This window comes from Thalassovita aquimarina (genome assembly GCF_018219815.1).
GTDB classification, from domain to species: Bacteria; Pseudomonadota; Alphaproteobacteria; order Rhodobacterales; family Rhodobacteraceae; genus Thalassobius; species Thalassobius aquimarinus.
The window spans coordinates 1-56,528 of the sequence record NZ_JADMKU010000009.1 but is presented as its reverse complement, the minus strand read 5'-3'; the positions used below and the strand labels follow the sequence as shown (position 1 = coordinate 56,528).

The following is a 56,528-nucleotide window of genomic DNA, read 5'->3' as shown; positions in this document are numbered from 1 at the left end:
GTCTCGCCCGGGCAATGACCCCGCCTATGGCGCCGAAGCCGAAGCGGTGGGCAGGATGCTGGCCGAAAATGGCTGGCGGCTGGTCTACGGGGCCGGCGATGTCGGGTTGATGGGCACGGTTGCGCGCGCGGCGCAGGCGGCAGGCGGCGAAACCTTCGGCGTGATCCCGACCCACCTGATGAAGGCCGAGGTGGGCAAGACCGACCTGTCGACCTTCGTGGTCACAGAAAACATGCACGAACGCAAGAAGGTCATGTTCATGAACAGCGACGCCATCGTGGTGCTGCCCGGCGGCGCCGGGTCGCTGGACGAATTCTTCGAAGTGCTGACATGGCGCCAATTGCACCTGCACCAGAAACCGATTTTCCTGCTCAATACCGCGGGTTTCTGGAACCCGCTACTGGCCCTTGTCGATCACGTGGTCGATCAGGGCTTCGCCGATGCCTCGCTGCGCGAACTGATCCGGCCCAAGGACACCACGGCAGAGCTTAACGCGGCGCTAAGCACCGCGCTCAGCTAAGCCGGTCAGAGATCGGCCAGTTCGGCCATCACCAGATCCGCGATCTTCGGCAGCGGGTGGTTGGTCAGGTCCTTGGCCAGTTCGGCCCGCAGCACGGATCGCACCGGCGGATCGATCGCCGCGCGCAGATCGCCCAGGCTGTTGGGCGGTGCCACGATCACCAGATCGGAAATCCCGCCCGCTTGCGCCCACTTGTTCAACAGCGACGCGACACCGTTTGCGAAATCGCCCTTGGCCAGCTCATGCCAGTCGGTCGGCTCCACCGCAGAACGCCCCGCCCCGCCCGGGCCATCACGCCGTCCGGGTTCGTCCGATCCCTGGTCCGTGGTCGAGGGATTATCTATTTCGTCAACCCGCATCACCCGCAGGTCAGGGTCAACCGTGTCGCTGACATTCTGGACAAACAGCGCCTTGGCCCCATCGGCAATGACGATCCAAAGCCCTTTCGGCATCTTGATCATGAGCGATCTCCTTTCGCAATCAGGGCTTCAGAAGACGACAAAATCGCGCGGGCAAACATGACACGGGTCAAAGTGTGAAAAAATATTCACGTCAATTGCGACCGGGGTGACGGCGCAAATCGTTTCAGGCGGCCTTGCGCCCGACCCATTGCCCAAGGCAGTCGCGCAATTCGTCCAGCCGGGCGGGCTTGGTCAGGAATGCGTTCATTCCGGCCGAAAGACAGCGGTCGGCCTCGCCCTTCAGCGCGTTGGCCGAAATCCCCACGATCGGAATCGGGGCGATCCCCTTGGCGCTTTCGGCGCGACGGATATGGCGCACCATTTCCAACCCGTCCATCACCGGCATCTGGCAATCGGTAACGATCATGTCGAAAGCGCCTTCGCGCCACATCCGCAATCCTTCTTCGCCATTCTGCGCCGCCTCGGCGCCATAGCCCAGCAGCGCCAGTTGCCTCATCAGAACGTCCAGGTTGATCCGGTTGTCCTCAACCAACAGGATGCTGCCGTGCGATGTCGGGGTGTTCTGCGGTTCCGGTTCGACCCCGGACGCGTCATCGTCGCCCAGCAACGCCGCCAATGCCATCGTCAACCGGGATGGCAGCAGCGGCGCATAGCGTATCAGGTAGGTATGGGCGGCATGCCGCCCCAACCGCATCGCCGGATCGTCCGTCAGTCCAAGGAATTTAGCCTCGTGCGCGATTTCCAGCATCTTGTCGATGATGCAGCGGCCGTTCGCGGGTGCGCCAAGCGTCAACAGCACCAAGGGCTTCTTGTCCTGACCCGCCACCCATTTCAGCGCTCTTTCATCGCTGTCGAAGAACCGGATCTGCTGGCCCCAGTCATTGGCGAAGCGCATCAGTTGCTTTCGGCAGTTCCGATCTTCGACGCGCACCACCAGCGTATGATCCACCAGCGCCGACAGAGAGGTTTCAAGATCATCCTCGTCCGCCTCTTCCGCCTTAAGCGGCAGCGTGACGACAAACCGCGACCCGCAGTTCAGTTCGCTTGCGACCGTGATCTGCCCACCCATCATCTTGACCAGATCCTGGCTGATCGCCAGCCCAAGCCCGGTGCCGCTGATCATGCGGGAATCGACTTCGTGGGCCTGATAAAATGGTTGGAACAGCCGGTCCTGGATATTCTGAGCGATCCCGATGCCGTTATCGGCCACCTCGAACACGATCTCGCCGTTGCGTCCGGGCCGGACCGCCAATTCGACCAGCGGTGCGGGTTCGTCCTTCTTCTGCGCGGTGAATTTCACCGCATTGCTGGCCAGGTTCAAAAGCACCTGCCGCAACCGCCCCGCATCGGTGGCGACATGGCGCGGTATCGCACCGTCGATGTCCAGTTCCAGCCTGACACCGCTTTGCTGCGCGGTGGGCGCGACGGTTTCCACCACGTTTTCGACCACGTTCCAAAGGTCGGTCCGCTGCGTGCTCAGGGTCATCTTGCCGGCCTCGATCTTGGAAAAGTCGAGAATGTCGTCGATGATGCCCAACAAGGAACTTGATGAATTCTGGATGGTCTGCAGCATCTGCTGCTGGTTTTCGTCAAGCCGGGTCCGTTTCATCAGGTCGACCATGCCGATGACACCGTTCATCGGGGTGCGGATTTCGTGGCTCATGTTGGCCAGAAAGGCCGACTTGGCGCGGTTCTGGGCCTCGGCCTGTTCTTTCTGCTGGCGCAAGGCAAGGCGGGCGGAAATATCCAGAATGGTGCCCACGGTGCGCACCGGCCGACCGTTTTCATAGACGATGAATACGCGGTTCAGCACCCGAACCCAATGCCCGTCCTTGTGGCGCATGTCCACTTCCACTTCGTCGATCTCGGCCTGCGCGGCGAACTTCGCCTTCATGATTTTCCGCACCCTGGTGTTGTCCTCCGGGCGCAGCAGGTTCGAACTGGTGTGGATATTCGGTTCGAGTTCATCGACTTCGTAGCCCAGAATATTGGCCCATTTGGGAGAGTAGAACACATGCCCCGTGATCATGTTCCAGTCCCAAAGCCCGTCGCTGGCGCCTTTCAGGGCGAGGTTGAACCGCTCTTCGCTTTCCTGCAGGCCCCGGAAGGATTCGTCCTTTTCGGCAAGGCGCAGGTCGAACTGTTGCTTGATTTCGCGCAACAAGATGGTGGTCAGGCTCATCATGTTGCCAAGACCAAGCCCGACGACAAAAGGAACCAGCGCCTTCTGCGGGGTGATGCTGGTCGGGTGCATGCTGTAGGAAATGAACACGAGCGTGACCCCGCCGATCAATGCGGTAAGCAGCAGCAGCGGCCAGGACCTGGCATAGATTTTCCTGATTTCCGGTAAATAGCTCATATTTAAAGTTTTTGACCCTGAAAGAATTCAATCGCTATTTCTGCGGCTTTCTTCCCATCCGAAAAGTTGGCGCAAAGCCGGCACTTCCCATAACGGCAGCAAAGGTCCGTTTTGTATAAAAAAATCCCCCTCCCGCACTCGGCGGGAAGGGGATCTGTCCGGATGATCCGGGTCTGCGTGGCGTTACAGGCGCGACGCGACGTTTTCCCAGTTGACCAGTTTGTCGAGGAAGTTGGTCAGATAGGCCGGACGCTTGTTGCGGAAATCGATGTAGTAGGAATGTTCCCACACGTCGCAGCCCAGCAGCGCTGTCTGGCCGAAGCACAGCGGGTTGACGCCGTTTTCGGTCTTGGTGACTTTCAGGCCGCCATCGGTATCCTTGACCAGCCAGGCCCAGCCCGAACCGAACTGTCCGGCGCCCGCGGCGGCGAATTCTTCCTTGAACTTGTCGACCGAGCCGAAGCTCTCGACCAGCGCCTTTTCCAGTTCACCCGGCATCGCGTTGCCGCCCGGGCCCATCATTTCCCAGAACTGGTTGTGGTTCCACAGCTGGCTGATGTTGTTGAAGATACCATTCTGGGCGACAGCGTTCGCGTCATAGGTGCCGGTGATGATGTCTTCCAGCGACTTGCCTTCCCACTCGGTGCCGGCGATCAGCTTGTTGCCGTTATCGACATAGGCCTTGTGGTGCAGGTCGTGGTGGTATTCCAGCGTTTCCTTGGACATGCCCAGATCGGTGAGGGCATCGTGCGCATAGGGAAGATCGGGAAGTTCGAAAGCCATGGGAAAATCCTTTTCGGTTCGAGCGTTTGTTTCCTGCGGAAAATGGTAGGGTTTGGGCGGGAAGGTCAAGCCCTGTCGCCAATATTCTTCGGCCGGTTCCGCCGATATCTGTGCGGGTATCACAATAGGGCGGGTTTTGTCAGCAGTAGGGTTTGCACGGTTCGCCGACAACGCGACCGCATCGCGCCCCGACACCCCTTATTTCTTCTGCAGCCGGCAGACGCCTTCGCCACGCGTGTTGTTGGCATAACCAGGCACGTTTACCGAAAGAACCAGTTGTTGGTCTTGCGCAATATGATTGCTTTGTAACCAACAGGACCGATGCTACCTGATGGTTCCACCGCCTCAAGCCCTTTAACCTCCCAACGAATTGTATAGCGCTTTGGCGCCACCTCCACCTTTGTAATCAGCGGGCTGTCCTGAACCGACATGATGACCCCGTCGAGAACCGCCGCAACCTTGTCCTTCTCATTGATCCCGAAGATGATATCCTTGCCCATCCAACCGTCCTTAGACGGTTTTGTAATGTCGCATTCGTAAACAGAAGAAACAGCGGATTGGACCGAAAGAATAAGCGCCGCAGCGGTTGCAATAGGACGAAGCATCTCAAACACCTTAAGTTGATATTTACCGATCAATATCAACCCTCAGTATCTTCTGCAAGCCGTTTGAGTGGTTGGTAAAGCGCCCATTTCCGCCTCGGGTGGTTCCGAGGTCAGGATCAGCCGAAAATCCCGACCTCGCCGCCATCTTCCGCCGAAACGCACAGAAGTCCGTAGACATATTCCGCCACCGACCGGAAACAGATCACCCGCGCCGTGGTGGTGTCTTCGAACCAGAAGGCACCAGCCACCTGCGCAAGTCGCGTGCGGCGGAAGTCTCCCGGACCGAACGCATCGGGCGACAGGTCCACCGGCGCCAGCTTGGCCAGCACTTCGCGCAGTGCCCCGGGCGCGCCGGTCAGGCTAAAGGTCGCGCGGGCGTCCGACAGGTTCTGCACCAGCACGTGCTCCCCGGCCAGCGCTTCGTTCAGTTGCGCGACGACATCGCCCGTATCCTCGTAGGGCGCCAGGATCAGCAATTCGTCGGGTGACATCCAGGCCACGGCCTTGTCACCTTCCGAACTGATCTTGCGCACTGCCGGGATCGCCAGCCCGGTCGCCACCTTCACCGCCTTGGCCAGCTTGGCCGAGGCCAGGTCGCCACGCAGCGCGATCATGCCCTGCAGGCCCGCATCCTCGACCGTGACGGTCCCGTGGAACGCGGCGCCGTTCAATGCGCTGAGCTCAGACATTCTGCTTCTCCCCGTCCTTGTCGTAGAAGACCGGATCGCAGATCCGCGCCTTGTAGGTCTTGCCGTCGGTGCCCGGGAAATCGATCACCTCGCCCATCCTGTCGGGGCCGTTCAGCACCAGCCCCATCGCGATCCCCTTGCCCAGGGTCGGCGAATGGTAGGTCGAGGTCACCCGCCCCTGCGTGTTGCGCTGCCCGTTGGCATTGGTGCCCTCGGCCACCGCGTAGGCCCCGTCGGGCAGCACGCTGCCGTCGATCGTTTCCAGCCCGACCAGTTTCCAGCGCTTCGGATCGGTCATGTGCGACCGCGCCTGCGCCCGCTTGCCCAAGTAATCTTCCTTCTTCTTGGAAATCGCCCAAGTAAGGCCGAGGTCCTGCGGGATCACCGTGCCGTCGGTTTCGTCGCCGATCATGATGAAGCCCTTTTCGGCCCGCATCACGTGCAGCGCCTCGGTGCCGTAGGGCATGATGCCGAACTCGGCCCCTGCTTCGGCGATCTTGTCCCACAGCGCCCGGCCGTTGCTGGCGGGCACGGCGATTTCGTAGCTGAGTTCCCCCGAGAAGGAGATGCGGTAAACCCGAACGCCGATCCCGGCCAATTCGCCGTCCTGCCACTGCATGAAGGGCAGCGTGTCCTTCGACACGTCCATGCCGCCCAGTTTTTCCAGCAGTTTGCGGGCATTGGGGCCCACCACGGCGATCTGGGCGTATTGCTCGGTCACGTTGGCGGTATAGACCTTCCAGTCCCACCATTCGGTCTGCAGCCATTCCTCCATGTGGCCATGGATGCGATCGGCGCCGCCAGTGGTGGTGTGGCACAGGAAGGTATCCTCGTCGATCCGCGCCACCACGCCGTCGTCGATCAGGAAGCCGTTTTCGCTGCACATCAGCCCGTAACGGCATTTGCCCGGCTTCAGCGTGCTCATCATGTTGGTGTAGAGCATGTCGAGGAATTTACCAGCATCCGGCCCCTTGACGATGATCTTGCCCAGCGTCGAGGCATCCAGCATACCCACCGACTTGCGCGTCTGGTTGATTTCGCGCGCCACGGCATCGGCGTGGCTTTCGCCCTGACGCGGGTAGCAATAGGGCCGCCGCCAGTGACCGACCGGTTCCCAATGCGCGCCGTGCTCTTCATGCCAGCCATGCATCGGGGTCTTGCGCAGCGGCTGGAAGATCTCGCCGCGCGCCTCGCCCGCAATGGCGCCCATCGAAATCGGCGTATAGGGAGGGCGGAAAGTGGTGGTGCCCACCTGCGGGATATCGGCGTTGAGCGACCGCGCCAGCGTCGCCAGCCCGTTGATGTTGGAAAGCTTGCCCTGATCGGTCGCCATGCCCAGCGTGGTGTAACGCTTGGTATGTTCGACACTTTCATAACCTTCCTGCGCCGCCAGCATCACGTCGGAGACCTTCACGTCGTTTTGGAAATCAAGCCACGCCTTCATACGCAGCTTCGGCCCTGCCCCCTGCGGCATCAGCCAGACGGGTTCGATCGGGGCTTCCTCGCGCGCCTGCGCCTCCGGTGCTGCCGCGCTTTTCGGGGTGAACCCGGCCGCTTTCGCAGCCGAGGCACCCGCGGCCTGGGCGTCGGCCAGAATGTTTTGCAAATGCAGCAGGCCATTTGCGCTGCCCGCTGCGACGACGAAGCCTTGCCCGTCGGCCCCGGTCGGGGCTTTGTCCACATCCGGGCGGAACATTGACCTTACGTCATCCCAGATCAGCTTGCCGCCGCAATGCGACCACAGATGCACGACCGGCGACCAGCCGCCCGACATCGCCACCGCGTCACAGGGGATTTCCTCGATCACCGCGCCTTCGCCCGCCTGCGAACAGATGGCGACACCGGTGACGCGCTTGCTGCCCTGCACCTTGGCGATGCCCTTGCCGGTCTCGACCCGGATGCCAAGCGCCTTGGCCTCCTCGGCCAGCTCCCCGCCGGCCGAGGCCCGCGCATCGATCACCGCCGGCACTTCCAGCCCGAGGTTTTTCAGTGTGATTGCAGTACGATAGGCATCGTCGTTGTTGGTCACCACAACGGTACGGTCGCCCACCGACACGCCGTAATCGACGGCATAGTCTCGGATAGCCGAGGCCAACATGACGCCGGGCACGTCGTTGCCCGCGAAACTGAGCGGGCGTTCGATCGCACCGGTCGCCGTCACCACCTGTTTGGCGCGGACCCGCCACAGACGGTGGCGGGGGCCGGATGCCTCGGGCGCGTGGTCCGTCAGCCGCTCATAGCCCAGCACGTAACCGTGGTCGTAAACCCCCGATGCCATGCAGCGCAGGCGCAGCGTGACGTTCGGCATGGTTTCCAGCTCGGAAACCAATTCCTCCACGAACTTATCCACAGGCTGGCCGTCGATCACGCCGCCGTCCACCGGCGCGCGCCCGCCCCAATGGGCGGTCTGCTCCAGCAGCAGCACCTTAGCACCCGATTGCGCCGCCGCCTTGGCCGCCTGCAATCCGGCGACCCCGCCGCCAACGACGACCACGTCCATGAAGGCATAGAAATGTTCGTAGCGGTCGGCGTCGCGGTCCTTCGGCACCTTGCCCAGGCCCGCCGATTGCCGGACGATGGGTTCGAACACCGATTTCCACGCCGCCCGCGGCGCCATGAAGGTCTTGTAATAAAAACCCGCCGGGAAGAACCGCGCGAGCTTGTTATTCACCGCGCCGATGTCGAATTCCAGGCTGGGCCAGTGGTTTTGCGAGGTGGCCGACAGCCCGTCGAACAGTTCGGTCGTGGTGGCGCGCTGGTTCGGTTCGAAACGCGCGCCGGAGCCGAGACCGACCAGTGCATTGGGTTCCTCCGCCCCGCTGGCGATGACGCCACGCGGGCGGTGGTATTTGAACGACCGGCCCATCATCATCTGACCATTGGCCAGCAGCGCCGAGGCGAGCGTATCGCCCTCGTAGCCGATCATCTGCTTGCCGTTGAAGCTGAAACGGATTTGCTTGTCGGTGTTGAGAAGGCGGGCCTTCGTGGCCAGACGGGTGCTCATCTGTCAGACCTCCTTGGCCGTGGTGAGTGTTGGAATTCGGGTATCGTTGCCGAGATGAAGGATCATTGGATATCCCTCCATGACCAGCCGGGGCGCTTGGCGGTGATCGCGTCCCTGATGTCCTGCGGCGGTTCAAGCACCTGCGCGGAATAGGTGCCGAACACCTCCAGCGTGGCGGTGCAGCGGGCGGCGTGGAACCACTTGCCGCAGCCGTTCACGTGGCGCCAGCGTTCGAAATGCACCCCCTTGGGGTTTTCGCGGCCGAACAGGTAGGACTCGAAATCGGCGTCGGAGGAACCGGGGCCGAAACGTTTCAGATGCGCCTCGCCGCCTGCGTGCAGTTCGGTTTCCTCGGCATCGACGCCGCAATAGGGGCAATGAAGGATCAGCATTTTGGCATCTCCCTGACAGGGCTAAAGGGGGCGGTCGGGCGGTGCGGTGTCGAGTACAACATCAGTGCGCCACCCCCGCTGCTACGCTTTCGTCGATGAAACGGCCTTCGGCGAAGCGGTTCAGGCCAAATTCCTCCGCCAGCGGCGAATGCCCCTTGGCCATCAGTTCCGCCATCGCCCAGCCCGAACCGGGGATCGACTTGAATCCGCCGGTGCCCCAGCCGCAATTGACGAACACACCCTCGACCGGCGTTTTCGACAGGATCGGGGAACGGTCGCCGGTCATATCGACGATGCCGCCCCATTGCCGCAGCATCTTCAGCCGTGAAATCATCGGGAAGGTTTCCACCAGCGCCCGCACGGTTTCCTCGACATGGTGGAACGATCCGCGTTGGGTGTAGTTGTTGAATCCGTCGGTGCCGCCGCCGATCACCATTTCGCCCTTGTCGGACTGGCTCATGTAGCCGTGCACCGTGTTGGCCATGACCACCACATCCATGCAGGGCTTGATCGGCTCTGACACCAGCGCCTGCAGCGCCAGCGATTCAATCGGCAGCCGGAACCCGGCCATGTCGGCCAGAACGCCGGAATGGCCCGCCACCACCAGCCCCAGCTTGTCGCAATCGATCGCGCCCTTGGTTGTATCGACGCCGACGACCTTACCGCCTTCGCGGCGGACGCCCGTCACTTCGCATTTCTGGATGATATCCATGCCCATGTCGGAACAGGCGCGGGCATAGCCCCAGGCCACCGCATCGTGGCGCGCGGTGCCGCCGCGTTCCTGCCACAGCCCGCCCAGAACCGGGTAGCGCGGGCCGGAAATGTTGATGATCGGCACCAGTTCCTTGACCCGCTGCGGCCCGATGAACTCGGTCTTCACCCCCTGCAGCGCGTTGGCATGCGCGGTGCGCTGGTAGCCGCGGACCTCGTGTTCGGTCTGGGCCAGCATGATCACGCCGCGGGGGCTGAACATGACGTTGTAGTTCAGGTCCTGGCTCATCGTTTCATAGAGCGAGCGCGCCTTTTCATAGATCGCGGCGGAAGTATCCTGCAGGTAGTTCGAGCGGATGATGGTGGTGTTGCGTCCGGTGTTGCCGCCGCCCAGCCAACCCTTTTCCAGCACCGCCACGTTGGTGATGCCGAAGTTTTTACCGAGGTAATAGGCAGTGGCCAAACCATGCCCGCCAGCGCCGACGATGATCACGTCGTATTTTTTCTTCGGTTCCGGCGAAGCCCAGGCACGTTCCCATCCGGAGTGGTAACGGGCGGCTTCCCGGGCGATGGCGAAGGCGGAATAGCGTCTCATGTGCGTGTCTCTTGCCCCGAATCCGGTGGTGTTTCTGTCCCCTACTTTACTGAACCCGCAGCGCGCCGCGGCCCCGTTTCTATGCGTCACAATTGCGCTCGGTTGCGACATGCAGTGCCATTGCGGCAGTTTACCCTTTTTCCAAACGCCCGGCGCATATACATGTTTGACGAAATGAAGGAGGCTTCATGCTGTTTTGGATCATCACCGCCGCGATCGCCCTGGTCGTTTCCGGAATTCTCGCGCTGGCGCTGCTGCGCGGTCGCCCAGGGGACGAACCGCCCGCAGCCTATGACCTGCGGGTCTATCGCGACCAGCTGAAGGAAGTGGACCGCGACCTCGCCCGCGGCGTGATCGGGGCCGAGGATGCCGAACGCACCCGGGCCGAGATTTCCCGCCGCATCCTGGCTGCCGACGCGCAACTGCAAAAGGGCGGTGACACCGGCGGTCAGCCGCAGGGGCTGGGCCGGGTTCTGGCCGCGGCGGCGGTTCTGGGCCTGATCGGCGGGTCGCTTCTGCTTTACCGGCAACTGGGCGTGCCGGGCTATGGCGATCTGGGCCTGAATAGCCGGATCGAGATGGCCGAAGAAACCCGCAACTCGCGCCCCAGCCAGGCGGAAGCGGAAACCACCATGCCCGCCCGCTCCCCGGCGAACGAACCGACGGCGGAATTCCTGAAGCTGATGGAACAGTTGCGCGAGGCGGTTCAAAACCGGCCCGACGACCTGCAGGGGCATAAGCTGCTGGCCCGCAACGAAGCGGTGGTGGGCAACTTCAAGGCCGCTTACGAAGCACAGGCGCGGGTGATCTCCATCCTTGGCGAGGAGGCGGAAGCCTCCGACTATGCCGATCTGGCCGACCTGATGATCCTTGGTGTTGGCGGCTATGTCTCGCCCGAGGCCGAGGCGGCGCTGCGGCAGGCGCTGCAACGCGACCCGCGCAACGGCGTGGCACGGTATTACATGGGGCTGATGTTCGCGCAGGTGGGCCGTCCCGACGCGGCGTTCCGAATCTGGAACCAGCTGTTGCGCGAGGGCCCTGCCAACGCGCCCTGGATACCGCCGATCCGCGGCCAGATCACCGAACTGGCCCAGTTGGCCGGGGTCAAGTTCACCATGCCGTCCACCGGCGCGCCGCTCAAGGGCCCCTCGGCCGCCGATATGGCCGCCGCCGGCGACATGAGCGCGGAAGACCGCCAGGACATGATCCGCAACATGGTCGCCGGGCTGGCCGAACGGCTGGGAACCGAAGGCGGTTCGCCGGAAGAATGGTCCCGCCTGATCGGCGCCTATGGCGTCCTGGGCGAGGTCAACAAGGCCCGGGAAATCTGGATCGAAGCGCAGCAGGTTTTCGCCGGCAAACCCGATGCGTTGGCCACGGTCCGCGCCGGCGCCGAGCGCGCGGGGCTGCTGCAATGATCTGTGACGACGTCGAGGATCTGGCCGCCGCCCTGCCCGCGCATTCCCCGCTGATCGGGCTCGATCTGGGCGACAAGACCATCGGCGTGGCGATATCGGACGTGCTGCAGGGCGTGGCCAGCCCGGTGGAAACCATCCGGCGCAAGAAGTTCGGGCTGGATGCCGAACGCCTGCTGCAGATCGTGGCGGATCGTCAGGTTGGCGGAATCATTCTGGGCCTGCCGCGCAACATGGATGGGTCCGAAGGACCGCGCTGCCAATCGACCCGCGCCTTCGCCCGCAACCTCAGCCGGTTGACCGATCTGCCGATCGGGTTCTGGGATGAACGGTTGTCCACCGTCGCTGCCGAACGGGCGCTGATCGAGGCCGATACCTCGCGCGCCAAGCGGGCCGAGAAGATCGACAACGTGGCGGCGTCCTTCATCCTGCAGGGTTTCCTTGACCGGCTGCGCAATCTGAGGGCCCCGGGATGAGCGACGTGTGGAAACGCGACGAGGTGCAAAGCCCCTGCGTCAACATCTGCGTCATCCACCCGCAGGAACGAATCTGCACCGGCTGTTACCGCAGCATCGAGGAAATCACCCGCTGGTCGAAGATGTCCGCGGAGGAACGGCGCGCCATCATGGACGCGTTGCCGGAACGCGCGCCGCAACTGAAGAAACGCCGCGGCGGCCGCGCCGCACGGATCGGGCGCGGCGACTGAGAACCGGGCCACGCCCGCCGGTTCACCGGCAGGCGGTGGCCCTCGTTTCTATCGGTGCAGGTACTTACAGCCCCAACGCCTTGCGCAGCATGTTCAGCGCCACCAGCGTCAGGAATACCGCGAAGACGCGCTTGAGCGGCTTGGGGTCCATCGAATGGGCCAGCTTCACGCCCAGAGGCGCGGTCAGCAGGGTCATCGCGATCACCACCCCGAAAGCGACGAGGTTCACCGCGCCGAAGGTCAGCGGCGGGCGATAGGCCGGATCGATCGGCAGGAACAGGAACCCGATCACCGAGGGCACGGCGATGATCACGCCGAATCCCGCGGCTGTCGCGACCGCACGGTGAATGGGGGTGTTGAACAGGCTCATCAGCGGCACGCCGAAACTGCCGCCGCCGATCCCCATCAGCACCGACAGGAAGCCGACGAAGGGCGAAGTGATCACACGGCCCACCCCTTTCGGCATCGACTGCCCCAGCCGCCATTCCGACCGGCCAAAGCCCATATAGGCACCGATCACCAAGGCCAGCACCCCGAAGATGCCCTGCAGCGTGGCCGAACGCAGCGACGAAACCGTCAGCATCCCGATGACGGCCCCGATGGCGATCCCGGGCGCCCAGCCCTTCAGGATGTCCCAATCGACCGCCCCCTTGCGGTTGTGGCTCAGCACCGAACGGACCGAGGTCACGATGATCGTGGCCAGCGAGGTAGCAAGGCACATCTGCATCAATTGCGGCCCGTCATAGCCCAGCGTCTGGAACGCGTAGAAGAACGCCGGGACAAGAACGATGCCGCCACCGACCCCCAGCAATCCGGCCAGCACCCCGGCCACGGCGCCGATCACCAACAGCAGCGCGAGCATCATTAACAACAGCGACATATCAGCCATGTCTCTTCCCTTCCCTTGCGTCACGGCTCTTAGACACCGCTTTCGCCGCGGCCTCAACGCAAAATATGGCGGATCAGGCCGCCTGACGGATGTGTGAAAGCGCTTCCAGCACCAGATCGGGGCCCGCGCCGTCCTTATGCGCGCCCTCCGACAGGATGCGCCGCCATTGCCGCGCGCCGGGACGGCCCGCGAACAGGCCCAGCATGTGGCGCGTCACCTGGCCCAGCTTGCCACCCGCGCTCAGATGCGTCTCGATATAGGGCAGCATCTGATGCACCGCCTGAACCGGGTCGCTGACTTGGCCGGTGCCAAAAATCTCGGGATCGGCGGCACAGAGGATATCGGCGGGCTGGTGATAGGCCGCGCGCCCGATCATCACCCCGTCGAGGCCCGCCTGCAGGAAGTCCTTGGCCTGTACCAACGAGGCGATGCCGCCATTGACCGACATGTGCAGCTGCGGGAACGCCTGTTTCATCCGCAGCACCAGGTCGTAATCCAGCGGCGGGATATCGCGGTTTTCCTTCGGGCTCAGCCCCTGCAGCCAGGCCTTGCGGGCATGGATCGCGAAGCGTTCGCACCCCGCCGCGCTGACCTTTTCGATGAAATCCGGCAGCACCGTTTCGGGTTCCTGATCGTCCACCCCGATGCGGCATTTCACCGTGACCTCGACCGAAACCGCATCCTGCATCGCCCTGACACAATCCGCGGCCAGATCGGGGGATTTCATCAGGACCGCCCCGAAGGTGCCCGACTGGACCCGGTCCGACGGGCAGCCGACATTGAGGTTGATTTCGTCATACCCGGCGTCCTGCCCCAGCTTGGCGGCCTTGGCCAGTTCCACCGGGTCCGACCCGCCGAGCTGCAGCGCGACGGGATGTTCCGCCGGGTCGAAATCCAGCAGGTGCAGCGCGCCGCCCCGCACCAGCGCGGGCGAGGTCACCATTTCGGTGTAAAGCAGCGTTTCCCGGCTCAGCAGCCGGTGCAGGTAGCGGCAATGCCGATCGGTCCAGTCCATCATGGGCGCGACGGACAGGCGGGCCGCCCGGCGGACGTCCGGTTTTGCTTGTTCGGCTGACGCGGCACTTTCGGTCATGGTTCCCGTTTTCCCAGTTTTCGGGGTCGTTTGCCCGCGTTTTGGGCTCGGTGCAACATTTTGTTGCCCCTAAACCGGAATGTTGCCCCGCCGTCCCCCACAGCGCCTTGGCAGAGAACGGACGCATGCCCGTTCTCTGTGACCGGTTTCAGGATGCGACCCTGTGCCCCTGCGCGATCTCTTGCAGGGCAAGCTTCGCCGGCCCCTGCCCGACCGGCCAGATCGGGCTGCCGAGGCTTTCTGTCTCGATCCGTTCGGGCCGGATCCGCGTCGGATCGGGCACCGGTACCGCGGACAGCAGCCGGCGCGTATAGCGATGGCGCGGATCGCGCAGCACCGCGTCGCGCGGGCCCTCTTCGACCACCTGACCAAGGCGCATCACCATCACCCGGTCGGCGACCTGTTCGATCACCGCCATGTCGTGGCTGATGAACAGGAAGGCCAGCCCGTCCTCGTCCTGCAGCTCCTGCAGCAGGTCGAGCACCTGCGCCTGCACCGACACGTCCAGCGCCGAAACGCTTTCATCGGCCACGATCACCTTGGGCGACAGGCTCAGGGCGCGGGCGATGTTGATGCGTTGACGCTGCCCGCCGGAAAATTCGTGCGGATAGCGCGTCATCATGTCGGCCGACAGGCCGACACGGCGGAACAGGTGTTCGGCCCGGTCCTTCAGTTCGGAGCCCGAGGCGATCCCGTGGATCAGCAGCGGTTCGGCCACCTGGTCGCCCACGGTCATGCGCGCATCGAGCGATGCGCCGGGATCCTGGAACACCATCTGGATGTCGCGCCGCACCGGTTTCAGCCCGGCCGGGCCGAGGCCGCGGATTTGCCGCCCCATCACGCTCACCGACCCGTCCCACGGCACCAGCCCCAGCAGGGCCTTGCCGATGGTCGACTTGCCGCACCCGCTTTCGCCAACCAGCGCCAGCGTTTCACCGGCGCGGATGCTGAAGGACACGTCCTCGACCGCGTGAACCCGGGCCTTGACGCGGTTCAGCAGGCCGCCCTTCACGTCGAAACGCACCGACAGCTCGTCGACGTCCAGCACCGTGTCGCCCTGCGGTTTCTCCGGCCGGGCCGGGGCGCTGCCGAGGCGCGGCACGGCGGCCAGAAGTTCCTGCGCATAGGCGCTTTGCGGCGCGGCGAAGAGATCGCGCACCGGGGCGCTCTCCACCTCTTGCCCGTGGCGCAGGATCACCACGCGGTCGGCGGTTTCCGCCACCACCCCCATATCATGGGTGATCAGCAGAACGGCGGTTCCGTGGTCGCGCTGCAGGTTGCGGATCAGGTCGAGGATTTCGGCCTGCACGGTCACGTCAAGCGCCGTCGTCGGTTCGTCTGCGATCAGAACCTCGGGATCGCAGGCCAGCGCGATGGCGATCATCACCCGCTGGCGCATGCCGCCGGAAAGTTCGTGCGGGTATTGTTTCAGCCGTCTTTCGGGCTCGGTCAGCTGCACGTCGCGCAGCAGTTGCAGGGCACGCCCGGGCGCCTGCGCTCGGGAACAGACGCCGTGTTCCAGCAGCGTTTCGGTCAACTGCTGCTGCACCGTCATCAGCGGGTTGAGCGATGTCATCGGTTCCTGGAAGATCATCGCCACCCGCGCGGTGCGGATCTGCCGGTAACCGGCATCGGACAGGCCCACCAGTTCGGTTTCGCCCAAACGGACGGACCCGCCCGCGATTCGGCACATCGGTTTCGGCAGCAGCCCCATGATCGCCAACGCCGTCATCGACTTGCCCGACCCGCTTTCGCCGGCAAGGCACAGGGTTTCCCCCGGCATCAGGTCGAAACTCAGCCCGTCCAGAACGGTTTTTGCCCCCGCCGGGGTGGCGACCTGCACAGACAGGTCGCGCACCGAAAGAACCGGATCGGTCATTCGAACACCACGTTCGGGAAGTAGAAGCTGACCACCCAGTTCGGCATGTCCACGATTTCCGAGATCCTCAGATCGCCGCAGACCGAACACAGCAGATAGGCGTCCTCGGCCGACAGGCCCTTGGTCCGGCCCAGCAGATCGACCATGGCGCTGACCGCGTCCTTGGCCGCCTGCATCATGTCGGTGCCGATACCGGTGGTGACTTCATAGCCCTTGGCATCCAGGTGGCGGGTGACCGGACCCGGGGTCGAGAAGCGCGGGAAGGCCAGCGTTTCGCCCTTCACCACGTCAAGCGTCACCTCGACGTCCATCGGGCTTTCGATGGCGGTGCCACAGACTTCGCCGTCGCCCTGTGCCGCGTGGGTATCCCCGATCGAGAACAGCGCGCCCTCGACCTCGACCGGCAGGTAGAGCGTGGTGCCCGCCGCCAGATCGCGGATATCGAGGTTGCCGCCCATGCGACGCGGCGGCACCACCGAATGAAGCCCCGCCTCGGCCGGGGCCAGACCGATCGTTCCGGCGAAAGGTTTCAGCGGCACCTTGGCGATGTCGGAAAACAGCGACGGCGCCAGGGTTTCAGGATTGTAGTCCCAGACCTTCAGGTACGGGTCCTTGAACTGGTCGGCCAGCAGGCCGAAGCCCGGGATGTTCGCCGTCCAGCCGAAACCGGAGGGGTGGAACGCCTCGATCTTCACTTTCAGAACGTCGCCGGGCTTTGCCCCGTCGACATAGATCGGCCCGGTCACCGGGTTGATCTTGCCAAAGTCCATATCGGGGACATCGGCGCTGGTGCTGTTCTTGTTGAACTGACCGCCCGAACTGTCGAGACATTGAAAATGCAGGCGCGATCCGGGAGCCACCGTTTCGACGGGTGGGATCGAATTGTCCCACCCGTGATGGTGCGCACCGTGGATCGTATAATCACAGTGCTGACACATGGTTACTTAGCATCCTTCGAGTAGATGTAGTCATAGTTGACCGGGATGTGAACCGGATCGACGAACAGGCTGCTGTCGCCCGCGATACGGTCCGAGGTCAGGGTGAAACGCTGTTCGTTGAACACCGGAACCCAGGGCGCGTCTTCCATAACGTCGAGATAGATCGACTTCCACGCCTCGATCCGGGCCGCGGCGTTTTCCTCGCCGGTCATGGCGTCAGCCTCGGCCGCGCGCGCGTCCAGATCCTTGTTGCAGTACCACGACCAGTTCCAGCCGCCCTGCACGGCGCCGGCACAGCCGAGGATCGGACCATAGAAGTTGGACGGATCGGGGAAGTCCGCGATCCAGGCCATGCCGCCCGACCAGATCATCGGCGCCTGGTCCGCCTCGCCGCCGGCGGCAATCACGTTGGCCTGGGCCAGGCTGCGGATTTCGGCGGTGATGCCGATCTGCTTCAGGTCCTGCTGCACGGCCTGCGCGATGCGCGGGTTGGGATCAACGTTCATCACGTAAAGTTCGGTGGTGAACCCGTCGGGATAACCGGCCTCGGCCAGCATTTCCTTGGCCTTCGCCGGATCGAAGGGATAGCCTTCGTAGTCTTCGGCATAACCGGGCATGGTCGGCGGCAGCGGCTGGTTCGCCGGCACGGCACGGCCGTTGATCAGCTTGACAATGCGGTCCTTGTTGATCGCCATGTTCACGGCCTTGCGCACCTTGACGTTGTCGAACGGCGCCATCTGCGTGTTCAGGGTGATGTAGCCGGTATGCAGCTGACCACCTTCGATCACGTTGTCCTTCTGCGCGGGGTTGTTCAGCACCTGCAGGAACTGCGCCGGGGGGATGCCGTCACCGGGCACGTCAGCCTGACCCTGCTGCAGCCGCAGCAGCGCGACGGTCGGTTCCAGACCGATCTCGAAGGTCACCTGGTCCAGCTTGGGCAGGTTGGCGCGGTGGTACTCCTCGAACCGTTCGAACACGACGCGCTGCCCCGGCGACCATTCGGCCAGCTTGAACGCGCCCGACCCGACCGGTTCGCGGCCGAAATCCTCGCCCGACGCCTCGACCGCTTCGTGCGGCACGATGGAGGCGAAGTTCAGCGCCATGACATGGCCGAAGGTGGCATCGGGACGGCTGAGCGTGATCTCTACGGTCTTGTCGTCGATGACCTTGACGCCGGACAGCCCGTCGCCCTTGCCCGCGCTCCATTCGTCGAAGCCGGCGATCATGCCGAAGAAGCCCGCGCCCGGCGAACGCGTTTTCGGGTTGGTCACGCGATCGAGCGAATACTTCACGTCTTCGGCCACGATGTCGCGGCCGTTATGGAACTTGATCCCGTCCTTCAGGGTGAAGGTGTGGACCAGGCCGTCGGCGCTAATCGAATAGTCCGAAGCCAGTTCGTTGCGCAGGGTGGTGGTGCCGGGTTCATAGCCCATCAGCCCGTCGAACAGTGACTTGATCATCGACCAGTTCTGCCAGTCATAGCCGATGGCGGGATCCAGCGTGGCGACGTCATCCTTGTAGGTGACGATCATGTTGCCGCCCATCGGGGCGTTCTCGTCCACCTCTGCGGCTGCCATTTGGCCGCACAAAGCCAGTCCGGCGACACCGGTCAAAAGAAATTTTTTCATGTATTTCAGTCCTCTGTTGGTCCTATTTCGTCTTTATCCGTGGATCGATCATTGGCGCGACAAGGTCGGCCAAAAGGTTACCCAGCACGATGGCGGTGGCCGAAATCATGGTCACGCCCATGATCACGGGGATGTCCACGCGCTGGATCGCCTGCCAAGCCAGCTGGCCGATCCCGGGCCAGCCGAACACGCTTTCCACCACCACGATGCCGGACATGAACAGCCCGATATCTATGCCGATCATCGCAATGATCGGCAGGATGGCGTTGGGAATGACGTGACGCAGGATGATGCGGGCCTTGCCCAGCCCCTTGGCTTGCGCCGTACGCACGAAATCCTGCCCCAGCACGTCGATCATGCTGGAACGCATCATGCGCGAATACCAACCCGCCCCCAGGAAGCCGAGCGTCACGGCCGGCAAAACGACATGGGCGAAGCTGCCGTAACCGCCGATCGGGAACCAGCCCAGTTTGACCGCGAAAACGTAAAGCAGCAGGATGCCGATGACGAATTGCGGCGCGGAGATCGACACGAAGCTGAAAATCATCAGCCCGTGATCCGCCGGACGGTTGCGGCGCAGCGCGGCGACGATGCCGATGGTCAGGCCGAAAATCAGTTCGGTGACGATGGCCGCCACCATCAGCAGCAGCGACGCCGGCAGGCGCGAGGCGACCAGTTCGGAAACCTCGGCCCGCTGCAGATAGCTGCGCCCCATATCGCCCTGGAACAGCGCCGTCAGGTAGCGCCAGTACTGCATGAAGAACGGGTCGTTCAGGCCCAGCTGATCGCGGATGTTCTGAACCGTTTCGGCGGTGGCCGAGCGACCGGCGATCTGCCGCGCCGGATCGGCCGGAACGAGGTACAGCAGGATGAAGGTCACCAGCGTGATCCCCAGCAGGATCAGGATGCTCTCCATCAGCCGTCTTGCAAGATAGGCAGGCATCAGTGGCGTCCTTTCAGCGTCGGATCGAGAATGTCGCGCAGCGCATCCCCCACAAGATTGAAGGCCAGCGCCAGCAACAGGATGGCCGCGCCGGGAAAGAAGACGAGCCAGGGCGCCGAGGAGAAATAGGTCTGGTTTTCGAAGATGATGTTGCCCCAGCTCGGCGTCGGCGGCTGCACGCCCACACCGAGGAAGCTGAGCGTCGCTTCCAGCAGCACCGTGGTGGAAATCCCCAGCGTCCCGAACACAACGATGGACGACAGCAGATGCGGCAGCAGATGCGCGAAAAGGATGCGCAGGTGGCCGGCGCCAAGCGCGCGTTGCACCTGAATGAAGTCGCGCTCGGCCAGGCTGCGGGTTTCGGTATAGATCACCCGCGCCATCTGCACCCAGTTCACCATCGCAATGACCAGCGCCACGATCAGCAGGGAAGGCTGGAAAATCGCCGCCAGAACGATCGCAAGCAGCAAGGCAGGAAAGGCCATCATCAGGTCGGTGAAGCGCATCAGGACAGCGCCGATCCAGCCGCCGAAATAGCCGGCGGTGATGCCCACGCCCGCCCCCAGCAGGATGGCGATCCCGTTGGCCAGCACGCCGATGATCAACGATGTGCGGGTGCCGAGGATCAGCCGCGAGGCCAGGTCGCGGCCCAGCAGGTCCGTCCCGAGCGGAAAATCGCCGCCGGGCGGCAATGGCGCGCCGACAAGGCTGAGACCGTCGAAGCTTTGCTCGAAAGGATCATGCGGCATCACCCAGGGCGCGAAAATCGCCGCCCCGACCATCAGCACGATGATCATCAGCCCGAAGGCCGACCGCGGCCGCGCGATCAAGGCGCGCCACGCACTGCGGGTCTGGCCGGACGCGTCGGGGGTCGTCGTCTCGGTCATGCTCATGCCTGCCCCCGCTTGGTCACGTCCGACAGGTAGAGCCGCGCGGCATCTTCCAGCGCGACGCGCTCGACCATGGCAAAGGCGCGCAACTGTTTCAGCGCCTGTGCCTCGCCGATGCCTTCGTCGCGCATCAGCGCGATAACCGCCTGAACCAGCTCGAGCCGGAGCGTCGCACGCCGCCCGGCCTCGGCCTCGCGGCGCCGGATCTCGGCGCGTTCGGCATGCCGGGCAAAGCCCAGAACAAGGGCGGAATAGAGCTTCGCCGTCGCCCCCTGCGGCAGGAACGCATCCAGCCCCTGGTCGATCGCCCATTGCAACCGGCCCGGGGTTTCGGACCCGATCAGCCCCACGACGGGCATCGGCGCGGCGCCGCCCCCCCAGGGAAACTGTCCGTTCTCGCCCCGGTCTATATCGACCACCAGCAGGTCGGCGGATTCGTCACCGGGGACCAGTTCGGGCCAGCGCCCCTCGGCGCGCACTCCGAAAGTGGCAAGCCGCTGTTCCAGCCCGTCCCGAACTTCGGCACTCGGGTGCAGGACAAGAGCTTTCATTCCGGCAAAACTGTAGGTCATTTAACGATCCTCAGGGTCGGTGTTTGGGGAACCTGCCGGGGCACCGGCGGGATGTTCATCAGGTAGGGGTCCGCGGGGACCGGGGCCGCACCGGAAGACAAGATGCGGAACCGCCCGGCCTCGGCCTTGGCGATATGCGGGGTCAGCGCGGCGTGGCGCGTCACCGGATCGATGCTCACCTGGCCCAGCACCGTGTCATGCGACCGGGCGCACGCGGCTTCGAAAACCGCGCGCGGCGCCGTGCTACCGGCCCGCGCCACGGCGGCGGCGAGGATACAGACGCTGGCATATGTCGTGCCGAGCAGGCCCGAACAGCGCCCGTTGTGGGCGGCCCTGCCAGCGCGTTCGACAAACTCCGCCGGTCCCAGTTCCTCGAAATACGATCCGGCGGAAATCAATCCGTCGCCGCACAGCCCCATCGCATCGAGATCGGCCTCGGTCTGATTGCAGGACAGGATGAGGGGACGCCCTGCGCGCGGCAGGCCGGTCATGAAGGCAACGTTCGAGGGGCCGATCAGGGAATTCATGACGATATCGACGCCCCCGTCCGCAATCTCGGACATCGCCAGATCGCAGTCGCAAGCGCCAAGAGGCACGTAGCGTTCGCCCACGATTTCGACCCCGGCGGCAGTCAGGCGTTCCCGCGCAAGGCGCAGCGTTTCCCAGCCCCAGACGTAATTAGATCCCAGCAGGTAGGCGCGCCGCACGCCGCTCTGCAACACCCGGTCAAGCAGCGGAATCATGTGGTGGTTGGGGGCGGCCCCCATATAGACCACGTGATCGTTGCTTTCGAAACCTTCGTAGGCGCAGGGATACCACAACAGCGCACCATGCCGTTCCAGAACCGGGATCATGTCCTTGCGGCTCCACGATGTGATGGCGCCCACGACATGAGAAACGCCGCCCTCGAGAAGATCGCGGGTCATCGACTCGTAGGCGTCGGGCCGCCCGGCGGGATCGCAGATGCTGGGGGTGATCCGCGCCACTCCGGTGCGCTCCAAATCCTCGATGGCCAGCTCGGCCCCGGCGCGTGCCGCCTGCCCCAGTGCCGCGTATGGCCCGGTGATCGAGAAAACCAAACCGAGGTCGAATTCCACCATGACGTCCCGCCAAACGAAAAAAGCCCCGACACCCGGTATCCGGGTGAGCGGGGCGCGATTGCCTGTGGCGGACCAAGGCCGCCGTTTGTATTCTTAAAGAACGATTTTTGCGCGGATTGTCAAACCAAATTCATATTCCATTTCGTCGCATCCGCGCGTTCGCCCAAAATTTAAGCAACCGAAACGAGTGCCCCAGCGTGGCGACGGGCGGGCCTTCCTGCCCCGCCCGCACCATTACTCTGCCGCCACTGTCTTGATGTCGGAAGGCCGGTAATTCAGCACCGGACCAAGCCAGCGCTCGACCTCTTCCACGCGCATTCCCTTGCGGGCGGCGTAGTCTTCGACCTGGTCGCGCTCGACCTTGGCAACGCCGAAGTAATACGCTTCGGGATGGGCGATATAGAGCCCGGAAACGGATGCACCGGGCCACATCGCGAAGCTGTCGGTCAGTTCGACCCCTGTCGCAGCTTCGGCATCCAGCAAATTGAAAAGCGTTGTTTTTTCTGTATGGTCCGGTTGCGCCGGATAGCCCGGCGCAGGGCGGATGCCGTCATAGAATTCGCGGATCAGTTCCGCGTTCGACAGCGCCTCGTCCGGGGCATAGGCCCACAGTTCCTTGCGGACATATTCATGCATCCGCTCGGCAAGGGCTTCGGCGAAGCGATCGGCCAGCGCCTTGACCATGATGGAGCTGTAATCGTCGTTCTTACCCTCAAAAGCCTTGGCGATCTGTTCCTCTTCGGCCCCCGTCGTCACCACGAAACCGCCGACATGATCGGCCACGCCTTCGGGGCCGACGAAATCTGCCAGCGCCACGTTAGGCCGCCCGGCGCGCTTCGCCGATTGCTGGCGCAGCGTGTGCAGGGTCGCCAGTTCCTCGCCCCGGCTTTCGTCGGTGAAAAGGCGGATATCGTCGCCCACCGCATTGGCCGGCCAGAAGCCCACCACGGCGCGCGGGTGGAACCAGTTTTCGTCGATGATCCGCTTCAGCATGTCCTGCGCGTCGGCAAAGAGCTGCCGCGCCGCCTCGCCCTGCTTTTCGTCCTCGAGGATCTTCGGATAGACGCCTTTCATTTCCCAGCTCTGGAAGAACGGGGTCCAGTCGATATAGCGCGCCAGTTCGGCCAGGTCCCAGCCGTCGAACACCTTGGTGCCCAGGAAGGAGGGCGCGACAGGTTTGTAAGCGCCCCAATCGATCTGCAGCGCGTTGGCGCGCGCCTCGGCTACCGAAATGCGTTTCTTGGCGAGCTCCGCCCGGGCGTGTTTTTCCGCCACTTTCGCGTATTCCTCGCGGATATCGGCGACGAAACCGGGCTTTTGATCGGATGACAACAGCGACGACACCACCCCCACCGCGCGCGATGCATCGGTGACGTAGACCGATTGCCCCTTGTGGTAGTTGGGATGGATCTTAACCGCCGTATGCACCTTCGACGTGGTCGCGCCACCAATCAGCAGCGGCAGGTCCATGTCGAGCCGCTCCATTTCGCTGGCCACGTGGACCATTTCGTCCAGGGACGGGGTAATCAGCCCCGACAAGCCGATCACGTCGACCCCTTCTTCCTTGGCGGTGGCGAGGATCTTTTCCGCCGGCACCATCACGCCCAGGTCGATGATTTCGTAATTGTTGCAGGCCAGGACAACGCCGACGATGTTCTTGCCGATATCGTGCACATCGCCCTTCACCGTGGCCATCAGGATCTTGCCCGCGCTTTTCGCCGAACCGTCCTTTTCCGCCTCGAGATAGGGCAACAGAACCGCCACCGCCTGCTTCATCACTCGGGCCGATTTCACCACCTGCGGCAGGAACATCTTGCCCGATCCGAACAGGTCACCGACCACGTTCATCCCCGCCATCAGCGGCCCTTCGATCACGTGCAGCGGTTTTTCCGCGGCCTGGCGCGCTTCCTCGGTATCTTCCTCGATGAACTCGGTGATGCCGTTGACCAGCGCGTGTTCCAGCCGCTTTTCGACCGGCCATTCGCGCCAGCTCATGTCCTTCTCGACGCCTTTCGCCCCGCCCTGCCCGCGATATTTCTCGGCGATCTCCAGCATCCGTTCGGTGGCGTCGGGGCTGCGGTTCAGCACCACGTCTTCGCAGGCGTTACGCAGTTCCGGGTCGATCTGGTCATAGACGGCCAACTGGCCGGCATTGACGATGCCCATGTCCATCCCGGCCTGAATGCCGTGGTAAAGGAACACCGCGTGCATCGCTTCGCGCACCGGTTCGTTGCCGCGGAACGAAAACGACAGGTTCGACACCCCGCCCGATACGTGCACATGCGGCAGGTCCGTGGTGATGCGGCGCGCGGCCTCGATGAAATCGACGCCGTAATTGTCGTGTTCCTCGATGCCGGTGGCGACGGCGAACACGTTCGGGTCGAAGATGATGTCCTCGGGCGGGAAGCCCACCTCTTCGGTCAGCAGCTTGTAGGCGCGGGTACAGATTTCGACCTTGCGGTCCTCGGTATCGGCCTGGCCTTCCTCGTCGAAAGCCATGACGACCACGGCCGCGCCATAGGCCCGGCATAGCTGCGCTTGTTTCAGGAACGCCTCTTCGCCTTCCTTCATCGAGATCGAATTGACCACCGACTTGCCCTGCACGCATTGCAGGCCGGCCTCGATCACGTCCCACTTGGAACTGTCGATCATGATCGGGACACGGGCGATATCGGGTTCCGAGGCGATCAGGTTGAGGAAATCCACCATCGCCTGCTTGGAATCGATCAGCCCCTCATCCATGTTCACGTCGATGATCTGGGCGCCGTTTTCGACCTGGTTGCGGGCGACGTCCAGCGCCGCGGCATAATCGCCGTTGGTGATCAGTTTGCGGAACCGGGCCGAACCGGTGACGTTGGTGCGTTCGCCCACGTTGACGAAGGGAATGTCGTCGGTCAGCGTGAACGGCTCCAGCCCCGAGAGCCGCATCTTGGGCGCGATGTCGGGCACCTTGCGCGGGGCCAGCCCGTTCATCGCCTCGGCAATTGCGCGGATATGGTCATAGGTCGATCCGCAGCAGCCGCCGACGATATTGACCAGCCCCTCGCGGGCGAAACCGGCGATCTGTTCGGCCATGTATTCGGGGCTTTCGTCATATTCGCCCATCTCGTTGGGCAGACCCGCATTGGGATAGGCGCAGATCATCGTGTCGGCGGCGCCCGACAATTCCGCGATATGCGCCCGCATCGCTTCGGCCCCCAGGGCACAGTTCAGACCCACGGTCAGCGGCGCGGCGTGACGCACCGAATGCCAGAAGGCGGTCGGCGTCTGGCCCGAAAGCGTCCGGCCCGACAGGTCGGTGATGGTGCCCGAGATCATCACCGGCAGCCGTTCGCCGTTTTCCGCGAACACCTCTTCGCAGGCGAAGATCGCCGCCTTGGCGTTCAGCGTATCGAAGATCGTCTCGATCAGCAGAATATCCGCCCCGCCCCGGATCAACGCACGCGCCTGCTGTGCGTAGGCCGCGCGCAGGTCGTCGAAGGTCACGGCGCGGTAGCCGGGATTGTTCACGTCCGGGCTGATCGACGCGGTGCGGTTGGTGGGCCCCATCGCGCCGGCAACGAAACGTTTGCGGCCATCCGCCGCCTCGGCCCGGTCCATCGCGGCGCGGGCCAGCCGCGCTCCGTGGAAGTTCAGGTCATCGACCTTGTCCTGCAGCGCGTAATCGGCCTGCGCGATGGTGGTCGAGGAAAAGGTGTTGGTTTCCGCGATATCCGCCCCCGCCATCGCGTATTGGAAATGGATTTCCTCGATCACTTCGGGCCGGGTCAGGTTGAGAAGGTCGTTATTGCCCTTCTGCGGATGATCCGAATGGATATGGCAGGCGCAGCCGGCGCCGTGACCGGTGAAATCGTCCTCTCCCAGTCCGAGTTTCTGGATCTGGGTGCCCATCGCCCCGTCAAGAACGAGGATGCGGTCACGGGCAGCAGTTTGAATAAGGTCGAAAGCCGGCGAGCGGCGGAGTTGGGAAGACATGTCAGGGATCACATTTCTTTGGCCAAGAGAGTTGAGGGTTATCTATGCGAGCACGAACCCCGAAACAAACTCATAATCATCATCATTTACATGAGGCGAATTCAGTTATCTTTCTTATTGAGAATAGTTCTCATTTTCATTATCAAAGATTCGAGCACAGGACCAAAGGACCGACGCAATGCCCCCTTTCACCAAGCGAAGCCTCGCCACCGCTGTCTGCGCACTGCTGGCCGCACCCGCCCTGGGCGACCAGATGAAGGTCGTGACCACCTTCACCGTTCTGGCCGACATGGCGCAGAACGTGGCCGGCGACGCGGCCGAGGTGGTGTCCGTCACCAAGCCCGGGGCGGAAATCCACGGCTATGAACCGACCCCGCGCGATATCGTGCGCGCCCATGACGCCGACCTGATCCTGTGGAACGGGCTGAACCTGGAACTGTGGTTCGAACAGTTCCTGCGCAATCTGGGCGATGTCCCCTCGGCCACGCTGAGCGACGGGATCGACCCGATTTCGATCGCCAAGGGCGAATACGAAGGCAAACCCAACCCGCATGCCTGGATGGGCCTGGACAATGCCATCGTCTATATCGACAACATCGCGGCGGCCTTCGCCACCCACGACCCGGACAATGCCGACACCTACCGGGCCAATGCGACCGCCTACAAGGACCGGCTGCGCGCGACGCTGGAACCGCTGCGCGCCAGGATTTCCGAGATCCCGGACGGTAAACGTTGGCTGGTCACCTGCGAAGGCGCCTTCAGCTACCTGGCGCGCGATTTCGGGTTGAACGAATTGTATCTCTGGCCGATGAATGCCGATCAGACCGGCACGCCACAGCAGGTCCGCGCGGTGATCGACGGGGTGCGCGCGCATGAGGTCCCGGCGGTATTCTGCGAAAGCACGGTCAACACCGCCCCCGCCAAGCAAGTCGCGCGCGAAACCGGATCGGCCTATGGTGGGGTACTCTATGTCGACAGCCTGTCCGACCCCGACGGACCGGTCCCGACCTATCTGGACCTGTTGCGCGTCACCTCGGAAACCATCGTCACCGGCCTGACCGGCAGTGAAAACTAGGCCTTGAACATGCAAGACACCATGACAGACAGTCAGCCCCTGGACGCCCGCATCGCCGAAAACGGCCCCGCGGGCGGGATCTATGCCTCCGACGTCACGGTGACTTACCGCAACGGGCATACCGCGCTGCTTGACGCCAGTTTCGAGATACCGCGTGGCACCGTCACCGCGCTGGTCGGCATCAACGGCGCAGGCAAATCCACCCTGTTCAAGGCGATCATGGGCTTCGTGCCGGTCGCTCGGGGGGATATCCGGCTGCTGGGGCGCACGGTGAAGCAGGCGCTGAAGGAAAACCTCGTCGCCTACGTGCCGCAATCGGAAGAGGTCGACTGGACCTTCCCGGTGCTGGTCGAGGACGTGGTGATGATGGGCCGCTATGGCCATATGGGATTGCTGCGCCGCCCGGCGCAGCGCGACCGCGACGCGGTGGACCAGGCGCTGGCGCGGGTCAACATGACCGAATTCCGCCACCGCCAGATCGGCGAGTTGTCGGGCGGCCAGCGCAAGCGCGTCTTCCTCGCCCGCGCGTTGGCGCAGGAAGGCCGGGTAATCCTGCTCGACGAACCGTTCACCGGGGTCGACGTGAAGACCGAGGAACAGATCATCGCCCTTTTGCGCGACCTGCGCGAAGAAGGCCGGGTGATGCTGGTATCGACCCACAACCTCGGTTCGGTACCGGAATTCTGCGACCGAACCGTTCTGGTGAAACAGACCGTGCTGGCTTACGGGCCGACCGAAACGACCTTCACGCCGTCGAACCTGAAACAAGCCTTCGGCGGTGTTTTGCGGCAATTCACCCTTGGCGGCCACGACCTGCACGACGATGACGATCCGCGGCAGGTCCGCATCCTGACCGATGATGAGCGGCCCTTCGTGCAATACGGAAACGACACCCGTGCACGGGAGAAGAACAAATGAGCCTGCTGCTGGAACCGTTCGGCTATGGCTACATGACCAACGCGATGTGGGTGTCCGCGCTGGTCGGCGGGGTCTGCGCCTTCCTGTCGGCCTACCTGATGCTGAAAGGCTGGTCGCTGATCGGCGACGCTCTCAGCCATTCGGTGGTGCCGGGCGTGGTCGGCGCCTATGCACTTGGCCTGCCCTTCGCGCTTGGCGCTTTCATCGCCGGCGGGCTGGCGGCTGGATCGATGCTGTTCCTGTCGGACCGGTCGGGACTGAAGATCGACGTGATCATCGGGCTGATCTTCACCTCCTTCTTCGGGCTTGGGCTGTTTCTGGTGTCGATCAACCCGACCTCGATCAGCGTGCAGACGATCACCATGGGCAACATCCTTGCGATCACCCCCGAGGACACGCTGCAGCTGGCGCTCATCGGGTTCATCTCGCTCGCGGTTCTGACGCTGAAGTGGAAGGACCTGATGGTCACCTTCTTCGATGAAAACCACGCAAGGTCGATGGGGCTGAAGACCGGGCTGCTGAAGGCGGTGTTCTTCACCCTGTTGTCGGCCTGCGTGGTGGCCGCGATGCAGACGGTGGGCGCCTTCCTGGTCATCGCGATGGTGGTGACGCCGGGGGCCACCGCCTACCTTCTGTGCGACCGGTTCCCGCGGCTGATCCTGGTTTCGATTTCCATTGGTGTGCTGAGCGGTTTCATCGGCGCCTATGCCAGTTACTTCCTCGACGGGGCGACAGGCGGCGTGATCGTCACCCTGCAGACGCTGCTGTTCCTCGCCGCCTTCGTCTTCGCCCCGAAACACGGGCTGCTGGCCGCCCGGGCCAAGGCGCGCGCCGCATTGGAAAGGGCCTAGGCCATGATCGACACACTGCTTTTCCCGCTGCAGTTCCCGTTCATGCAGAACGCGTTCTGGATCGCCGCGATGGTGGCGGTACCGACCGCGCTTCTGTCCTGTTTTCTGGTGCTCAAAGGCTGGGCGCTGATGGGCGACGCGATTTCCCACGCGGTTCTGCCCGGGATCGTGCTGGCCTATATCGCCGGCATCCCGCTGATCGTCGGGGCATTTGGCGCCGGCATGGTCTGCGCCCTGTCGACCGGATACCTGTCCGAAAACAGTCGGGTGAAGCAGGACACGGTGATGGGCGTGGTGTTTTCCGGCATGTTCGGCATCGGCATCATCCTCTACACCTCGATCGAAACCAACGCGCATCTCGATCACATCCTGTTCGGCAACATGCTGGGCGTCGGACCGGGCGACCTGTGGACCGCTGGGATCATTTCGCTGGTCGTTGCCGTGCTGCTGCTGGTCAACTGGAAGGCGCTGATGCTGCACGCCTTCGACCCGGCGCAGGCGCAGGTGTCGGGATTGCGGGTCGGGTTGCTGCATTACGGGCTGCTGACGATGCTGTCGCTGACCATCGTGGCGACGCTGACCGCGACCGGTCTGATCCTGGCCATCGGGCTGCTGATCGCACCGGGCGCCATCGCGTTCCTGACCGTGCGCCGGTTCGGCGCGATGATGGCGGTGGCGGTTGCGGTCTGCATGGCCGCGATGCTGGGCGGCACCTATCTGAGCTTTTTCATCGACAGCGCCCCTGCCCCCACGATCATCCTGATCCTGACCGGATTTTTCATCCTCGCCTTCCTGCGGCGCAACATGCTGACGCGCCGCGCACAGAAAAACCTGCGAACCTGACGACGGCCCGTGGCATGGCGCGGCGCGCGGTTTTGCGCGGGCCGGGAACCAATCCCGAGCAAAATCCTCGAATCCGTCGTCCTGCCGCCACGCTGCAAAGGGACAAGGGCAGCGCCCGGGGTGATCCGGGCGGTGCAGCAAGCCACCATCCGCCGGGACGTTATTGCGCCTGACGGATATGTGAGGTGTAAAGCGGCAGCCGCGACAGGAACTGGCGCGCCTCGGTGCGGAACTTGGCCTCTTCGCGCAGCGTTCGCCCGTCCGCGCGCAGCGCCTGTTCCAGCGAAGACGCGGCCCAGGCCAGATCTCGCATGCCAAGCTGGCCGGCCTCGGACACCACGCTGTGGGCCAGACCGATCTGTTCCGACTTGTCGCCGATGCCTTCGAAATACCGCTCCAACCGATCCGACAGCCGCTCGACATATTTCAGTGCCCAATCGGGCCCCATGAGGTCAACGATGTCGTCAAGTTCATCGGGGGTTTCTGCAACGCGCATTTTCGGCGCCTCTTCGACATCAACCGCTACCGCGCGACTGGACACGACCGCCGCGATCGCGCTGGTAACATCGCTTGCCTTGAACGGCTTGGCCAGGAACCCGTCCGCGCCGGCCATCAGCATGTCTTCTATATCGGATTTCATCGTCGTCGCGGAAAAGGCGATGATCGGCGTATCGCCGAAAGGCTTGGGCAGCGCCCGGATGCAGCGTATCAACTCATCGCCGCTGATATTGGGCATCTGCATGTCGCAAAGAATGACGTCGGGCGCGTGTTCGACCACATTTTCCAGCGATCTGACCGTGTCGGGAACCGCGAAAAGCGCCACCCCTTCGCGCTGCAGGATACGTTGCAGCAGGTCGGCGGTATCATCGCTGTCATCGATCAGAATCACCTTGCCCAACACATCGCGCAACGGCGGTTGCGGGTCGTCGCCAGCCGCCGCCGGCGGTTCGTCTGCGGTGTCGCTTTCGACAACCGGAAGTTCGACATGAAACCAGAAGATCGTGCCTTCGCCCTGACGGCTGAAAACGCTGATCCTGCCGCCCATCTGTTCGATCAGCCCTTGCGAAATCGACAGGCCAAGCCCACTGCCGCCCTGGTATTCGCTGACACCGTTTTCCATCTGGGAAAAGCGTTGGAACAGGTGATCCTGATCGGCGATCGAAATGCCGATGCCGCTGTCCTGCACCTCCACCCGCAGTTGCGAAACATCGCCTGCGGCCATCCTGGCGGTCATCCGCAGCGTGACGAAGCCCTCGGGGGTGAACTTGATGGCGTTGTTCAGCAGGTTCAGCAAGACCTGCGACAGGCGCAGCGGGTCGCCACGCAGAAGTTTCGGAACGTCTTGCGCGACTTCGGAGCTCAGGACCAGGCCCTTGGCGCAGGCATCGACCGAAACCAGATCGATCGCTTCCTTGACCAGTTCGCGCGGGCAAAAGGTTTCATCGCGCATTTCCATCGCACCGGCCTCGATCCGCGACAGATCAAGGACGTCATCGACGATGCGGCTCAGCGTCTGCCCCGCAACACTCAGGCGTGACACCTGTTTTTTCTGGTCCTTGCCAAGCGGTTCGTCGTTCAGCAACTCGGAATAGCCGAGGATCGCGTTCAGCGGCGTACGCAATTCGTGGGTCACCGTGGCCAGGAACGCGGATTTCGCCAGGCTGGCCTCGTTCGCCTTCTGCACCGCCGCGCGCAATTCCCGTTCAACCTCCTCACGGCGCTTCATATCCTTGAACCCGGTCACCAGAACCGTGGTCAGCAAAAACACCGTCGCCGCCAACACGAACACGATGGCAAAGACGGTGAACCGGGTCTGCTTGACCAGCCCGGACAGCCCTTCCTGCGCAATCTGCTGCTGTTCCGAGGTCGCTTCCTGCAACGCCGTCCCGAACGCGGCCCGCTGTGGCGCCACCGCCTCGAGAAGCGCCCCGTTCGGCCGTGCCTCGATCATGGCGTGGACCGCGTTCAACAGCCCCATCGTCACGCCCTGCAACGTGGCCAGCGCGGCAGATCCGTCCTGCGGGTTCAATCCGCGCAATTCCGTGAACCGCGCCAGAACGTCCTCTTCCACCTTGGCGAGCGGCACCGCGGGCCCGGTTTCGCGCCCCCGGGGCACCATCGTCGTGACCACCGAATTCTCGATGTCCTGCAGCAGTTCCAGCGACAGGGTCGCCTTGCTAATCTCTTGCGACCCTGCGGCAACGTATTGAACTATATGGAAAATCAGGAACAGCGCAGCAACGGCGAGCCCCCCGGCGAGGCTCAGCTTGATCAGGACGCCGCGCAAGCGCCCGTCCATCCGGTCGCCCTGAACCGGTTCGCATCCTTGTGCCATGATATCCTTGTCATATGACATCAGGGATACCTCTGCGTTACAACAAACGGGCTCCGACAGCGACCGCGGAGGTCCGGTTCGAAACGCCCAGCTTCGAAAACAGCGCGGTTATGTGCACTTTCACCGTACCGATCCCCAGATCCAGTTCCCGGGCGATTTCCTTGTTCGACATGCCCTGAACCAGAAGTTCCAGCACCTTGCGCTGGCGCGGCGAAAGTTCCGGGATCGCATCCAGGTCGATGTCCTCGGAGGCGGTTTCGGGTACATAGCGCGAGGCTTCGGCCACCTGTTCGGGATTGCGGGGCTTTTCAAACCGGGTGCTGCCCTCGACCGCGAACAGGACAGGCTTGCTCGGGGTTTCGGGCGGTTCATGCAGCAGCGCCGGCGCATAGACCCGCCCCATCATGATCTGGGTCAGCGCGTGTTTCAGCTCTCTGACGCCTTCCGATTTCTCGACATATCCATAGGTGCCCGAGGCAAGCGATTCCAGCACGTCGTTGCGATTGCGCGATGCCGACACCACAGCCATTTTCTGTACCTGCGGGTGCTCCAGCCGCAACCCCTGCAGCGACGAGGCCCCGAACATGCCCGGCATCGACAGGTCGAACAGCGCCAGGTCGATCTGCTTATGATCGTCCATCAACCGCTTGGCCTGATCGAGGCTGCTGGCTTCCAGCACCTCGGAAAAGTTGAATTCATTCCGCAGGATGGTCACCACCGCCATGCGGAAATATTCGTCGTCATCGGCCACCAAGGCGACAGTATCGGACAGGGAAATCAGCGGATGGTCGTTTTCGTCGGTCTGGTCGCTTTCGCCAATAAGCTGATTGGCCAGCGCGCCGTCGATGAAAACCTTGCCCTGGGCGACAAGATGCAGGGCCGTGTCCATCACACCGCCACCGGTCTGAAAGACACCGGTCACCCCGGCCCTGAGCGCGGTGCGCGCCATCGCAACCTCGATGGACGCCCCGAACAGGGCGACATGCAACCCGGGATAGTCCTTGCGGATCAAAGCGAACTTTTCGCTTTCGAAACCCGTCGCACCTGGACCGACTTCGATCGCCAGCAGGTCATAGTCGTACCGCCTCAACGCTGTCTGAAGAGCTTCCCAGCCCGCCACGACATGCAGCGAGACCTGCCCTTCCGGGTCAACACTCAACGTCGTTGCATCCGGTGAGGACAGGACCAGGACCCGCAGGTCCTTTTCTACCGGGGGCAGCGCCACACCCCCGATTTTCGCATCGGTCGAATTCAAAACAAGGGTGCTTTCACTCATGCCAACAATCCATCTACTTTTCTGCCCCGGCCACACGACAAGACAGGTCTCTTTCGTGCCGCCGCGATCCATTTCGATCCCTCGCGATTCCCTGAATCCATAGTAACCTCAACGGGGGGGACAACTTCGCCGCGCATAAAGCTAAAGGCCGGGTTCAAAAGTTTTCGGCCTACATACTTTGTGGGGTTTGGCCAGACGAACTTGCCGCTAAAAACTAGGCCACTCGGCTGAATTGTTGGGGTGATCACGGCCCGGAATACTGATTGCAGGTCGCGCTGCGCGTGTGTGCAGCCAAGCTGCGCGTAAATCGTCCATTGTTTCAGAGGCCCCCCATGTTCGGCAAAAGAACCGGTCCCATCAACACTGCCCCAAAGGTCGCGAAACTGGCTACGGCCACCACCGAGGCCCCGAAGGAAGATCCCGTCGATAAAACCCCTGCCCCGGTCCGCAAGGCCGCCAAGCCCGCCCCGGCAAAATCGAAGCCGGCCCCTAAGCCCGCCGTGTCGGAGGCGAACCGGAAATACGCAATGGAAGAAGGCGACAGCGCCTATTTCGATCTGAAACGGTCGATCATGGAAACGCTGATGTCGATGCTCGACATCAGCCAGCTGGCCAAGATGGACGCGGATTCCGAACGGACCGAGATCGCGAATTACGTCACCGACATCCTGGCCGTGAAGAAGGAAGTGATTTCGGAAGAAGAACAGCAGTTGCTGATTTCCGACATCACCAACGACATCCTCGGCTATGGCCCGCTGGAACCGCTTCTGGCGCGCGACGACATCGCCGACATCATGGTCAACGGCACCGACCCGATCTTCATCGAGGTCGGCGGCAAGATGCAGCGGACCAATATCCGCTTCAACGATGCGCAGCAGCTCTTGAACGTCTGCCAGAGGATCGTCAGCCAGGTCGGTCGCCGGGTCGACGAATCCAGCCCGATCTGTGACGCGCGCCTGCCCGACGGATCGCGCGTGAACGTCATCGCGCCGCCTCTGGCTGTCGATGGCACTTCGCTCACCATCCGGAAATTCCGCAAGGATTCCCTGACCTTGCAGAACCTTGTCGAATTCGGGTCGATCACCCCGGAAGGGGCGGAAATCCTGCAGATCATCGGCAGGGTGCGCTGTAACGTTCTGGTGTCCGGCGGCACCGGGTCGGGCAAGACGACGCTGCTGAACTGCCTCGCCGGCTATATCGAAACGTCCGAACGGATCGTGACCTGCGAAGACGCTGCCGAACTGCAGCTGCAACAGCCGCATGTGGTGCGGCTGGAAACCCGCCCGCCCAGCCTGGAAGGCACCGGTGAAATCACCATGCGCGACCTGGTCAAGAACTGTCTGCGGATGCGTCCCGAACGCATCATCGTGGGCGAGGTGCGTGGCTCAGAAGCCTTTGACCTGCTGCAGGCGATGAACACCGGCCACGACGGATCGATGGGCACGGTGCACGCCAACTCGCCTCGCGATGGGTTGTCGCGCCTCGAGGCGATGATCACCATGGGCGGGTCCGCCCTGCCGCCGCGCACGATCCGCGAAATCATCGCAAGTTCCGTCGATGTGATCGTGCAGGCACAACGCCTGCGGGACGGATCGCGCCGGATCACCCACATCACCGAAGTCCTGGGCATGGAAGGCGACGTTCTGACCACTCAGGACCTGATGGTCTACGAAATCCAGGGCGAAGACGAAGACGGCAACCTGATCGGGCGGCACAAGTCGACCGGGATCAGCCGTCCGAAAATGTGGGAACGCGCCCGTTACTACAATGTCGAGGATAAGCTGACCGAAGCCTTGCGCGCCTCGGAAGTCGATGAGTGGGCCGCCGAATGAGTGAACTTCTGCAAAACCTCCACATCGACCCCATCGACGTCGCCATCTTCGTGACGGTGAGCATCCTGATCGGCGGATTGCTGTTCCAGAGCAATGCGGAAAAGGGCCGTGGATCGCTGCTGCGCCGCCGACTGAACCGGGTCACCGGCAAGGAACCGGGGCGGATGAGTTCGGGAAATGACCCGATCGACGCCGAACTGCGCCGCCGGCAGATCCGCTCGGCAATGAAGAACAAGGACAAGGATAGCGGCCCCTCGATTTCCGCCAAGCTGCGCCAGGCCGGGCTGAACTGGAGCAAACCGAAGTACATCCTGGTGACCATCATGACGATCGTGGCGGTCTGGTGCGGGCTGGTGCTGTCGTTTGGCAAGCAACCGCTCCTGATGCTTATCGTTGCTGTCCCGCTCGGCGGCGCGCTGCCCTACTTCTATGTGCTACGCACCATCAAGAAACGGTTGAAGCAATTCGCCAATGAATTTCCCTCGGCGCTTGATATCATCGTGCGCGGGGTCAGCGCCGGGCTGCCGCTCAGCGAATGCCTGAAAACCATCGCCAACGAGGCGCGCGAACCGGTACGGTCGGAATTCAATCAGCTGATCAACGACCAGTCGGTCGGTATCACGCTGGAAAAGGCCGTCCACCGTCTTGCGGTGCGGGTACCGCTGCCGGAAACCTCTTTCTTCGCCATCGTTCTGGCGGTGCAGTCGCGCAGCGGCGGGTCGCTGTCGGAAATCCTGACCAACCTGTCCTCGGTGGTGCGCGGCCGCAAGATGCTGGATGCCCAGATCCAGACCATGAGCGCCGAAGCGAAAATGTCCGGCCGTTTGATCGGTGCCATGCCGCTGCTGGTGGCCGCCGCGCTGTTCTATCTCAGCCCCGATTACATCACCATCCTGACCTCGACTACGGTCGGCAATCTGATCCTCGCCGGTTGCGCGTTCTGGATGTTCACCGGTGTGATGGTGATGAAAAAAATGATCAATTTCAAAGTGTAAGGTGTCAACCGTGTCCCTGTTCCACTATGTTTCCCCCGTCCTTCTGGCCACCGCGCTGATGGCGCTTGCGGGCTTCCTTCTGGTGCTTGGGCTTACCCTGCCCAGGCTGCAGAAGGAAAACCTGCAGCGCCGGCTGGCCAAGGTGGCGATCGAACATGGCGGCATGCGCGCGATGACGCAGAAGAAATCGCGCATTGCAACTGCAGTGGGAGGCAAGAACAGCAAGAACAGCACGTCGTTGCTGAAGCGGCTGGTTCCCAAGGCGTTCATGGACAAGACCGCGGGCGACACCGCGCAGCTGTCCAAGCGGCTGAAAATGGCCGGGATCCGCGGTTCCTCGGCGGTTCAGACTTACATCGCGATCCGGCTTCTCGCCCCAGTCGTTCTGGCTGGGCTGGCGACATTCTACGGCACGGTTGTTCTGGGCAAGGCGCCGACCTTGCTCAATTTGCTGTTTCTGGGGGGCGGGGGTGGCGTGGCTGGCGTCTTGCTGCCCCCGCTGATTGTCACCAACCGCATCCAGAAGCGACAGCAGTCGATTCAGGCGGCGTGGCCGGATGCGCTGGACCTGCTGCTGATCTGCATTGAATCGGGCTATGGCATCGACGCCGCGTTGATCCGGCTGTCGGAGGAAATCGGCATGCAATCGCCCGAACTGGCCGAGGAAATCTCGCTCACCGCGCTGGAACTGTCCTATCTGCAGGACCGGTCGCAGGCGCTGGAAAACCTGGTCGAACGGACCGGTCTGGAACCGGTGCGCCACGTTGTGGGATCGCTGAAACAGACCGAGAAATACGGCACCGACCTGGGCCGCGCGCTCAGGGTGCACGCCAAGGAAAGCCGAGACCTGCGACTGGAACGGGCGAAACAGAAAGCCGCCGCGCTGCCGCCGAAATTGACCGTGCCGATGATCCTGTTCTTCCTGCCGATCCTCTTCGTCATCATCATCGCCCCGGCGATCATACAAATCATCTACGACTGAAACAGAAAGGGTGCGCTATGCCTATAAGACTGCCTTTGCCAAAGCGCCTTTCCCAGTTCGCCCGTGAAGACACGGGCTCTGTTCTTGTTATGACGGCTCTTGTTTCCCCACTCGTGATAGGGGGGCTGGGCCTGGGCGTGGAAACCGGTCACTGGTACCAGAAACAGCGACAGCTTCAGCACATTTCCGACCTGACCTCCCACGCCGCGGCATCGCGCCTGCGCGCGGGCGACAACGGTTCGTTCATGTATGTCGATGCTATGGCCATCGCGAAAAAATCTGGATTTTCCTACGATATCGGCGAGTTGAAAATGTATTCGCCGCCCCGAACCGGCCCCAATGCCGGCAACCATGATGCGGTCGAAATCATCCTGACCGAAACCCGCCCGCGCTGGTTCACTGCATTTTTCATGGGAGACAACGTCGAATTGACCGCCCGTTCGGTCAGCCTGATCAGTGCGGGCAACCCCACCTGCATCCTGGCGCTGTCAGACACCGCCTCGGGTGCGATCACGGTCGGCGGCTCGACCAATGTGAAGCTGAACAATTGCGTCGTCACGTCCAATTCCGCGGCCCAGGACGCCTTCGCGATGGAAAACAGCGCTTCCTTGATGACGACCGAATGTGTCCATGCGGTGGGTGATGTCGTTTACACTTCCAATTTGCATCTGACAGGATGTCCCGCGCCCAAGGTCATGCAACCGAAATCCCGTGATCCCTATGCTGACCGCGCCGAACCGGTGCTCTGGGGGGAGTGCAGAAATGGCAATATCGGCCACCCGCAATACACTACGACCGTCACGCCCACGGACGACCATCCCAACGGGATGAAAAGCAAGACGTTCTGCAACGGCGTGTCTCTCAAGGGCGATGTCATATTCGAACCGGGCCTCTACATCATCGATGGCGGTACGCTCAGCATCAATTCGCAGGCCAATATCACCAGTTCGGGCGGCGTGACCTTCTTCCTGACCAATGGTGCCACGGTGCAATACAATGGCGGTGCAGATATCAACCTGGCCGCTCCGACAAGCGGACCGACCTCCGGATTGCTGTTCTGGGAATCGAAGGACAATAACAGCGGCACCTATACTGGCACCGGCGACATTTCACACAAATTCAACGGCGGCTCGAGCATGACGCTGCAAGGCGCGATCTACATGCCGGCATCAAACGTCACCTTCAACGGCAATTCCAATGCGCAGAACGGCTGCACCCAGATCGTCGCGGACACGGTCGAACTGAGCGGCACATCGGACCTGGCCGTGACCTGCGAAAACGCCGGAACCGAAGAGATTCTGTCGAGTGAAGTGATCGCGGTGGTCGAATAAGTCTTCGACCCTTAGCCACTGTTTCAAAAGAACAAACCCGAACGTGTTCGCGTTCTCGCCCGGCTTCGGCCGGGCCTTTTTTGGCGGCGTCAGCCCCTTCCCCACCATCGTATGCATGCCCCACCTCATACGCGTGGTCATAAGTGCTTTGGTATGTAGGCCACTCCACCAGCACCAGCACTTTGTCCTAGGGCATCCGGTCGAATTTGTGGACGCCGGAAAACGAGTCATCCTCTTTGCATGGGCCGATCATCCGTTGTTGCAAGATCCGGTCTTTCACTCAGGCGGAAGCCTTCCACGGTGGCGACACCGACAAACCAAAAAGGAAAAAGTCCCATGAAAAAGTTCCTGACCAAATTCGCAAAAGAAGAATCCGGCGCAACCGCAATCGAATACGCCCTGATCGCAGGCCTGATCTCGGTCGTCGTCATCACCGCCCTGACCACGCTCGGTGGCTCGTTGGAAACAACCTTCACGACAATCTCGAACACGTTGAGCTAAGTCTGTCTTGACGTGACCAGCTCGGTTTGAATTCCAGGCGCGAAAGGACCCCATCGATATGCTGACAACCTCACTGTCACTGCTGTCGATGACCGGTTTCACCGCCGCTGCGGTCCTTGCCGCAACTTCGGATTTCAAACGCAAGACGATCCCAAATGGTTTGGTCCTGACCCTGCTTGCCGGATTTCTGCTTCTGGCGCCGGGGTCAGGATGGACACAGGCCGAAATCACGGGAAGTCTGTTGGCTGGTTCGATTGTCGTGTTCGTCGGACTGACGATCCACGCACTGGGCTGGGCGGGCGCCGGAGATGGCAAATACGCCGCCGTCTGTACGCTCTGGATCGGTGCGACCCAAGCGCTTGATTTCCTCTTCCTGACGACGGTTTTCGGTGCGCTTTTCACGATGACATTGCTGGGGGCCAACCGGCTCGGCTGGTCCCCCCTGTCGCCGGGAGGTCACGAAACCGGATCCCGGCAGATCACGATCCCCTACGGGTTCGCTCTCTCTGCTGCCGCGCTTTTCGTGATTCCTCAGTCACCCTGGATGTGATCGCCTCACAGACGCATCCAGTCTTGTTGTTTTTATTCACCCAGGTTGGGGGTGTCCGATGCTCAGATCCTTAATAATCGTGTTTGCTCTCGTCTGCGGCGGTACGGCCGCCATTCTCGTAAAAACGGTCGCGCCAGCCGGTATATCGAGCGCGAACGCGGAGGGCGCCACACCGCTGGTCGAAATCCTCGTGGCCGCAGGTGAGGTCACCGAGGGCACGGAAACAAAGACCGAAAACCTGACCTGGGCCAAGTGGCCCGAAACCGCCCTGTCCGAATCCTACCTCGTCAGGACCGGCACCAAGGGCGAACTGAAGCAATATGCCGGCATGATCATGCGCCACACCTATGGCCCCGGCCAACCGATCCGCAAGGAAAGCCTGTCCGACAGCCGCGAAGGCTATCTTTCGGCACTGCTGACCAGCGGAATGCGGGCCGTCGCGATCGAGGTGTCCGCGGCTCAAACTGCGGGCGGTTTCATTCTGCCCAACAACCGGGTCGATATCCTGCTGACCACCGAATGTAACTTCGGCATCGCCTGTAAACACGCGATGAAGACCGAAACCATCCTGCAGAACGTGCGCGTTCTGGCCATCGACCAGTCCGGGTCGCAACCCAATGCCGACAGCACCGTGATCATCGGAAAGACCGCGACCCTGGAACTGACCCCCGAAGATGCCGAAACCATCGTGGCCGCCGAGGCCAGCGGCTCTATCTCGCTGCTGCTGCGTTCGGTCGACGACAACGAAGTCAAGGAAATCGCCCAGGCCGAACCGGTTTTCGAACCGCCTGTCGCGGTACAGGAACAACAGCCGCGCACCGTAAAGGTGAACCGCGGCGGCGTCAGCGAAATCGTTGTGCTGAACTAACAAACGGGCGGAGTTGGAACCATGAAATTCTTCTCGAAATTCACAGCAGACCTTGATGCTGAAAGCGGGGTTGGCGCGCAGGGTATGCGGCCGGCAATGGGACGACTGCCTTCGATGTCTTGTGACGTCTTCGTCGCAACCCGTCCTACTCGGGCCGCCGTTGAACAGATGCAGGCCTCGCGACACATGTCGCGGGTGCGCTGTCAGGTGTTCAACGGCGGGATCGACGCCGCGCTCGATACCTATGAAGACACCGACAGCCCCGACCTGCTGATCGTCGAAGTCGGCGAAGACGCCTCCACCCTGTTCGGCAGCCTCGGCGCGCTGGCCGAACTGTGCCGGGTCGAAACCGAACTGGTCCTGATCGGCCCGTCGAACGACATCACGCTGTACCGGGCGCTGACCCGTCAGGGCGTCGCGGATTACCTGCAGACGCCGGTGACCGCGCCGCTGCTGATCACCGCCCTGTTCGAACTGTTCCGTGACCCCGACAAGGTCAACCTGGGGCGAGTTTTCGCCTTCATCGGCGCCCGCGGCGGTGCCGGGTCCTCCAGCGTGGCGCATAACGTCGCCTGGATGATGGGCAACCAGACCCGCAGCAATGCCATCCTGGCCGATCTCGATTTCGAATACGGCACCGCCGGGCTGTGCCTGAACCGGACGCCGGAACAGGATATCATCAGCACCATCGCCAATACCGAAAAGCTGGACGACCAGAAACTGGAACGCCTGCTGATCCCGTATGACGACAATCTGAAACTGCTGGCGGGGGTCAATTGCCCCAAGCACAAGCAGAACCTCGAACCCGAATCCCTGGGCCATGCCATCGACCTGCTGCGGATGCTGTCGCCCTTCGTGGTGCTGGACCTGCCGCCGACGCTGTGCCCGCTGACCCGCAAGGCGATGCACCTTGCCGACGAAGTCATCGTCACCGCCACCCCCGACCTTGCGTGCCTGCGCAATGCGCGCAGCGTGATGGACATGCTGTCCGCGACGCGGGTCGGCGACACCAAACCGCACCTGGTGCTGAACCAGATCAATCAGCCCAAGCGCCCCGAAATCAAGCCCGCCGATTTCGTCAAGGCTCTGCACATCGACGAACCGGTACTGCTCAATTTCGACGCGGCGAAATTCGGTGCGGCCGACAACAACGGCACCCTGGTTGCCCAGCACCGCCGCAACCGCACGCAACGCAACACCTTCGAGAAACTGGCCTATACGCTGACCGGCAACCCGCCGTCCAAGCAGGGCAAAGCGAACTTCAAGCCTGGAAAATGGCTGAAGGGATTGAAAGCGGGCTGAGCCATGTGTGGTGCCGCATCATATCGAGACTTGCGCGCGTGCTGCCTGTCCTTCCTGCACCGCTTTGCCCGAGACACCGAAGGCAACTCGGTGGTGGAATTCGCGCTGCTGGCACCGATCATGCTGATGATCACGCTGGCCACCTTCGACCTTGGCAATTCCGTGTCCGACCGGATGGCGATGGACGCGGCGCTGCGCAACGGATTGCAGGTCGCGATGGCCACCGGGTCGGTCGATGCAACCCTGCAGATGATGCAAACCACCGCGGATGCCGAACTGGGCGCAGACCAAGCGGCATTCGAAGTGACCCGGCTCTGTACCTGCGGCACCATCTATGACAGCCATGTCAGCTGCGACACGATCTGCACCGGCAGCAGCCCGTCCACCAGCGTTTTCATGGAACTTACCGGTAACTATTCCCACGCAGGCTGGGTTCTGCCCGACATCACATTCACCCCGACAGTTTTCCTGCGTCAACGATGAAACCGGTCCGTTTCATACGTGGGTTCCTGCGCGGCGAAGACGGTGTCGCGGCGCTGGATTTCGCCATCGTGGGCAGCGTCTACATGCTCATGCTGGTGGCATTGCTGGATGTCGCGCGCGGTTTCTACCTGCATAACAAACTGGAATTCGCCGCCGACAAGATCACCCGGCAATTGCTGATGGATCCAAATGCCACCATCGACAGCATCGACATGCCGCCATCCCTGGACGGGTTCGATGCCACTCTGCTGGTGGTCGAGACGCAGGAAGTGACCATTTCCGGCGCCGCTTTCCACAACCTGTCGCTTTATTACCCGATGTCGATGCTCACGCCGCTCTTGAAAGTCGATCTTGTCGACCTGAAAATCCAAAGACTGATCCCGATTCCCAACTGACCGTTGCGCCCGGCGCCGAAGGGGTGGCAAACGGCACGCAGTGGGGATCATCACGCCCGCCCGGATGCAGGAGCCGCCATGACAGGAAAACTCACCCTTCCCGACACACATTCGCTGGCCGAGCAATCCGAGGACGGGCGGCTTTACGCGCCCTCGGCAGCACGCAACAAGGGCCATATCTGCGATCTGGTCGCAGCGTACGCCCCCACCGGCGGCAAGGCGCTGGAAATCGCTTCGGGCACCGGCGAACATGTCTGCGCTCTCGCCCACCGCCTGCCCGGGTTGCACTGGCAACCCGGCGATCCCGATCCCGGACGGCGCCGTTCGATCGACCTGCATGCCAAGGCCGCGGGGCTGGACAATATCGCGCCGGCGATAGACCTGGACGCCGCCACCCCCGGCTGGTCGCGAACCCATGGCGGGCAGGACCTGATCCTGCTGGTCAACCTGCTGCACCTGATCCCCGAGAAAAGCGCGAAAACCCTTATCGCCGAAGCCGCGCAGGCGCTCGCCCCCGGCGGCCTCTTCATCGTCTACGGTCCTTTCCTGCGCGATGGTGAAACCACTTCCGACGGCGACGCCAAATTCGACGCCAGCCTGCGCGCACAGGACCCCGATATCGGCTACAAGGACGACTGGGACGTGATCGACTGGCTGCAGGAAAACTGGCTGGAAATGGTGCAGGTGGTGGAAATGCCCGCCAACAACCTCGCCTTCGTCGCCCGCCGCCCCTGACGCGCCCCGGCGTCAACATGATCTTGATCAAGGCGCGCCGCATTGCGGCATGATTTGGCTGGGTCGATCTTACATTCAAGGAGCTGAAGATATGGCCTGGACCGAAACCCTCACCGACACCCGCAACCGCCTGCGCACGCTGTACAAGACCATCCCCAACGTGACCAAGGGGTTCGGCGCGATGTCCAAGGCGGTGAAGGAAGAAGGCGTTCTGGACCTCAAGACCAAGGAATATATCGCGCTTGGCATCGCCGTGGCGATCCGCTGCGAAGCCTGCATCGCGCTGCATGTGGAAATGCTGGTCAAGGCCGGTGCGACGCGCGAGGAAATCGCCGACGTTCTGGCGATGACGATCCAGATGGGCGGCGGTCCCGCCACCATGTATGCCGGCAAGGCGCTGGAATGCTATGACGAACTGACCGCGGCATAATCAAATGGTGCGCGTTGCACGCGCGATTGCTGTCTCCGACGGGCGCCGCTGGCGCCCGTCTTCGGGTTTGGGGGCGCTGCCCCCGTCGCGGCAAGCCGCGACTCCCCCGGGATATTTGCGAAAAGAAGAAGCTTAGGCGTGTCTTCGTCTGTTCCTGCACCCGCCTGCGGCATCGGGAGGACGGAGCCGCAGGCGGGGGGCGATGTTCAACCGGCGAGTCAGAGCGCCTGTCGGTCATCCATCCTTCCGGATCGTTTCGTTCTTCGGGTCGTACGGGCTGTCGCAGGTCACCGTGGCATCCCAGAGCCGGTCGAACATCCGGACCTTGAGCTTCTGCCCCTCGACCGCCAGGTCGGGACGGACATATCCCATGCCGATGGATTTTTCGAACGCCACCGAATAGCCGCCCGAGGTCAGACGCCCGATCCTTGTGCCGTCTTCCAGGTAAAGCGCCTCGCGGCCCCAGGGGTCGGCGTCCTCGGGACCGTCGATCAGCAGGGTGCAGCATTTTGCCCGGATGCCGGTGGCCTCCATCGCCGCCTTGCCGTGGAAGTCCTTCGAGAGGTCGACGAAGCGCGGCAGGTCGGCTTCGAGCGGAGTCGCGTCGCGCCCCAGTTCGGTACCGAAGGCACGGTAGCTCTTTTCCTGCCGGAGCCAGTTCTGCGCCCGCGCGCCCACGAGCTTCATCCCGTGCTTTTCGCCCGCCTGTTCCAGCAGGTCGAACAGGTAATTCTGCATCTCGATCGGGTGATGCAGTTCCCAGCCCAGTTCGCCGGTATAGGCGACGCGGATCGCGTTCACCGGGCACATGCCCAGTTCGATCTGCCGCGCCGACAGCCAGGGGAACCGCTTGTTCGACAACGCCGTGTCCGGGTTGGCGTCCTTGATCACCTCTTTCAGCACGTCGCGCGATTTCGGTCCCGCGATGGCGAAAACGCCCCATTGGGTGGTGACGTCCTGGATTTCGATATAGCCGAATTCGCCCGCCTTGTCGGCAGCCGCCTTGCGCAGGTAATCGGCGTCATAGGCGGTCCAGGCCCCGGCGGATACGAGGTAGTATTCATCCTCGCCCAACCGCACGATCGTGTATTCGGTGCGCGTCGTGCCGGCATCGGTCAGCGCATAGGTCAGGTTGATCCGGCCCACCTTGGGCAGTTTGTTGCAGGTGAACCAGTTGAGGAACTGCGTCGCGCCGGGTCCCTTGACCACGTGCTTGGTGAAGGCGGTAGCGTCGATCAGGCCAACGCCGTCGCGGATCGCGCGCGCTTCCTCCACCGCGTGTTGCCACCAGCCGCCGCGGCGGAAACTGCGCGATGCGTGATCGTCGAATCCTTCCGGGGCATAGTAATTGGGGCGTTCCCAGCCATTGACCGCGCCGAATTGAGCACCGCGCGCGGCCTGCCGGTCATAGGCGGGCGAGGTGCGCAACGGCCGGCAGGCTTCGCGTTCCTCGTCCGGGTGGTGCAGGATGAAGACGTGCTCATAGGCCTCCTCGTTCTTGCGGGCGGCGTATTCCGTGGTCATCCAAGAGCCGTAGCGCTTGGGATCGAGGCTTGCCATGTCGATCTCGGCCTCGCCCTCCACCATCATCTGCGCCAGGTAATACCCGGTGCCGCCGGCGGCGGTGATGCCGAAGCTGAAGCCCTCGGCCAGCCACATGTTGCGCAGCCCCGGCGCGGGGCCGACCAGCGGGTTGCCATCGGGGGTGTAGCAGATCGGTCCGTTGAAGTCGTCTTTCAGCCCGACCTCCTCGCTCGACGGAATCCGGTGGATCATCGACATGTATTCTTCTTCGATCCGCTCCAGGTCGAGCGGGAACAGGTCGGCGCGGAAACTGTCGGGCACGCCATAGGCAAACCGCGCCGGGGCGTTGCGCTCGTAGGGGCCGAGAATCCAGCCGCCGCGTTCCTCGCGCACGTACCACTTGGCGTCGGCATCGCGCAGAACCGGGTGTTCGGCGCCGCCATTCTTGCGGTATTCGACCAGCGCCGGATCGGGTTCGGTGACGATGAACTGGTGTTCCACCGGGATCGCCGGGATCTTGATGCCCAGCATCCGCGCGGTGCGCTGCGCGTGGTTGCCGGTGGCGGTCACCACGTGTTCGGCGGTGATCACGACCTGTTCCTCGCTCGGCACCAGGTTGCCGCCCTTTTCCACCATCTTGGTGCAGGCGACCTTCCATTCGGACCCGGTCCATTCATAGCCGTCGACCTGCCATTTGCGCTCGACGATCACGCCGCGCTGGCGCGCCCCCTTGGCCATCGCCATGGTCACGTCGGCCGGGTTGATATAGCCGTCGGTCGGGTGATAGATCGCGCCCTTCAGGTCCTCGGTCCGCACCAGCGGCCAGCGGTCCTTGATCTGCGCCGGCGTCATCCATTCGTAGGGCACGTCGCAGGTTTCAGCGGTGGACGCGTAGAGCATGTATTCGTCCATCCGGTCCTGCGTCTGCGCCATGCGCAGGTTGCCAACCACCGAAAACCCCGCGTTCAGCCCGGTTTCCTCCTCCAGCGTCTTGTAGAAATCGACCGAGTATTTGTGGATATGGGTGGTCGCATAGCTCATGTTGAAGAGCGGCAGCAAACCGGCCGCGTGCCAGGTCGACCCGGAGGTCAGTTCGTCACGTTCCAGCAGCATCACGTCGGACCATCCGGCGCGGGCCAGGTGATAGGCGATCGAGGCGCCGACGGCCCCACCGCCGACGACCAGAGCTTTGACATGGGTTTTCATTGCGTAGGCGACTCCGTTGAACTTCGTTTGGCTGTGAGTCTTAACGATTGCGGCCAATCGCGCGGGAACCAGCCGACATATGAGCGCGCGAAACCGACACATAAGTAGAAATACGAAACGCAGCGTATGGTCTTGCCGCCCCGCAACACACACCGTAGAACTACGGTATCGAGGGAGGAAGTCACACGCATGGAAATCTGCCGCAGCATCGAGCAATGCCGCGCCGCCATCGCCGCGCTTCGCGGAGAGGGCAAGCGCATCGGCTTCGTGCCCACAATGGGCGCGCTGCATGACGGTCATATGTCGCTGATCGCCCTGGCACGGGACAATGCCGAGGCCACGGTGGTGTCGATCTTCGTCAACCCGACCCAGTTCGGTGACGCGACCGACCTGGAGCAGTATCCCCGCGACGAAGATCGCGATCTGGCGCTACTGGAACAGGCCGGCGTCGAGGTGGTTTTCCTGCCCGATGTCGATACGATGTACCCGCCCGGCGATGAGACCATCGTGGAAACCACCCGGCTGGCCAATATGCTGCACGGCAAGGTGCGGCCCGGGCATTTCCGCGGCGTGACCTCGGTGGTGAACCGTCTTTTCAATATCGTGCAGCCCGACGTGGCGGTGTTCGGCGAAAAGGATTACCAGCAATTCCTGATCATCAAGAAGATGGTGCGCGACCTGCACATGCCGATCCGCATCATCGGCGGCCCGACGATGCGCGAATCCGACGGGCTGGCCATGTCGTCGCGCAACCGGCGGCTCACTCCGGCCGACCGGGTGGCCGCGGTGGTGCTTAGCCGGGCGCTCGATGCGGCTGAAGAACAGGCAAAGCAACCAAACGTCACGGTGGACGATATCCGCGACGTGATCTCCGATACCATCGCGGCTGAACCGCGGGCCACATTGCGCGGCCTCGATACCGTCGCCGCCGACACGCTTGATTACCTGCACGGGCCTCTCAATGAGCCGATGGCGATCATGATCTCGGTCCAGTTTTCAGACATTCTTCTCATCGATCAAAGGGTTATTCAGCCATGAGCGTCCAAAGCAAGATCCGCCGCAACACCGTCCCGCAGATTGCCGCGCGCAAGGGGGGCGACCCGATCGTGTCGCTGACCTCCTACCACGCGCACACGGCGGCGATCGTCGACAAATACGCCGATTTCATCCTGGTGGGCGACAGCCTCGGCATGGTGATGCACGGGATGGAAAGCACCGTGGGCGTGCCGCTCGAGCTGATGATCATGCACGGCAAGGCAGTGGTGCGCGGCACCCAGAAGGCGCTGATCGTGGTCGACATGCCGTTCGGCACCTACGAGGAAAGCCCCGCCGTCGCCTTCCGCAACGCCGCCCGGATCATGAAGGAAACCGGTTGCGGCGCGGTGAAGCTCGAAGGCGGCGCACGGATGGCGGAAACGATCCGGTTCCTGACCGAACGCGGCGTCCCGGTGATGGCCCATATCGGCCTGACCCCGCAATCGAGCCACGTGATGGGCGGGTTCAAGACCCAGGGCCGCGACGAAGACAGCTGGCCGCTGCACGAAGCCGACGCCAAGGCGGTGGCCGAGGCCGGCGCCTTCGCCATCGTGCTGGAAGGCATGGTCGAACCCTTGGCAGCGAAAATCACCAAGCAGATCGACATTCCCACCATCGGCATCGGTGCCAGCGCCGAATGCGACGGCCAGATCCTTGTGCTGGAGGACATGCTGGGGCTGAACGAATGGACACCGAAATTCGTCAAGGTCTACGGCAACCTCGGTCCGGCGATCGAACAGGCGGTGTCGGATTATGCCGAAGAGGTGAAGAACCGCACCTTCCCCGGACCCGAGCAGGTTTACAAGTAAACGAGGGCCAAAAGGTGCGCCCTTGCAGAGCGCACAGGTTTTGCTTCGCCTTTGGGCGAAGCGGGTTGGGGGCGCTGCCCCCGCCGCCGCAAGCGGCGCCTCCCCCGGGATATTTCTCAAAAGGAGAAAATGCGAAGAACCAGGTCTTCTCCTGTTTGTAAATATCCCCGCCGGAGGCAATCCCGAGGCGCAGGCCGCAGGCCAAAGCCAAGACAAACATGCGCGCGCATCAGCGCGCTCAATTTGACAACTCTGCGCACAAACGCACATCTGCCGTTCGAGGGTTGGGATTTGTTTTTTCCAGTCTGCGCTCCACATTATCACCGAGCCAGAAGGAAGGAGCCCGACCGATGACATTCAGACCCGTCGCCGCCACCAGCCAAGCCCAGCCCGCGATGGAAGGGGCCGGGGTCCATTTGCACCGCGTGTTCGGCTTCGGCGATCCCACCCTGACCGATCCGTTCCTGATGATGGACGATTTCCGCAATGACGACCCGCGGCTTTATTCGAAGGGATTCCCGTGGCATCCGCATCGCGGCATCGAAACCATCACCTATGTGCTCGAAGGCACGGTGGAACATGCCGACAGCCTGGGCAACAAGGGCGTTTTGGGCCCCGGCGGGGTACAGTGGATGACCGCCGGATCGGGCATCGTGCACCAGGAAATGCCCAGCGGCGACGCGCAGGGGCGGATGCACGGATTTCAGCTCTGGGCCAACCTGCCGTCGGATCTAAAAATGACCACGCCGCGCTACCAGGACATTACCGGCAACGACATCCCGGTTGAAGGGGAAGATGACGGCACCGTGGTCAAGGTGATCATCGGGTCGTTCTGGGGCAAGAAAGGCCCGGTCGACGGCATTGCCGCCGATCCGATGCTGCTGGACGTGTCGGTCCCCGCCGGCAGGCGCAAGGTGCTGAAGGTCGACACCCGTGCCAACGCGCTGGCCTATGTCTTCGCCGGATCGGGCACCTTCCGCGACGCCAGCGATCCGGTCGGCATCAAGGTGGAAAAGGAATTCGCCGGACAGGAACTGAACATCCGCGATCAGACCGGCAACCGCACGCTGGTCCGGTTCGGGTCGGGCGACGAGATCACCGTACAGGCCGGCGACGAGGGCATCCGTTTCCTCTTGATGACCGGGCGGCCGATCCGCGAACCGGTGGCCTGGCATGGTCCGATCGTGATGAACACGCGGGCCGAACTGGCCAAGGCCTTCGAGGAGCTCAACAACGGAAGCTTCATCAAGCACAAGGCCGCGTTCTAGCGCCCGATCGCGATACCTTCGCGGCGGGGGTCGGCCCCGCCGCGCAGACCCTCGCCGATGGCGATGGCGTGCAGACCGGAATTCAATGCGCGGGACTTGACCTCGTAGCCCAGGGTTTCCAGCGACGCGGCCAAGTCCGCGGCGGGTTCGCTTTCCTCGACATCGTAGGTGCCGAAACGGTTGACCAGGTGCCCCATCGCGACCGCCTGCTGCACATCCATGCCCCAATCTATATGGGCGATGATCGCCTGCGCCACGTAGCCGATGATCCTGCTGCCGCCGGGCGATCCGATCACCAGCACCGGCTTGCCGTCCTTCAACACGATGGTCGGCGCCATCGACGACCGCGGCCGCTTACCCGGCGCCACCGCGTTGGCGATGGGGCGGCCGTCGCGATGGGTGCGGAAGGAAAAATCGGTCAGTTCGTTGTTCAGCAGGAAGCCCCGCACCATCAGCCGCGAGCCGAAGGCGTTTTCGATCGTGGTCGTCATCGACAGCGCGTTGCCATAGGCGTCTACGATGGAGATATGCGAGGTCGAGGGAAATTCGATCGCCTCGTCATCGGCCCAGTTCAGCGCGTGATCGAAGCTGGGATCGCCCGGCGCGACCTCGGGAATCGCATCATCTCCGCCAAGCAACCGACTGCGATCATTCAGATATTCGCCATCTATCATGCCTTCGGCCGGGACCGGAAGGAAATCGCTGTCGGCGACGTAGCGGCCCCGGTCGGCGAAGGCTAGGCGGCTGGAATCGCCGATCAGCCGCCAGCTTTCAGAGCTCTCGGGCCCCAATGCGGCAAGGTCATAGGGCCGCAGCAGGCCCAGGATTTGCCCCACCGCCAGACCGCCCGAAGACGGCGGCCCCATGCCGCACACGTCATAGCCGCGATAGTCGACGCAGACCGGCGCGCGTTCGACCACGCGATAGATCGCCAGATCGAGCGGCGACAAGTGGCCGGGATTGCCCGGGGCCGTCTGTACTGCCTGGGTAACATCGCTTGCGATATCGCCTGAATAAAACGCCGCAACACCCTGATCTGAAATAGATTTCAGCGTTTCAGCATAGGCGGGGTTACGCAGCGTCTGCCCGGCCTCGACCGGTGCGCCGCCGGGCAGGAAATAGCCCGCCGTCGCGTCGAACCGCGTCAGCCTGTCCTGGTCCTGCGCCACCAGACCGGCAAGGCGCGGGGAAACTTTGAATCCGTACTCGGCTAGCCGGATCGCATCCGCAAACAGCCCCGGCCAGGGGCGGTTGCCCCATCGGTCATGCGCCTCGGCCAGCAGCGCGGGGGTGCCTGGCGTGCCGACCGACAGACCGCCCACCACCGCATCGAAGAATTTCAGCGGTTCGCCCGCATCGTCCTGAAACAAGCGCGGCGTCACTGCCAAGGGCGCGGTTTCGCGCCCGTCGAGCGTCGTCACCTGCCCGGTCGCCGCGTCGTACCAGATCAGAAAGGCGCCGCCGCCCAGTCCCGACGATTGCGGCTCCACCAGCCCCAGCACTGCCTGGATCGCGACCATGGCATCGGCGGCAGTTCCACCCTGTTCAAGCACCTTCGCCCCCGCTTCGACCGCCAGCGGATTGGCGGCGGCGATCATCCAATCGTTTGCCTCGACCGGGCGGCCTTCGGCCTTCGCCCGCAACGCGGCGCGCGCGGCATCGGACAGGCCGGGCCAGATCGTTTCCTGCTCGGTGGCGGCTTCGGGGGCGACGGCATCGGCGGCCTGCTGGGCCAGCGGCAGGCCGGGCAAAACCGCCAGCGCCGCAATCGCGAAAACCCGGTTCAGCCCTGTCATCGCACCCCTCCGAAAAATCAGTCAAGCGTCTGCAACACCAGGTCCGGCGGACGGTGGCCGTCGGCGAAGGTCTTGATGTTGATGATCACCTTTTCGCCCATTTCGATCCGGCCCTCCACGGTAGCCGATCCCATATGCGGCAGCATCACCACGTTTGTCATCGCGCGCAGGTCCGGGTTGGCCTCGGACCCGTGTTCATAGACGTCGAGCCCGGCGCCTGCCAGTTCGCCCGCCTTCAGCATCCGGGTCAGGGCGTTTTCGTCGATCACCTCGCCGCGCGAGGTGTTCACGATCACCGCCGAGGGCTTCATCAGCTTCAGGCGCCGCGCGTTCATCAGATGGAAGGTCGAGGGCGTGTGCGGGCAGTTGATCGACAGCACGTCCATCCGCGCCACCATCTGGTCGAGGCTTTCCCAATAGGTCGCCTGCAGCGCGTCCTCGGTTTCCTCGCGCAGCCGGCGGCGGTTGTGGTAATGCACCTGCATGCCGAAGGCATTGGCGCGCCGCGCCACCGCCTGCCCGATCCGCCCCATGCCGAGAATGCCAAGGCGCCGGCCGCTTACCCGGCCGCCAAGGAAAGCGGTGGGCGACCAGCCGTGCCACTGGCCCGATTGCATGACCGCCAGTCCTTCCGGGATTCGGCGGGTGACGGCCAGAATCAGCGCCATGGTCATGTCGGCGGTATCTTCGGTCAGAACTCCGGGGGTATTGGACACCTGGATACCGCGCTGCCGGGCGGTGGCGACATCGATATGGTCCACCCCTGCCCCGTAATTTGCGATCAGCCGCAGGTTGGGCCCGGCCTGTCCGATCAGGCCGGAATCGATATGATCGTTCAGCGTCGGCACCAGCACATCGGCCTCGCGCAGCGCCGCGGCCAGCTCTTCACGGGTCATCGGGGTATCGTCGTCGCGCAACCGCACATCGAACAATTCCTTCAGTCTTGTTTCGACCACGTCGGGCAAGCGTCGCGTAACGACAACACTCAGACGTCCAGATGGCATCTCGGGCCTCCCCCTTCTTTCAAACGGCACGCGTTGATGTCAGAGTGGAGCAAGTCAATCCGGGGCACAAGAACCCACGCAACAAAATTTCACGAGTAGCGAGCAGGTCTATGAACAGGACCCTATGTATCGTCGCGGCCGCGCTGTGCGGCCTCTTCCTGGCCCAGCCCGTCACGGCGCAGGATCGCGGCCCGGTGACCAACCTGCCGCTGCCGCGCTTCGTGTCGGTCAAGGCGGCCGAGGCCAACGTGCGCCGCGGCCCCGGCCTGACCCACCGGATCGACTGGGTATTCAAGCGCCGCAACATGCCGGTGGAAATCACCGCCGAATACGGTCACTGGCGCCGCGTGCGCGACCGTGACGGCGCCGGCGGCTGGATACATTATTCGCTGCTTTCCGGTGTGCGCCACGTGATCGTCGACAAGGACATGCTGGCCATGCATGTGCGCCCCGAACCCGACACCGCGATCAGCGCGCGGCTGGAACTCGGGGTGATCGCCAAGCTGGAAAGCTGCACCCCCGACTGGTGCCGCCTGCGCGCCGGCGGCTATCGCGGCTGGGTTCCCAAGGATACGCTGTGGGGCGTGAAACCCGACGAAATCCGCGACTGAGCGGCGCCCGGCCCCATGAAATCTGGACCTTGGGAACGGCGCGGAAAATTAGTGAAAAAATTCTCATTTCTGCTCTTGCGCCCGCCGACACCGTTTCGTAAATAGCGCCTCACCGATGGGGTGTAGCCAAGTGGTAAGGCAACGGTTTTTGGTACCGCGTACCGCAGGTTCGAATCCTGCCACCCCAGCCACCTTCTCTTTTCCGTTATATTTCAGATACTTAAGCGAATAGAGAAGTTCGCCTCCGGAACACTTTTCCGACGCACCTTGCCGGACCAGTTCGCGACCAGCAACACGCCGCCCGACTCGAAAAAGCCCGCCAGGTCGATCCTGACGGGCTGCTCTGTTCAAAGCCGCTGAAAACTGCGCGGGAGGAAGGGCTTCAGATCACCAGATCAAGCGGAAGGTCTGCAATCGAGCGCGCTTGCTCTCGCAAGCTACCGAACACAATTCGGGGTAATACCGATAGCGAGAACAGGGCAGCCACCGTTGCGCCCAGCGTCGAGCCTGTAGAGCAATTTCCCCATCCATGTGGTCGATGCGCCGAACTTTTTGTAGACTTCCTCAGCGCCTTCGGTGTCGTCCTTCTTGAGCACCTTGCCTAGACTGCGGAAAAATCCGTTATCGAGACTAAAGCCACGGGTGATGATCACCCCCACGTCAATGGCTCCGGCGTCATAGAACGCAGAGAACGCGTAAAGATCGCGATCATAGGTTTGATCTTTACTGTTCCACTCCAAGTCAAGAGCAACCCGACCTCGGACGAAATCAATGCGGTGCCCGTCAAGGTAGCCTTCACGGGAATATTCTCGGAGGATTGGGTTATCCTTCGTGCGCTTCGCGTGCAGCAGCTTCACATGGAGGTCAGCAGTGATCCGGGTTTCAATCCAGTCGTCACTGAACAGCGTGTCCACATGTTTGGCAATCGGCCCCTTGCTACCGCCGGGGCGCCTGATCATCTCCTTGGTGATGTCCATATTGCGAAGCGCAGACAGGATATCGCTGAACTGCTCCGGGAAGCTGCTCGCTAGAATGTCGGCGGCGTTTCGATAGCTATAGAACTCAAACTTGTCGCGCAGATCGGAATCGAAATTGCGCGCAATGATCGACGGGCTGTCCGCGATCTTGCCCGTGGATACAAGCCCATCATCATCCTCGTCGCCATCGCTGGCCTCGTGGTTCTCAGACAAGGCTTACTCCGCAGCGGTCGTAACGCTCGAATTGTAAGAATAGGTCTTCCAAGTCGGCTTGTAGTCGAGGTCGGCTTGATTGCCCCACACGGTCCAGCCATCGCGAACCCCGCGACCGAACAGCTCAAGATACGGCCCCCACGAACAGGATTCGATCACCTCGTATTGCTCGTCGGGTTTGCGGCTGTGCTCGCGCTTCCTCGTCTTGATCATGTCGCCGTCCGGCTCAGGTGCTTGAATGACGTTTACCTGCCGCCGCCCCGGCTGAAGTGTCCTGGCGTTCTTGCCCCGAGTGCCGAACAAGAGCATTTCAGTGACGTTCCGGAAGTAAAACCCAACACCGCGCCCATCAGGGCCACCGTCCTTACGGATCTTCTCCCAGATGATGTGCGACTTGTATTCGAAGCCCCATGCCTCCAACACGCGCAACCCGTCCGGCAGGAGCGCGTTCGGCACCCACAGGTAACAATGAGCGGTGTCTTGCAGGTGTTCGGCTACCGGCAGCTCACAGATCTCATCCAGCGACATGGTGGGGTAACGAGCAAGCCGCTTGTGCTCGGGCGCGATCTTGCCCGTGCGGTTCGTGAATCGCCAAGGCGGATCGGCCATCACGGTGCCGAACTTGTCGCCATTCAGAAAATTTCGCAGATCTGTATTGGCATCTTGCTCAGCCATCGCACCGCTCCCATTGATGTTTTCATAAATTCGTAACGCAATATGTTGCGTCAGGCAATCGGCTATTGCCCTATAGCGTGTTCACACCAGTTACCAGATCGTCTTTAACGCAGGGTTAGCTTGCAAAGAAGAAACCCGCCAGCTTGCACCGGCGGGTTCATCATTGTGGTTATGGTGTGTAGCCCTATGCGGCAGCCCCCACGCGCTTCGCCTCGATCATCTCATCAATGAGCGTTTCTGCTGTGCGATAAATGCCGTCACTGGGACGGTGCAAGGTCACATAGACATCTTCGGTTGACGCCTCGCGCTGCGCGACGATGGGGCCGACCAGCGTATCAGTGAAGAATTCGATGCGATCATACTTAGAACTGGCCAACGCGCTGCCCTTCAACTCGATCTGTGCTGCCTTCCAGCTATCGCCGGGCGTATCGTGGATGAGGCGAAGAAAGACGTTGAACTGTCTGCGCCCGAAGGCCACACGGATGGTTTCAGGGGGTGTCGGCTGGCTGTAGGCGGTGGTGGTTTCGGTCAAGTTTTCGGTCCTCTGAGTTTTCATCGGACAGCACAACTGGGCCGGTGCCAGGCATGGAAGCACTAACACCAGTTTTGTCGCCGTTTCCGACTGTGGTTTAGACAGGAATGACGCGAACTCACTGAGCCGCGCCATGTTAAAAGCATAACATATCGTCAACAAAAAGTTCGTAGGAAAATGTAGGAAAATTTCAGCCCGCAAGCCATTGAAATCAAAGGGCCAGGAAAACACCATCCGAAGAAACCGGCGTATTCTCGGTGTTATTCGCATCATCCATGACGCTCTGGGGCCAAATACCGCCCACTTCGCCCAGGATGCGCACAACCTCGGTGTCGGCGTCATGCACCAGCGGCAGGGCGATCAGGTGCGCCAGCTCCGCCCGGAGCGCGGCATAGGTCTTGTCGTCAAGGTAAGTGTCGGCAGGTGCCTGCATGGTCGTGGTCCTCTTAAGGTGATTTGCACGGCCAGACTCGCACACGAGGAATCCAGCAATCAAGAGGAAAAGTCACATAAGTGTTTGATTTTATTGAAAGTAAGCGGTTACTTACGCTTAAAATGAGAACCCCGCGCCGGATGACTTATCACAACGGTGAACCGGCGCGGGGTTAAAATGGGCGAAGTTGGAAGCCAGCCCAAATTTGTTATAATATAACACCCTCAATTAGGAATGATCAAGTCTTTCCTTCACATTGAGAGCACCTTTCACCGGGTCGAAGGTGTTCGTCCGCTGCGCCAAAGCGATCAGCTCCGGGGGCAGTTTCCTCAAACCCATCCGCCTTACCTCTCGCCGGTAGGGGGGCAGCCAACAGCCTGTAAGTGCTTCAAGCAAAGTTCGTGCATTCAAATCCTTCATCGTCACTCCTGCGCGCTCGCTTGCGCTCGCTTGCGGGCGCTTCGCGCCCTCCATCTTCTATTCTTCTATCCGCAGGCTCGTTTGATATGGCACAGAATGAATGATGATTAATAATCCCTGCAGAAATAGGACTTTCCCCCTAGGGTCAGGACCCATTGATTTCCGCCGGGTGGCGTGATTCACCGTTCGAAAAACGAGCGGTAAAATGTCTGACC

52 protein-coding genes and 1 tRNA gene (1 of these 53 running past the window's edge) are annotated in these 56,528 nt (G+C 62.4%); 25 read left to right on the top strand and 28 right to left on the bottom strand.

All coding sequences use genetic code 11. The features are described 5' to 3' along the window. Positions 1–520, top strand: partial view of an LOG family protein gene (locus tag IT775_RS11420; RefSeq protein ID WP_212701247.1) — the 3' portion only. The gene continues 32 nt to the left of window position 1, outside the view; the window shows 520 of its 552 coding nt (coding positions 33–552); its start codon lies off the left edge, out of view; the stop codon is at positions 518–520. Between the two features lie 5 nt (positions 521–525). Here the strand turns inward: IT775_RS11420 and IT775_RS11415 are convergent, their stop codons facing one another. The 8 genes from IT775_RS11415 to IT775_RS11380 form a co-directional block, all read right to left on the bottom strand. Beyond that, positions 526–981, bottom strand: a complete 456-nt coding sequence (locus tag IT775_RS11415) for a baeRF12 domain-containing protein (protein WP_212701246.1) — start codon at positions 979–981, stop codon at positions 526–528. Positions 982–1,105: 124 nt separating this feature from the next. Continuing rightward, positions 1,106–3,301 carry a PAS domain-containing hybrid sensor histidine kinase/response regulator gene (locus IT775_RS11410; protein WP_212701245.1) on the bottom strand — a complete coding sequence of 732 codons (2,196 nt, stop codon included), beginning with the start codon at positions 3,299–3,301 and terminating at the stop codon, positions 1,106–1,108. A gap of 183 nt (positions 3,302–3,484) precedes the next feature. Beyond that, positions 3,485–4,084, bottom strand: coding sequence for a superoxide dismutase (locus IT775_RS11405; protein WP_212701244.1), 600 nt, complete (start codon positions 4,082–4,084; stop codon positions 3,485–3,487). Between the two features lie 260 nt (positions 4,085–4,344). Further along, a complete protein-coding gene (locus IT775_RS11400; RefSeq protein ID WP_212701243.1) occupies positions 4,345–4,722 on the bottom strand; it encodes a hypothetical protein in 378 nt (125 codons plus the stop codon). Positions 4,723–4,805: 83 nt separating this feature from the next. Then, positions 4,806–5,378 (bottom strand): sarcosine oxidase subunit gamma, encoded by a 573-nt coding sequence (locus IT775_RS11395; protein ID WP_212701242.1) that lies wholly within the window; start codon positions 5,376–5,378, stop codon positions 4,806–4,808. Then, positions 5,371–8,382, bottom strand: a complete 3,012-nt coding sequence (locus IT775_RS11390; RefSeq protein WP_212701241.1) for a sarcosine oxidase subunit alpha family protein — start codon at positions 8,380–8,382, stop codon at positions 5,371–5,373. The genes IT775_RS11395 and IT775_RS11390 overlap by 8 nt, the downstream gene beginning before the upstream one ends. Positions 8,383–8,444: 62 nt before the next feature. Next, entirely contained in the window at positions 8,445–8,774 is a 330-nt protein-coding gene (locus tag IT775_RS11385; RefSeq protein ID WP_212701240.1) for a sarcosine oxidase subunit delta, read from the bottom strand. A gap of 61 nt (positions 8,775–8,835) precedes the next feature. Then, positions 8,836–10,080 (bottom strand): sarcosine oxidase subunit beta family protein, encoded by a 1,245-nt coding sequence (locus IT775_RS11380; RefSeq protein ID WP_212701239.1) that lies wholly within the window; start codon positions 10,078–10,080, stop codon positions 8,836–8,838. 188 nt (positions 10,081–10,268) lie between these two features. Here IT775_RS11380 and ccmI point away from each other — a divergent pair, with 188 nt between their 5' ends. From ccmI to IT775_RS11365, 3 genes are read left to right on the top strand one after another with little or no spacing between them, the layout of a single operon-like run. After that, positions 10,269–11,498, top strand: coding sequence for a c-type cytochrome biogenesis protein CcmI (gene ccmI / locus IT775_RS11375; RefSeq protein ID WP_212701238.1), 1,230 nt, complete (start codon positions 10,269–10,271; stop codon positions 11,496–11,498). Continuing rightward, positions 11,495–11,971: a Holliday junction resolvase RuvX gene (ruvX, locus tag IT775_RS11370; RefSeq protein ID WP_212701237.1), complete on the top strand. Its 477-nt coding sequence runs from the start codon at positions 11,495–11,497 to the stop codon at positions 11,969–11,971. Before ccmI ends, ruvX begins: the two co-directional genes overlap by 4 nt. Next, a complete protein-coding gene (locus IT775_RS11365; protein WP_212701236.1) occupies positions 11,968–12,201 on the top strand; it encodes a DUF1289 domain-containing protein in 234 nt (77 codons plus the stop codon). Before ruvX ends, IT775_RS11365 begins: the two co-directional genes overlap by 4 nt. Before the next feature lie 64 nt (positions 12,202–12,265). Here IT775_RS11365 and IT775_RS11360 read toward each other — a convergent pair whose 3' ends face one another. From IT775_RS11360 to metH, 10 genes are all read right to left on the bottom strand, one after another. Further along, on the bottom strand, positions 12,266–13,090 hold the full coding sequence (locus IT775_RS11360) for a sulfite exporter TauE/SafE family protein (RefSeq protein WP_212701235.1): 825 nt from the start codon (positions 13,088–13,090) through the stop codon (positions 12,266–12,268). Positions 13,091–13,163: 73 nt separating this feature from the next. Beyond that, the gene (gene dusA, locus IT775_RS11355) at positions 13,164–14,183 is read right to left on the bottom strand and encodes a tRNA dihydrouridine(20/20a) synthase DusA (RefSeq protein ID WP_212701234.1); all 1,020 of its coding nucleotides are present in this window, start codon (positions 14,181–14,183) and stop codon (positions 13,164–13,166) included. A gap of 148 nt (positions 14,184–14,331) precedes the next feature. Then, complete coding sequence (locus IT775_RS11350; protein ID WP_212701233.1) at positions 14,332–16,062, bottom strand: ABC transporter ATP-binding protein; 1,731 nt, start codon at positions 16,060–16,062, stop codon at positions 14,332–14,334. Next, positions 16,059–17,000, bottom strand: a complete 942-nt coding sequence (locus IT775_RS11345) for an acetamidase/formamidase family protein (RefSeq protein WP_212701232.1) — start codon at positions 16,998–17,000, stop codon at positions 16,059–16,061. Before IT775_RS11345 ends, IT775_RS11350 begins: the two co-directional genes overlap by 4 nt. A 2-nt stretch (positions 17,001–17,002) precedes the next feature. Beyond that, positions 17,003–18,628 (bottom strand): ABC transporter substrate-binding protein, encoded by a 1,626-nt coding sequence (locus IT775_RS11340; protein WP_212701231.1) that lies wholly within the window; start codon positions 18,626–18,628, stop codon positions 17,003–17,005. A 22-nt stretch (positions 18,629–18,650) separates the two neighbouring features. Continuing rightward, positions 18,651–19,571 (bottom strand): ABC transporter permease, encoded by a 921-nt coding sequence (locus tag IT775_RS11335; RefSeq protein ID WP_212701230.1) that lies wholly within the window; start codon positions 19,569–19,571, stop codon positions 18,651–18,653. Then, on the bottom strand, positions 19,571–20,458 hold the full coding sequence (locus tag IT775_RS11330; RefSeq protein ID WP_212701229.1) for an ABC transporter permease: 888 nt from the start codon (positions 20,456–20,458) through the stop codon (positions 19,571–19,573). The genes IT775_RS11335 and IT775_RS11330 overlap by 1 nt, the downstream gene beginning before the upstream one ends. A gap of 2 nt (positions 20,459–20,460) precedes the next feature. Continuing rightward, a complete protein-coding gene (locus IT775_RS11325; protein WP_212701228.1) occupies positions 20,461–21,033 on the bottom strand; it encodes an ANTAR domain-containing response regulator in 573 nt (190 codons plus the stop codon). Further along, entirely contained in the window at positions 21,030–22,133 is a 1,104-nt protein-coding gene (locus IT775_RS11320; protein WP_212701227.1) for a transporter substrate-binding protein, read from the bottom strand. The genes IT775_RS11325 and IT775_RS11320 overlap by 4 nt, the downstream gene beginning before the upstream one ends. 234 nt (positions 22,134–22,367) lie before the next feature. Further along, positions 22,368–26,108: a methionine synthase gene (gene metH, locus IT775_RS11315; RefSeq protein WP_212701226.1), complete on the bottom strand. Its 3,741-nt coding sequence runs from the start codon at positions 26,106–26,108 to the stop codon at positions 22,368–22,370. A 178-nt stretch (positions 26,109–26,286) separates the two neighbouring features. Between metH and IT775_RS11310 the strand changes: the two genes are divergently transcribed. The 4 genes from IT775_RS11310 to IT775_RS11295 are packed head-to-tail and all read left to right on the top strand — an operon-like array spanning position 26,287 to position 29,795. After that, entirely contained in the window at positions 26,287–27,183 is an 897-nt protein-coding gene (locus IT775_RS11310; RefSeq protein WP_212701225.1) for a metal ABC transporter substrate-binding protein, read from the top strand. 21 nt (positions 27,184–27,204) lie between these two features. Then, a complete protein-coding gene (locus IT775_RS11305) occupies positions 27,205–28,101 on the top strand; it encodes a manganese/iron ABC transporter ATP-binding protein (RefSeq protein WP_212701224.1) in 897 nt (298 codons plus the stop codon). Then, entirely contained in the window at positions 28,098–28,952 is an 855-nt protein-coding gene (locus IT775_RS11300) for a metal ABC transporter permease (protein ID WP_212701223.1), read from the top strand. Before IT775_RS11305 ends, IT775_RS11300 begins: the two co-directional genes overlap by 4 nt. Before the next feature lie 3 nt (positions 28,953–28,955). After that, a complete protein-coding gene (locus tag IT775_RS11295; protein ID WP_212701222.1) occupies positions 28,956–29,795 on the top strand; it encodes a metal ABC transporter permease in 840 nt (279 codons plus the stop codon). Between the two features lie 160 nt (positions 29,796–29,955). On the opposite strand, the gene IT775_RS11290 is transcribed toward IT775_RS11295, so the two are convergent. Beyond that, on the bottom strand, positions 29,956–32,151 hold the full coding sequence (locus IT775_RS11290) for an ATP-binding response regulator (protein ID WP_212701221.1): 2,196 nt from the start codon (positions 32,149–32,151) through the stop codon (positions 29,956–29,958). 16 nt (positions 32,152–32,167) lie between these two features. Continuing rightward, the gene (locus IT775_RS11285) at positions 32,168–33,406 is read right to left on the bottom strand and encodes a response regulator (protein WP_212701220.1); all 1,239 of its coding nucleotides are present in this window, start codon (positions 33,404–33,406) and stop codon (positions 32,168–32,170) included. Between the two features lie 527 nt (positions 33,407–33,933). On the opposite strand from IT775_RS11285, the gene IT775_RS11280 reads away from it, so the two are divergent. From IT775_RS11280 to IT775_RS11225, 12 genes are all read left to right on the top strand, one after another. After that, entirely contained in the window at positions 33,934–35,238 is a 1,305-nt protein-coding gene (locus IT775_RS11280) for a TadA family conjugal transfer-associated ATPase (RefSeq protein ID WP_246525516.1), read from the top strand. Beyond that, positions 35,235–36,233 carry a type II secretion system F family protein gene (locus tag IT775_RS11275; RefSeq protein ID WP_212701218.1) on the top strand — a complete coding sequence of 333 codons (999 nt, stop codon included), beginning with the start codon at positions 35,235–35,237 and terminating at the stop codon, positions 36,231–36,233. Before IT775_RS11280 ends, IT775_RS11275 begins: the two co-directional genes overlap by 4 nt. A gap of 1 nt (position 36,234) precedes the next feature. Then, positions 36,235–37,215, top strand: coding sequence for a type II secretion system F family protein (locus IT775_RS11270; protein ID WP_212701217.1), 981 nt, complete (start codon positions 36,235–36,237; stop codon positions 37,213–37,215). Positions 37,216–37,232: 17 nt separating this feature from the next. Continuing rightward, positions 37,233–38,546 (top strand): pilus assembly protein TadG-related protein, encoded by a 1,314-nt coding sequence (locus tag IT775_RS11265; RefSeq protein ID WP_281414356.1) that lies wholly within the window; start codon positions 37,233–37,235, stop codon positions 38,544–38,546. A 336-nt stretch (positions 38,547–38,882) separates the two neighbouring features. Then, on the top strand, positions 38,883–39,047 hold the full coding sequence (locus IT775_RS11260) for a Flp family type IVb pilin (RefSeq protein WP_212701215.1): 165 nt from the start codon (positions 38,883–38,885) through the stop codon (positions 39,045–39,047). Between the two features lie 58 nt (positions 39,048–39,105). After that, positions 39,106–39,597, top strand: a complete 492-nt coding sequence (locus IT775_RS11255) for an A24 family peptidase (protein ID WP_212701214.1) — start codon at positions 39,106–39,108, stop codon at positions 39,595–39,597. Positions 39,598–39,655: 58 nt separating this feature from the next. Continuing rightward, complete coding sequence (gene cpaB, locus IT775_RS11250) at positions 39,656–40,465, top strand: Flp pilus assembly protein CpaB (RefSeq protein ID WP_212701213.1); 810 nt, start codon at positions 39,656–39,658, stop codon at positions 40,463–40,465. A gap of 168 nt (positions 40,466–40,633) precedes the next feature. Continuing rightward, complete coding sequence (locus IT775_RS11245; protein WP_212701212.1) at positions 40,634–41,767, top strand: CpaE/TadZ family protein; 1,134 nt, start codon at positions 40,634–40,636, stop codon at positions 41,765–41,767. Positions 41,768–41,770: 3 nt separating this feature from the next. Beyond that, the gene (locus IT775_RS11240) at positions 41,771–42,250 is read left to right on the top strand and encodes a TadE/TadG family type IV pilus assembly protein (RefSeq protein ID WP_212701211.1); all 480 of its coding nucleotides are present in this window, start codon (positions 41,771–41,773) and stop codon (positions 42,248–42,250) included. Beyond that, positions 42,247–42,645 carry a TadE/TadG family type IV pilus assembly protein gene (locus IT775_RS11235; protein WP_212701210.1) on the top strand — a complete coding sequence of 133 codons (399 nt, stop codon included), beginning with the start codon at positions 42,247–42,249 and terminating at the stop codon, positions 42,643–42,645. Before IT775_RS11240 ends, IT775_RS11235 begins: the two co-directional genes overlap by 4 nt. 78 nt (positions 42,646–42,723) lie before the next feature. Then, positions 42,724–43,380, top strand: a complete 657-nt coding sequence (locus IT775_RS11230; protein ID WP_212701209.1) for a DUF938 domain-containing protein — start codon at positions 42,724–42,726, stop codon at positions 43,378–43,380. A gap of 91 nt (positions 43,381–43,471) precedes the next feature. After that, positions 43,472–43,810, top strand: a complete 339-nt coding sequence (locus IT775_RS11225) for a carboxymuconolactone decarboxylase family protein (protein ID WP_212701208.1) — start codon at positions 43,472–43,474, stop codon at positions 43,808–43,810. Between the two features lie 234 nt (positions 43,811–44,044). On the opposite strand, the gene IT775_RS11220 is transcribed toward IT775_RS11225, so the two are convergent. Continuing rightward, positions 44,045–46,540, bottom strand: a complete 2,496-nt coding sequence (locus tag IT775_RS11220; RefSeq protein WP_212701207.1) for a GcvT family protein — start codon at positions 46,538–46,540, stop codon at positions 44,045–44,047. A gap of 189 nt (positions 46,541–46,729) precedes the next feature. Between IT775_RS11220 and panC the strand changes: the two genes are divergently transcribed. From panC to IT775_RS11205, 3 genes are all read left to right on the top strand, one after another. Beyond that, entirely contained in the window at positions 46,730–47,578 is an 849-nt protein-coding gene (gene panC / locus IT775_RS11215; protein ID WP_212701206.1) for a pantoate--beta-alanine ligase, read from the top strand. Beyond that, entirely contained in the window at positions 47,575–48,384 is an 810-nt protein-coding gene (panB, locus tag IT775_RS11210) for a 3-methyl-2-oxobutanoate hydroxymethyltransferase (RefSeq protein WP_212701205.1), read from the top strand. The genes panC and panB overlap by 4 nt, the downstream gene beginning before the upstream one ends. A gap of 350 nt (positions 48,385–48,734) precedes the next feature. Beyond that, the gene (locus IT775_RS11205) at positions 48,735–49,652 is read left to right on the top strand and encodes a pirin family protein (RefSeq protein WP_212701204.1); all 918 of its coding nucleotides are present in this window, start codon (positions 48,735–48,737) and stop codon (positions 49,650–49,652) included. On the opposite strand, the gene ggt is transcribed toward IT775_RS11205, so the two are convergent. Both ggt and IT775_RS11195 read right to left on the bottom strand, forming a co-directional pair. Further along, the gene (ggt, locus tag IT775_RS11200) at positions 49,649–51,448 is read right to left on the bottom strand and encodes a gamma-glutamyltransferase (RefSeq protein WP_212701203.1); all 1,800 of its coding nucleotides are present in this window, start codon (positions 51,446–51,448) and stop codon (positions 49,649–49,651) included. The two genes, IT775_RS11205 and ggt, sit on opposite strands and share 4 nt — an antisense overlap. Positions 51,449–51,465: 17 nt before the next feature. After that, the gene (locus IT775_RS11195) at positions 51,466–52,452 is read right to left on the bottom strand and encodes a 2-hydroxyacid dehydrogenase (RefSeq protein ID WP_212701202.1); all 987 of its coding nucleotides are present in this window, start codon (positions 52,450–52,452) and stop codon (positions 51,466–51,468) included. Positions 52,453–52,562: 110 nt separating this feature from the next. On the opposite strand from IT775_RS11195, the gene IT775_RS11190 reads away from it, so the two are divergent. Next, positions 52,563–53,063 carry an SH3 domain-containing protein gene (locus IT775_RS11190; RefSeq protein ID WP_212701201.1) on the top strand — a complete coding sequence of 167 codons (501 nt, stop codon included), beginning with the start codon at positions 52,563–52,565 and terminating at the stop codon, positions 53,061–53,063. Between the two features lie 116 nt (positions 53,064–53,179). After that, positions 53,180–53,254: transfer RNA gene (locus IT775_RS11185), tRNA-Gln, on the top strand. A 246-nt stretch (positions 53,255–53,500) separates the two neighbouring features. Here the strand turns inward: IT775_RS11185 and IT775_RS11180 are convergent. The 5 genes from IT775_RS11180 to IT775_RS11160 form a co-directional block, all read right to left on the bottom strand. Next, entirely contained in the window at positions 53,501–54,253 is a 753-nt protein-coding gene (locus IT775_RS11180; protein ID WP_212701200.1) for a BglII/BstYI family type II restriction endonuclease, read from the bottom strand. 3 nt (positions 54,254–54,256) lie between these two features. Then, positions 54,257–54,928, bottom strand: coding sequence for an MT-A70 family methyltransferase (locus IT775_RS11175; RefSeq protein ID WP_212701199.1), 672 nt, complete (start codon positions 54,926–54,928; stop codon positions 54,257–54,259). A 184-nt stretch (positions 54,929–55,112) separates the two neighbouring features. Beyond that, positions 55,113–55,460 carry a hypothetical protein gene (locus IT775_RS11170; protein WP_212701198.1) on the bottom strand — a complete coding sequence of 116 codons (348 nt, stop codon included), beginning with the start codon at positions 55,458–55,460 and terminating at the stop codon, positions 55,113–55,115. A gap of 211 nt (positions 55,461–55,671) precedes the next feature. Next, the gene (locus IT775_RS11165; protein ID WP_212701197.1) at positions 55,672–55,893 is read right to left on the bottom strand and encodes a hypothetical protein; all 222 of its coding nucleotides are present in this window, start codon (positions 55,891–55,893) and stop codon (positions 55,672–55,674) included. Positions 55,894–56,121: 228 nt separating this feature from the next. Then, positions 56,122–56,313, bottom strand: a complete 192-nt coding sequence (locus IT775_RS11160; RefSeq protein WP_212701196.1) for a hypothetical protein — start codon at positions 56,311–56,313, stop codon at positions 56,122–56,124. Between the last annotated feature and the right edge of the window lie 215 nt (positions 56,314–56,528).

What these genes read in the sequence shown, in the direction of transcription:
- IT775_RS11415 (WP_212701246.1), bottom strand. Translation starts at nt 981, where the DNA reads ATGATCAAGATGCCGAAAGGGCTTTGGATCGTCATTGCCGATGGGGCC.
- IT775_RS11410 (WP_212701245.1), bottom strand. Translation starts at nt 3,301, where the DNA reads ATGAGCTATTTACCGGAAATCAGGAAAATCTATGCCAGGTCCTGGCCG.
- IT775_RS11405 (WP_212701244.1), bottom strand. Translation starts at nt 4,084, where the DNA reads ATGGCTTTCGAACTTCCCGATCTTCCCTATGCGCACGATGCCCTCACC.
- IT775_RS11395 (WP_212701242.1), bottom strand. Translation starts at nt 5,378, where the DNA reads ATGTCTGAGCTCAGCGCATTGAACGGCGCCGCGTTCCACGGGACCGTC.
- IT775_RS11390 (WP_212701241.1), bottom strand. Translation starts at nt 8,382, where the DNA reads ATGAGCACCCGTCTGGCCACGAAGGCCCGCCTTCTCAACACCGACAAG.
- IT775_RS11385 (WP_212701240.1), bottom strand. Translation starts at nt 8,774, where the DNA reads ATGCTGATCCTTCATTGCCCCTATTGCGGCGTCGATGCCGAGGAAACC.
- IT775_RS11380 (WP_212701239.1), bottom strand. Translation starts at nt 10,080, where the DNA reads ATGAGACGCTATTCCGCCTTCGCCATCGCCCGGGAAGCCGCCCGTTAC.
- ccmI (WP_212701238.1), top strand. Translation starts at nt 10,269, where the DNA reads ATGCTGTTTTGGATCATCACCGCCGCGATCGCCCTGGTCGTTTCCGGA.
- ruvX (WP_212701237.1), top strand. Translation starts at nt 11,495, where the DNA reads ATGATCTGTGACGACGTCGAGGATCTGGCCGCCGCCCTGCCCGCGCAT.
- IT775_RS11365 (WP_212701236.1), top strand. Translation starts at nt 11,968, where the DNA reads ATGAGCGACGTGTGGAAACGCGACGAGGTGCAAAGCCCCTGCGTCAAC.
- IT775_RS11360 (WP_212701235.1), bottom strand. Translation starts at nt 13,090, where the DNA reads ATGGCTGATATGTCGCTGTTGTTAATGATGCTCGCGCTGCTGTTGGTG.
- dusA (WP_212701234.1), bottom strand. Translation starts at nt 14,183, where the DNA reads ATGACCGAAAGTGCCGCGTCAGCCGAACAAGCAAAACCGGACGTCCGC.
- IT775_RS11350 (WP_212701233.1), bottom strand. Translation starts at nt 16,062, where the DNA reads ATGACCGATCCGGTTCTTTCGGTGCGCGACCTGTCTGTGCAGGTCGCC.
- IT775_RS11345 (WP_212701232.1), bottom strand. Translation starts at nt 17,000, where the DNA reads ATGTGTCAGCACTGTGATTATACGATCCACGGTGCGCACCATCACGGG.
- IT775_RS11340 (WP_212701231.1), bottom strand. Translation starts at nt 18,628, where the DNA reads ATGAAAAAATTTCTTTTGACCGGTGTCGCCGGACTGGCTTTGTGCGGC.
- IT775_RS11335 (WP_212701230.1), bottom strand. Translation starts at nt 19,571, where the DNA reads ATGCCTGCCTATCTTGCAAGACGGCTGATGGAGAGCATCCTGATCCTG.
- IT775_RS11330 (WP_212701229.1), bottom strand. Translation starts at nt 20,458, where the DNA reads ATGACCGAGACGACGACCCCCGACGCGTCCGGCCAGACCCGCAGTGCG.
- IT775_RS11325 (WP_212701228.1), bottom strand. Translation starts at nt 21,033, where the DNA reads ATGACCTACAGTTTTGCCGGAATGAAAGCTCTTGTCCTGCACCCGAGT.
- IT775_RS11320 (WP_212701227.1), bottom strand. Translation starts at nt 22,133, where the DNA reads ATGGTGGAATTCGACCTCGGTTTGGTTTTCTCGATCACCGGGCCATAC.
- metH (WP_212701226.1), bottom strand. Translation starts at nt 26,108, where the DNA reads ATGTCTTCCCAACTCCGCCGCTCGCCGGCTTTCGACCTTATTCAAACT.
- IT775_RS11310 (WP_212701225.1), top strand. Translation starts at nt 26,287, where the DNA reads ATGCCCCCTTTCACCAAGCGAAGCCTCGCCACCGCTGTCTGCGCACTG.
- IT775_RS11305 (WP_212701224.1), top strand. Translation starts at nt 27,205, where the DNA reads ATGACAGACAGTCAGCCCCTGGACGCCCGCATCGCCGAAAACGGCCCC.
- IT775_RS11300 (WP_212701223.1), top strand. Translation starts at nt 28,098, where the DNA reads ATGAGCCTGCTGCTGGAACCGTTCGGCTATGGCTACATGACCAACGCG.
- IT775_RS11295 (WP_212701222.1), top strand. Translation starts at nt 28,956, where the DNA reads ATGATCGACACACTGCTTTTCCCGCTGCAGTTCCCGTTCATGCAGAAC.
- IT775_RS11290 (WP_212701221.1), bottom strand. Translation starts at nt 32,151, where the DNA reads ATGTCATATGACAAGGATATCATGGCACAAGGATGCGAACCGGTTCAG.
- IT775_RS11285 (WP_212701220.1), bottom strand. Translation starts at nt 33,406, where the DNA reads ATGAGTGAAAGCACCCTTGTTTTGAATTCGACCGATGCGAAAATCGGG.
- IT775_RS11280 (WP_246525516.1), top strand. Translation starts at nt 33,934, where the DNA reads ATGGAAGAAGGCGACAGCGCCTATTTCGATCTGAAACGGTCGATCATG.
- IT775_RS11275 (WP_212701218.1), top strand. Translation starts at nt 35,235, where the DNA reads ATGAGTGAACTTCTGCAAAACCTCCACATCGACCCCATCGACGTCGCC.
- IT775_RS11265 (WP_281414356.1), top strand. Translation starts at nt 37,233, where the DNA reads ATGCCTATAAGACTGCCTTTGCCAAAGCGCCTTTCCCAGTTCGCCCGT.
- IT775_RS11260 (WP_212701215.1), top strand. Translation starts at nt 38,883, where the DNA reads ATGAAAAAGTTCCTGACCAAATTCGCAAAAGAAGAATCCGGCGCAACC.
- IT775_RS11255 (WP_212701214.1), top strand. Translation starts at nt 39,106, where the DNA reads ATGCTGACAACCTCACTGTCACTGCTGTCGATGACCGGTTTCACCGCC.
- cpaB (WP_212701213.1), top strand. Translation starts at nt 39,656, where the DNA reads ATGCTCAGATCCTTAATAATCGTGTTTGCTCTCGTCTGCGGCGGTACG.
- IT775_RS11245 (WP_212701212.1), top strand. Translation starts at nt 40,634, where the DNA reads ATGCAGGCCTCGCGACACATGTCGCGGGTGCGCTGTCAGGTGTTCAAC.
- IT775_RS11240 (WP_212701211.1), top strand. Translation starts at nt 41,771, where the DNA reads ATGTGTGGTGCCGCATCATATCGAGACTTGCGCGCGTGCTGCCTGTCC.
- IT775_RS11235 (WP_212701210.1), top strand. Translation starts at nt 42,247, where the DNA reads ATGAAACCGGTCCGTTTCATACGTGGGTTCCTGCGCGGCGAAGACGGT.
- IT775_RS11230 (WP_212701209.1), top strand. Translation starts at nt 42,724, where the DNA reads ATGACAGGAAAACTCACCCTTCCCGACACACATTCGCTGGCCGAGCAA.
- IT775_RS11225 (WP_212701208.1), top strand. Translation starts at nt 43,472, where the DNA reads ATGGCCTGGACCGAAACCCTCACCGACACCCGCAACCGCCTGCGCACG.
- IT775_RS11220 (WP_212701207.1), bottom strand. Translation starts at nt 46,540, where the DNA reads ATGAAAACCCATGTCAAAGCTCTGGTCGTCGGCGGTGGGGCCGTCGGC.
- panC (WP_212701206.1), top strand. Translation starts at nt 46,730, where the DNA reads ATGGAAATCTGCCGCAGCATCGAGCAATGCCGCGCCGCCATCGCCGCG.
- panB (WP_212701205.1), top strand. Translation starts at nt 47,575, where the DNA reads ATGAGCGTCCAAAGCAAGATCCGCCGCAACACCGTCCCGCAGATTGCC.
- IT775_RS11205 (WP_212701204.1), top strand. Translation starts at nt 48,735, where the DNA reads ATGACATTCAGACCCGTCGCCGCCACCAGCCAAGCCCAGCCCGCGATG.
- ggt (WP_212701203.1), bottom strand. Translation starts at nt 51,448, where the DNA reads ATGACAGGGCTGAACCGGGTTTTCGCGATTGCGGCGCTGGCGGTTTTG.
- IT775_RS11195 (WP_212701202.1), bottom strand. Translation starts at nt 52,452, where the DNA reads ATGCCATCTGGACGTCTGAGTGTTGTCGTTACGCGACGCTTGCCCGAC.
- IT775_RS11190 (WP_212701201.1), top strand. Translation starts at nt 52,563, where the DNA reads ATGAACAGGACCCTATGTATCGTCGCGGCCGCGCTGTGCGGCCTCTTC.
- IT775_RS11175 (WP_212701199.1), bottom strand. Translation starts at nt 54,928, where the DNA reads ATGGCTGAGCAAGATGCCAATACAGATCTGCGAAATTTTCTGAATGGC.
- IT775_RS11165 (WP_212701197.1), bottom strand. Translation starts at nt 55,893, where the DNA reads ATGCAGGCACCTGCCGACACTTACCTTGACGACAAGACCTATGCCGCG.
- IT775_RS11160 (WP_212701196.1), bottom strand. Translation starts at nt 56,313, where the DNA reads ATGAAGGATTTGAATGCACGAACTTTGCTTGAAGCACTTACAGGCTGT.